The organism is Bacillus sp. JH7 (assembly GCF_001563515.1).
Classification (GTDB): Bacteria; Bacillota; Bacilli; order Bacillales; family Bacillaceae_G; genus Bacillus_A; species Bacillus_A cereus.
The window spans coordinates 57,672-115,342 of record NZ_LPUS01000031.1; the positions used below are offsets into that span (position 1 = coordinate 57,672).

Consider the following 57,671-nt stretch of genomic DNA (forward strand, 5'->3'; position numbering starts at 1 on the left):
ACCTGGGGTTATAGGTATGCTGGTTGTTGATGAGGCAGGTCAAGCTCAGCCGCAAATGGCATTGGGTGCTTTATATAGAAGCCGTAGTGCTGTGATTGTTGGAGATCCTAAACAGGTTGAGCCAGTTGTCACAGATGATTTGATGCTTCTGAAAAAAGCGTATAGTGATGAGGCATTAAAGCAATACAAGAAAAAGTCTCTTTCTGTTCAGGGATTTGCAGATCGTTTAAATACCTTTGGAACCTACTTAGACAACGGGACTGATTATCCAGAATGGGTTGGATGTCCTTTGTTGGTACATAGACGTTGCATTTCACCGATGTATGATGTTTCAAATGAGATATCTTACAACGGTATTATGAAACAGCAGACAAGGTTGCCAAAACCAGAAAAGGCAAAAAAATTCATCTATGACAAATCGCAGTGGATTAATGTTAAAGGTTCGGAGAAAGGTAATAAGAATCATTTTGTTGAAGCTCAGGGACAAAAGGTCTGTGAACTATTAGAGATAGCATTTTCTAAGAATCCTGATCCGAGTATTTATATTATTAGTCCATTTACAACTGTTGTTTCTGGGATAAAGGACTATATTAAAAAATATTGCCATAAGAATAACGGTACTACAAAGATTAACAGTGACTATATTCTTGAAAATGATCAGAAGAAGATTGGAACAGTTCATACTTTCCAAGGTAAAGAGGCTGAAGAGGTTATTTTCCTTCTTGGTTGCGATACAAGCGAAGACGCTAAAGGTGCAATACGATGGGTAAATAAAAACATTGTAAATGTTGCAGCTACACGTGCTAAATTTCGTCTATATGTGATTGGTGATGAAGATGCTTGGAAATCTTCTACATGTGTCAGCATGGCAAAGGAAATAATGGATACATTAGCTATAAAGGAAATCAAGGCAATTCTTGAAGATGATTTGTCAGAGCAAGAATTGCAGAAGGCTTTAGTTGAGGCTTCGAGAGGATTACCGCCAGTAACTTCATTTTCAGTAATGGAAATAGGGGCTGAGAATGATGTCGTTGATTATAGTGTTGATACTTCGGGGCTGATTAAAGGTTTAAATGAGGAGTTTCTTAAGACAGAGTTATCTACAGAGCAACTTGAAAGGTTTGGATTTAATGATATGAAAGATCTGGATGGTTTCTCTGTAAAGGTTAAAGAAAATCTGCTTCTTGGCATGAAACTTTTCTTCTTGCTAGAGCCGGTATACAAATTGAATGATCAGTTGGATGCATCATGTTGTGCAATTCTTTTCTGCAAGGCAATGGAATTGCAAATGAAGGATTGCTTTACAATGAGTTTAAAAGAAATCTTCCCAAATTATAAGGTTAAAGGAGTCGGAAAAGGAAGAGATAGAATTGCTTTAAAAGATGCGAAAAATAAGGAACTAACATTGGGTGCTTTTGATACCATTCTGAAAAATAATGGTTCGGAGCTTGGCCGAAGAATGGAGATGATTGGCAAAGACACATATGATGAGGCTTGGTGGAGCTCATTTGAAGACAAATTGGGTGATTATACTAATAGAAGAAATAAGTGTTGCCGTAATGGTTCATTTAGCTGGAAGGAGCAGTCATTCTTATTATTTGATATGTTCAAGCAGGGTGATGCGAAGCAACAAAAACAAAATAAGCCAATTGGTGGAATCTTGTTTGAAAGTAAGGTAGGAGAGAGTCTCGCTGCCAATTGATAGGATGGCGTTATGATTAGGCGAGATATTTTTTAAAAATCCTTTTGCTTTTGAAAAAGAGCCAAAAGAGTCAAAAGAGCAAGGCAGTAAAGAATACCTTGCTCTTCAAGAACAAAATGGTGAAGCACTGCCGCATTCTATCACAGGGCTTCATCGCTTTTTCAAGTTTTATATCAAAGGATTCCATGGAGCTGGTGAATTAAGAAATCAATTGATGAAGTGCGTGCATTTTTTAGTTAATTTGGAAAATAGTGTTAATATGACAGGGGAAGTGAGATGATATAACACTCAAAAGGTTAAGATAAAACGAATCAAATCAACTTATGTGTACTTATTTTATTCAGTTTCAAGTTCCTTTGGAGCGGCAACTTTTGTTTTGGTAAAGTATGTTATCTGAAAGAAAAGGGTCTTAAGATTGTAATAAACCCACTAGCACCCCCCACATACATCCTGCACATGTGGAGGGTGTATGTGGTTCGGATTGGAGTTGGTATAATAGAAAAGCAGTTGATATAGAAAAAATCTATACCACCTGCTTTTTGGTTTATAAAGATACCATTTAGCAATGATTTTAGTTAAAATAAATATTGCTGATTTTCGCAAAATATAAGTGTCCAAATGTACTGCTGCTATTTGGCTTTATATTTTGAAATTGTATTCATAGTGAGAGGATTTGAATTTGAAATGATAGATAATTTTTGGCGTGAATTACCACGACCATTTTTCGTACTTGCACCAATGGAAGATGTGACAGACGTTGTTTTCCGTCACGTAGTAAGTGAAGCAGGTCGTCCGGACGTATTCTTCACAGAGTTTACAAACTCGGATAGCTATTGTCATCCAGAAGGTATGAAAAGTGTACGTGGCCGTTTAATTTTTACAGAAGACGAACAGCCGATGGTGGCACATATTTGGGGAGACAATCCCGAATACTTCCGTCAAATGAGTATTGGTATGGCAGAACTAGGATTTAAAGGCATCGATATTAACATGGGTTGCCCAGTACCGAACGTTGCATCAAGAGGAAAAGGTAGTGGCCTTATTCTACGTCCAGACGTTGCGGCAGAACTTATCCAAGCAGCAAAAGCGGGCGGACTACCTGTCAGCGTAAAAACACGACTTGGCTTTAAAGAGTTAAGCGAGTGGGAAGATTGGTTAACGCACATTTTCAAACAAGATATTGCAAACCTTTCTATTCATTTACGCACAAGAGAAGAAATGAGCCAAGTAGATGCGCACTGGGAACTAATTCCGGAAATCAAAAAATTACGTGACCGCATTGCACCCAATACGTTAATAACAATCAATGGAGACATCCTTGATCGTAAAATGGGACTGGAACTTGCTGAAAAATACGGCATTGATGGCGTAATGATCGGACGAGGCATCTTCAAAAATCCATTTGCGTTTGAAAAAGAGCCAAGAGAGCATAGCAGTAAAGAACATCTAGATCTTTTAAGACTACAACTTGATCTTCAAGATCAATATGCAGAAGTACTGCCACGCTCAATCACAGGACTTCACCGCTTCTTCAAAATTTATGTAAAAGGCTTCCCTGGAGCTGCTGAATTGAGAAATCAATTGATGAGCACGAAGTCGACGGATGAGGTGCGTGCTTTGTTGGATAAGTTTGAGGATAGTGTTGGTGAGGCTCAGGATAGTGAGACGGTTTAACTTTTAAGCACTTAAATCATTTCATATGTAGTGCATGACATGAGTGAGTTGAAAATAAGTGCAGAGCTGGAAAAGAACAGTGTATTTGAGAAATCAAAACACTGTTTTTTTCTTTTAGTTAATGTTAAGAGAGAAATCTTTTTATAGGCATATAAAAAACATGTAAGAGCTCTGTAGATACAATGATAGAGAAAAGTTCGGGTAAGACTATAAAACATATCTTTAAAATGTTAAAGTATTAATTTAGCGGACAATAACTAAAAGGTTAGATTAAACATGATAATTTAAAGCAGGTTATAGCATAAACTTTAACCGCTGAATAAATAATCAACATTTCAGGAGGAAACCCAATGGCAATGAGCAACAACGATATATTAAAAAGAGTACGATACGCTTTAGATATAAAAGATATAGATATGGTAGAAATCTTTAAACTTGGCGGGATGGAAGTAACGAAAGAAGACGTAGTTGATATGCTTACAAAAATAAAGAGAGCTCCTCAGCACGAAGCTGAAAATGATGAGGTAGCTGAAGATGAGTACGTAAAAACATGCGATATGATGATGTTAGAGGCATTTTTAAATGGATTTATTACTTTAAAAAGAGGAAAGCAAGATCCGAAACCAGGACAACCAGCACCTGTACAGAGCAAGGAGAGTGCCAATAACCTTCTTCTAAAGAAAATGAAAATCGCACTATCTTTAACGAGTGAGGATGTACTTGATATATTAGATAGCGTAGGCGTTACGGTAACAAAAGGAGAGTTAGGCGCTCTATTAAGAAAAAAAGGTCATAAAAATTACAAAGAGTGCGGCGATAGATACGCAAGGAATTTCATTAAGGGATTAGGTGTAAAGTATAGAGGATAATGAGGTCGTTAAAGCAGTAAATGATATAATAGGTAGAGTAGGACGTTCGTATCCTACTCTTTTTTATTTGTAAAAATACTATGCTAGGTGATGAAATGGTACATACATATTTAGGTGAGACAATTAATTTTCATATAACTTATAAGAAGAAAAAGTCCGTGCGTCTTTTTGTGGATTCGTATGGAAATGTGGAAGTGCAGGCTCCGAAAGGGACACCTGTTGAATACTTAGTCCAGTTGCTAGAAGAGAAGTGGGGTTGGATTCAGACAACACGTAAAGAAATGCAGGAGCGAGCGCATGGACCACAGGAAAAGGATTATGATCAAGGAGAAGGCTTTTTGTATTTAGGGAATACGTATCCGATACAGATTTCCCAAGATGTAAGCATTGAGCAAGACAATGCGATTTTTGAAGGGGATAAGTTACATATTTATGTAAAAGAGCTAAAGGATGAGAAAATACAGCAAGCTTTAAAACGATTTTATTATAAGCAGTGTAAAACTTTAGTAGAGAAGAGCATTAAAGTGCATCAAAGTAACTTTAAGACAAAACCACGTTCTATTCGTATTACAGATAGTAGTCGTACTTGGGGTACTTGCGATTCGAATTTACAACTAACATTCAATTGGAAGCTAGCAATGGCACCACAGCGAGTAATTGACTATGTAGTTGTTCATGAAATGTGTCATATGGTTCATTTAAATCATGATCGATCGTTTTGGCGTCTTGTCGGGAAAATCATGCCCGATTATAAGGAAATGGAGAACTGGTTAGCTTTATCTAGTTGGAAGATGACGGTTTAATGTTGCGCTTTGTATAGGTTGCAATTATTGTCAATCTTTGTCGGTAAGTCGATATATTTCGAAAATCGCTGATATATTTGAAGTTGCGCCGATATATTTCGAAAATCGCTGATATATTTGGAGTTGCGCCGATATATTTCGAAAACCGCTGATATATTTGGAGTTGCAATCGATATGTTCAATGAAGAGAAAGTAAAAGGAGAGGTCACAGCAGACATCTCCTTTTTTCGAGTATATAGATTATCGTCCAAACTTCACAACAAAATCCCCATCCACTTTCGCCATCTCATACCCACGATACCCCTCCAAAAGCAAAGCCTGCTGTCCACTAGCATCACTCATTAGAATACTTTGAACATCCGTCAAATCGCTTTCTTTATCTCCGCGCAATTTCTTCACAAAAACATACCGCAGACTACCACCATACTTTTCCTTCAGCGCAGCAATCTCCATTCCTTGCGCAAATTTATCCTTCAAGCTCGGAATGTTAAAAGGAGCAACGGTGCAGCATACGTAATCATATTTGCTGTCTTCTTTTTGCAATTCTTCCATAATGACTTTCGCTAATATTTTTTGCATCCCATTTCCTCGGCAGTTCGGATGAACGTTTGAGATTTCTTGATAGATGACGCGGTGCAGTTCACTTTCTGATAGACCAATATCAAGCCCTAAATGTTCATCGTCGATAGGAGGGACGAGTAGAGCGCGAAATGCGATGAGTTTGTTTTCGATAAAAGCACCGATCATCATGCCGTTTCCTTCTAGAATGTATTGAAATTCTTCTTGTGAGAGTGGTTGTAAACGACTTTTATCTTCTAGTGCTTCAATTACGATGTTTTGTAGTGATAAAATTTGTTCGATGTGCTCTAGTGATAGTAATGTAACGTGAAATGATTCGTTATTTTGTTTTAATGTTCCTTTGTATAGAACTGTCATATGATAGTCCTCCTTTAGCGTACAACGTCTTGAAAGACGGTTAGTTCTTGTAGTGTATCTTCGTTTATTTCAATGCCGAGTCCGGGCTTTTCGTTTAGGCGAATGAATGGTACATCGTAATGTAAGTTTCCAATGTCTTTCGTGAATTTTAATGGTCCTGTTAGCTCTACGCTCGTAATGATTTTCTTTGAGAAAGCGACATGGAATCCTGCGGAAGAGGCAACAGATGATTCGACCATTGATCCCACTTGGCATTCAATGCCGGCCATTTCAGCTTGATGAGCGAGCTTTACAGCTGGATGTATGCCACCGCATTTCATTAGTTTTATATTTACTTTATCAGCAGCTTCTAATTTAATAATTTGGCGCATTTCACGAGAACTTTTTAGTCCTTCATCAATCATAAGCGGGAGGTCCGTCTTAGAACGGATATGAGCCATGGCATCAATATCGTCCGCGATAACAGGTTGTTCAATCCAGTCAATGTTTAAATGTCCTAATGAACGCAGTGCTGTTAATGTGTTTGCGCTATTTTTCCAGCCTTGGTTTACATCAACGCGAATAGCGATGTCATTTCCTACACGTTCTCGTACAGCTTCAATACGTTTCACATCTTCTTTTACATTCGTACCAACTTTCATTTTGAAAGATTGGTAACCTTTTTGAATCATAGAAGCAGCTTCTTCAGCCATATCTTCAGGATCGGCAATACTTAAAACGTGAGTGATAGGGAATTCTTCATGGTAGCGCCCGCCAATTAATTGATATACAGGTTGATTTAGTTTTTTGCCCATTATATCAAAACAAGCAATATCAATTGCGGCTTTCGCTGTTGGAACACCGTAAATTGTATTGTCCATCATGTCGTGTATTTTTTCGATATTCATTGGATTTTTCCCGATTAGAGCAGGGGTTAGCGTATGTTTTAAAGTATGGAAAGTACTTTCCCATGATTCACCTGTGACGTGATCATCAGCAACGCCTTCACCGTAACCGATAATACCTTCATCTGTTTCCATTTTGACGATAATAGAGGGCATATCAGAATAAGAGCCATAACTAATAACAAACGGATTGCGAAGCGGTAAACGAATTGCGTAAAGATGAATAGCTGTAATTTTCATTGAATAGAAACCCCTTCCTGTTTACAATAGTTTTGTACATTTGATATAGTTGACGTTAAATAGTCGTTAATTAATGATAAGGAGTTAGAGAAAATGATGATAAAAATTGCAGTTGTCGGTTCAAAGGAGTTTATGGAGAACCTTTTTCCTATTGCTCAAAAATTAGAAGGAATAGAAATTGATCCATATATTTACCTTCATCCGGCGGAATCTTCTGAATTATTAAAGTGTCTAAAGCCTTGTGATGTCATCTTTTTCTCAGGTGCTTTACCTTATTATATGGCAAAAGAAATAAGAGAACAATTACGAATTCCAAGTACATACTTACAGCAAGACGAGACAACTGTCGCATCTTCAATTCTTTCTATCATGTATCATCAAAGTATTCAACCACATAACATTTCCATCGATTTAGTAGACCGCTCGTTTATTACAAATGTGTTCCATGATATTGGTATAAAAGAAAGCCCGCAAGTGTTGGATTATGAAAATATGCTGTGGAGTAAAGATGAAATAAATAGAGTTATCGATTTTCATGTAGCTAAATATCAATCTGGAGAGGCTCATTTAGCTTTAACTAGTATTCACGCTGTTTACGATGAGCTTCAAAAAATAGGTGTTCCTTCAGAGCGTATGATTGATCCAACACAGTCCATTATACATGGGCTAAAAGATGCAAAAATAAAAGCTGAGTTAGCAAAAAGCTATTCAGCTACTGTTGGTGCTTGTATTATTTCTTCCTTAGAATTACGAGCGAGTTTGCTTGAAAAACTAGATGTCATTTCAAAAGAACTACGTGGTTCATTTAAACAAGTGGATGAAATGACATGCATTTTGTATACAACTCGTGGTGATATCGAATCAATTATTAAAACAAATGCGATAGATAACTTGTTTGCGAGCGTAGAAGGAACGATAGCTATTGGATTTGGTTATGGGAAAACCGTGAAAGAGGCGGAGCAAAATGCAAAAATTGCTCAAAGTTTTGCAAAGAATAATCCAATAGATCGTTGTTTTTATATACTAACAAGTGATAAAGATTTGTTTGGTCCGTTCCCGAAAAAACAGAGAGTACAAAGTTTGAAAAATGATAATCCGGAACTAATGAAAATAGCGAAGGAAACGAAGCTTAGTCCGGCCAACTTGTCAAAAATCATTCAATTTAGTCAATCGCATCCGTCATTGAAGTTTACAGCAGCTGATCTTTCTGAGTACTTACAAGTGACTCGAAGATCGACAGAAAGGTTGTTAAAGAAATTAGTTGATTACGGGTATGCTCATATTTGCGGCGAGGAAATGCCCTATCAACAAGGGCGACCTCGCGCACTATATGAACTGAATTTACCGCTATTTTTAAGCTTCTAGTTGAGCTTTTTGTTTCTTTAGTAGTTCTGCTTTTTCAATGTCTGATAGTTTTACAATTGTGAAGCCTGTTATACCATAAATGATTGAGATAATAGGTACGATGAAATTCAAAATAGCATAAGGGGCATATTCAAATGCACCTACGCCAAGTGTAGCGAGAATAAATACACCGCACGTATTCCAAGGAACGAAGACAGAAGTTAATGTTCCGCCATCTTCTAATGCTCTGGATAAGTTTTTTGAATGTAGTCCTTTTTCTGTGTATGCATTTGCGTACATTCTTGAAGGGACAACAATTGAAATATATTGTTCAGAGCAAGTAAGGTTTGTTGCAAAACAAGATGCGATAGTAGAAGCGATAAGCCCTTTTGCTGATTTCGCTAACTTTAAAATTTGATTTACAATTGAGCGAAGAATACCTGTATGTTCTAATACTCCTCCGAAAGTCATAGCGACAATTGTCATAGAGACTGTATTCATCATCGAATCTAAGCCACCGCGGTTAAATAGTTCGTCTACTAGCTTGTTTCCAGTGTCTATAACAAATCCAGCTTGGAGTGCACCGACAGATGCTGAGACAGAACCACCTTGAATAAAGACTTGTGATAAAAATCCTAAAATAATACCGACGAGAATCGCTGGTATAGCAGGAACTTTTTTTGCGACCAATACCATAACGACTACGGGTATAATGAGTAGGAAAGGTGAGATAACAAAGTTTTGTTGCAATACTTGTAACGTTTGATCGATGCTCTTCGCATCAATATTGTTAGCGCCGAAGCTTCTTCCTAAGACCGCGTAGACGATAAGAGTAATAATTAAACCTGGAACTGTAGTAAATAACATATGACGAATGTGTGCGAATAAATCTGTATTTGTTAATCCTGCGGCTAAGTTAGTTGTGTCTGAAAGCGGTGACATTTTATCGCCAAAATAAGAGCCTGAAATAATGGCACCAGCAACCATTGGAGCTGGGATTCCCATACTTAGGCCAATTCCCATTCCAGCAACACCAATTGTCCCCATTGTAGACCAAGAGCTACCAATTGCTAATGCAACGATAGAACAAATGACGGTAATGGAAACTAAAAATAGTGATGGAGTTAAAAGTTTTAAACCGTAATAAATCATCGTTGCGACGATTCCACCGCCAATCCAAGCACCAATTGTTAAGCCAACAAGAATAATAATGACGATAGCGGGTAATGCAAGACGAATCCCTTTATACATTGCTTCTTCAAGATCATTCCATTTGTAACCGTAACGCCAAGCGACAATAGAAGCAACGGTTGTACCAATAATAAGTGGAACGTGAGGGGTTTGTTTTAATACAACAATTGTAACCATCATAACTGCAACGGTAATGATAATAGGGATAATCGCTATTCCAAAAGGTATTTCTTTTTTCATAAAGTTCCTCCTTGTTACGTATGTTTGTTTGTATTTTTAGAATTGTCGTAAAATAGACGTTTATTAGGTTATGATAACTAAAAGTTTATGTAAGCGTCAACATAAAAAACAGAAAATAAGGAATGTTCTAGTTGTTTGTTTAGTTTGTAATATAAGTGCAGAGTAAGCTTTTTAAGTATTTAAAAATAAATAATTGACTTTTTTCTTAAAATTCAATATGTTCATAAAAACATCTGTTTTTCATAAGTATAATTAACCCGAATCGTTTGTAATGTGGGAAGGAGACTGGAACGTTGAAAACATTAGAACTACAAGAGCGCTTAACGGAGATTTTTCAGCATTTACACGAAAACCCTGAAGTAAGTTGGAAAGAATATGAAACGACAGCGTATATTACTGACTTTTTAAAAGAAGAAGGAATTTCATATAGAACATTTGATGATTGTCCAGGTGTAATTGCTGAGATTGGAGGCGGGAATCCAGTTATTGCGATTCGTGCTGATATGGATGCACTTTGGCAAGAAGTAAATGGAGAATTTAAAGCGAACCATTCATGTGGCCATGATGCTCATATGACCATTGTAATGGGACTTATTTTACAATTGAAAAATATGAGATGGAAAAGTGGTACGGTTAGATTTATTTTTCAGCCAGCAGAAGAGAAGGGGAATGGTGCTTTGAAGATGGTGGAGAAAGGTGCGGTAGATGATGCTGATTTCTTATTTGGCGTCCATCTAAGACCAATTGAAGAACTATCTTTGAAACAAGCAGCCCCATCTATTCGTCATGGAGCAGCAGGATTTTTAGAGGGTATGATTCATGGGGAGGATGCACACGGGGCAAGACCACATCAAGGTGTGAATGCAATTGATGTCATTTCCATGATTAATATCGGTTTGAAAAATATTTGGCTGCCACCGCAAAGTTCTTATTCAGTAAAAATGACGAGATGCCAAGCTGGTGGTGATAATTTAAATATTATTCCGGGAAATGGTCATTTCAGTTTAGATGTAAGAGCAGAGAGTAATATACTATTAGAAGAATTAAAGAAAAAGATTGAGCATGTAATAGAATCAGCTGCATCGATGGGATCAAAAACTTCATACGAATGGATGGATCTTGCACCAGGAGCAGAGGTTTCCGAAGAAGCAGAGCGCTTTATGCGTAAAGGTATTCTCGAAGTGTATGGGGAAGAGAGATGCACAGGGCCTCTCTATACGACAGGAAGCGATGATTTCCATTACTATACAGTGAAAAGACCACATTTAAAAGCTGTCATGCTTGGACTAGGAGCGGACCTACAACCTGGATTACACCATCCGTATATGAGGTTTGATCATAGTTGTATTATGGATGGGGTAGAAATATTGAAACAAACTGTATTGAAAGTGTTAGAAGACAGGGGCTAGAGAGCTCCTGTTTTTTTGTCGTGAATTGTCGGCAAATCGATATATTTGAAAAACCGTTGATATATTTTGAGTTATGATAGATATATTGAGAAAATCGTTGATATATTTGAAGTTACGATAGATATATTAAGAAAATCGTTAATATAATTTCACGTACCTATTAATTTGATGAAAAATGAGCCTCCAGTACATGGTGTATAATAATAAGTACCATTTTTTAATAGGAGAAAACGAATGAACGAACAATATTACGATGCAGTTTTACATATAAAAACAGTCGGTGAGCAAAAAGGTTTTAACAAGTCTATGCATTATCATCGCTATGAACCGACACCGTATAGCGGGTTAGATGAGTTATTGAATCAATATGAAATACGAAGTAGCGACCGAATTGTAGACTTTGGGTGCGGAAAAGGGCGGTTAAACTTTTATATGCACCATAAGTGTAGTGCTTCAGCGGTTGGAATTGAAATGAATGAAGAGTTTTATAAAGAAGCGATGGATAATCTTAATCGTTATGCCCGAAAGGTAAGAAACAGTAAAGACAAAATTCGATTTGAATGCTGTTTAGCACAGGAATATGAGATTGATCCATGTGATAACCGGTTTTATTTCTTTAATCCATTTTCTGTACAAGTGTTTATGAATGTAGTAAATAACATTTTGTTTTCAGTAGAAGAAACGGGGAGAGAAGTGGATATTATTTTATATTATCCTTCTGAGGACTATATTTTCTTCTTAGAAAATCAGACTGCGTTTGAGCTGAAGAAAGAAGTAAGGTTGCCTGGGGCTTATGAGAAGAATGGGAATGAGAGGTTTTTAGTGTATAGATTGGAGTGTTAATGTATGGGTGCTTGGGGAGTAGCAATATTATCAGACGATATTGCTGAAGATATTAAGTTACTGTATAAGGATTTGTTAGCAAATGAATATTCAAATGAGGAAGCAAGTAGGATTGTAATTGAGGAATACAAGAATGAATTAGATGATGAAGAGACTATTGTTTTTTGGTTGGTATTTTCTTCTATACAATGGAAGTTAGGGAGACTCCAAGAGAATGTTAAGCAAAAAGCATTGCAAATAATAGAGAGTGGTGCAGATTTAGCCCGCTGGGAAGAAGAACCTAAATTACAGAAGAAACGTGAAGCAGTTTTAAATAAACTAAGAGAACAGTTGCATTCTCCGCAGCCAGAAGCTAAAAAAGTGCCGAAGAGATTTATAGCTAATACTTCTTTAAAAGCAGGTGATGCTGTTAGTTATGAATTAGTATCAGGGAGTTATATTATTCTTAAAGTCATTGAGATTATTGAGGAATGGCACGGAGATCGGTATCCTCTATTTGAAATATGTGACTGGGAAGGCAAAGAAGTTCTTTCAAAGGAACAAATTGACCAATTCGGTTTAAAGAAAAGGATTTATGAAGATGGAAAGCAAGAAATGATGAAACTTGCTATTTATCCTTCAGGTAAAAGAGATAATCCAACTAAGAGAATGCAAGTAGTAGCAGAAAATGTAAAAGTAGTATTGAATGTAGGAACACCTTATACAGTAATGAGTTGGAAGGAACTTGATAACTATTTACATGAAATATAATAAAAAAGACGCGCTACCAATAGGTAGCGCGTCTTTTTTTATTAGTTACGGATTAAGTAATCAAATGCACCTAAAGCTGCGTTTGCACCTGAACCCATAGAGATGATGATTTGTTTGTACGGATTATTTGTACAGTCACCTGCAGCAAACACTCCTGGTACGTTTGTAGCGCCGTGCTTGTCTGTTACGATTTCACCGCGAACGCGTTCAACTGTTTCGCCTAACCAGTCTGTGTTTGGCACAAGACCGATTTGTACGAATACACCTTGTAATTCAACGTGATGAACTTCTTCAGTTTCACGATCGATGTAAGAAATACCGTTTACTTTATCAGTACCAGTGATTTCTTTCGTTTGAACGTTTTTCAGAACAGTTACGTTTGGTAAGCTGTTAAGACGCTCTTGTAATACAGCATCAGCTTTTAATTCTGGCATGAATTCAAGAACAGTTACGTGCTTAACAATACCTGCTAAGTCGATAGCTGCTTCAATACCAGAGTTACCTCCGCCGATAACTGCTACGTCTTTTCCAGTGAATAATGGACCGTCACAGTGTGGGCAATATGCTACACCTTTATTTTTGAACTCAGCTTCACCTGGTACGCCAACATTACGCCAGCGAGCACCTGTAGAAACGATTACGCTCTTACTTTTCAGAATAGCGCCGTTTTCAAGTTCCACTTCAATAAGTTCTTTTTTCTCTAAACGTTTCGCACGTTGTAGATTCATTACATCGATGTCGTATTCTTTTACGTGCTCTTCAAGGCTTGCTACTAGCTTAGGACCTTCAGTCTTTTTTACGCTGATGAAGTTCTCAATGCCCATAGTATCCATTACTTGACCACCGAAGCGCTCAGCAACGATACCAGTGCGGATGCCTTTACGTGCTGCGTAAATTGCTGCACTTGCACCAGCAGGGCCCCCACCAACAACAAGAACATCGTATGGATCTTTATCAGAAAGCTCTGATGCATCTGGACCGTTACCCATTTTAGCTAAAATTTCTTCAAGTGTCATACGACCGCTTCCGAAAGATTCGCCGTTTAGGTAAACAGTTGGTACTGCCATGATGTCTTTGCTTTCTACTTCCTCTTTGAATGCAGCGCCATCAATCATAGTATGTGTAATACCAGAGTTAAGAACGCTCATTACGTTAAGAGCTTGTACAACATCAGGACAGTTATGACAACTTAGGCTGATATAAGATTCAAAATGATATTCGCCTTGAATGTTTTTAATTTGATCGATTAATTTTTGTTCAACTTTTGGAGCGCGTCCACTTACTTGTAGTAAAGCTAACACTAATGATGTAAATTCGTGTCCTAATGGAATACCAGCGAATACGACACCAGTGTCTTCACCAGGGCGGTTTACGCTAAAGCTTGGTGTTCTCTCTAATTCAACTTTTTCTACTGTAATCTTAGATGACATAGTAGCTAATTCGTCTACTAGAGCTAACATATCTTTAGATACGTTATCGTCTCCTGCGCTTACCTTAAGTAAAATATCGTTCTCCATTAATTGAAGGTATTGGGATAGTTGTGTTTTTATATCTGCATCTAGTATCATTTTGATCGAACTCCTTAGATTTTGCCTACAAGGTCAAGGCTTGGTTTAAGTGTTGCAGAACCCTCTTGCCATTTAGCTGGGCAAACTTCACCTGGGTTGTTACGTACGTATTGAGCAGCTTTAATTTTGTTAACAAGAATGCTTGCGTCACGGCCGATACCGTCAGCATTGATTTCCATAGATTGGATAACGCCGTCTGGATCGATGATGAATGTACCACGAGCAGCAAGACCTTCTTCTTCCATTAAAACGTTGAAGTTTGTAGTGATTGTGCGAGTTGGGTCACCAATCATGATGTACTCGATTTTGCCGATAGTTTCTGAGCTATCATGCCATGCTTTGTGAGTGAAGTGAGTGTCTGTAGATACAGAGTATACTTCAACGCCTAAGTCTTTTAGAGTTGCGTATTGGTTTTGTAAGTCTTCAAGTTCAGTTGGGCAAACGAATGTGAAGTCAGCTGGGTAGAAACAAACTACACTCCATTTTCCTTTTAAACTTTCGTCAGTAACTTGGATAAATTCTCCATTATGGTAAGCATTAGCTTTAAACGGTTTTACTTCTGTGCCGATTAATAACATATTAAAATTCCTCCTAAATGTTGGTTTTGAGCATCAAAAAATAGTGTGCTCATAAAATATATTTTTTAATTAACTATAATAATTCTAATTCGATATTAATTATCATATAGAAGTGGTTATTTTGTCAAGAGAATAAACCAACTTTATACCGATTTAATTAATATTTATTCTCAATTAAGGCTAACAGGGAATGGAAAGGTAACTTTAAGTTTATAAATTTTCAATGATTGTTTGAAAGAGTAGTGTGTATGTTAGAGATATGGTGTAAGTGTAAATTCTTAGGAAGGAAATATTTCTTAGAAGTTATATATTTGAAAAGGAACTGCTTATTTCTATTTTACAAAGAATTGTGCGATAAATAAAATAAAATGAATCGAAATCTTTTTGAACAATTTTTGTCATCTCAAATATATAATTAGGAAGTATATTACGCTGATAGTTAGAAATATTGACTCAAAGTGCTAACGAGATATAATAAAACCTAGATATACCTTTCAAAAAGAAGAATACATATTTATAGGATGAAAAAATTCAACCTATTATTTTTTATAGCTTTTAGAAAACGCTTACAATTGGTGTGGAGGGGAAACCATGTCTAAGTTCACAAAGTATTTTTTAATGGAAGCTAAAGATGTGATTGCATATGTGAAAGAGAAATTATCTAAGTTTGAACATGCAAAGGGGCTAAAGTGTAAAGAAATAGGTGATGGCAATTTAAATTATGTGTTCCGCGTTTGGGATGAAAAAGAGAACATCTCTGTCATCGTAAAGCAAGCTGGGGATACAGCTCGCATTTCAGATGAGTTTAAGTTGTCGACGAATCGTATTCGCATAGAATCAGATGTTTTGCAGTTAGAGGATGAGTTAGCACCTGGACTTGTTCCTAAGGTGTATTTATTTGATAGTGTGATGAACTGTTGCGTAATGGAAGATTTATCGGATCACACAATATTACGTACAGCACTTATAAATCATCAAATATTTCCGCAGCTTGCTGACGACTTAACTACTTTTATGGTAAATACACTTTTATTAACATCTGATGTTGTAATGAATCATAAAGAGAAGAAGGAACTTGTGAAGAATTATATAAATCCTGAATTATGTGAGATTACAGAGGACCTCGTATATTCAGAACCATTTACAAATCATAATAAGCGTAATGAGTTATTTCCTTTAAATGAGGGATGGATTAGGGAGCATATTTATAGTGATAAAGAGCTTCGTATGGAAGTAGCGAAACGTAAATTTTCTTTTATGACGAATGCACAGGCATTGCTTCATGGTGATTTACATACTGGTTCTGTTTTTGTAAGAGATGATTCTACAAAGGTTATTGATCCTGAGTTTGCTTTTTATGGACCTATGGGATATGACGTTGGGAATGTAATGGCGAATTTAATGTTTGCTTGGGTGAATGCAGATGCAACGATGCCACCTGGAGCTGAGAAAGATACGTATATGGATTGGTTACAAACTACGATGGTAGAGGTAATTGATTTATTTAAGAAGAAGTTTTTAGATGGTTGGGATATTCATGTGACCGAGATTATGGCGAAGGAAGAAGGCTTTAACGAAGTATATTTACAATCTGTATTAGAGGATACAGCTGCAGTGACAGGTCTTGAATTAATCCGCCGTATTGTTGGATTAGCGAAAGTAAAAGATATTACTTGTATTGAGAATGAGGAAGCACGTGCTAGAGCGGAGCGAATTTGTCTTAAAGTAGCGAAGAGTTTTATTTTACGAGCGAATCAATATAGAACAGGTACAAGTTTTGTAGAAACGTTAAAAGAACAGTCAATGCACTACGCGGAGTAAGGGGAGAATATGATGGAAGAGCAATTAATACCAATTCAGTGGAAAGATGATACTTTAGTTTTGTTAGATCAAACGTTATTACCGAATGAAATTGTCTATGAATCATTTAAAACAGCTGAAAGTGTGTGGGATGCCATTCAAGTAATGAAAGTACGAGGTGCACCAGCGATTGGTGTTTCAGCAGCTTATGGAGTGTATTTAGGGGTAAAGGAATTTGCTGAAAGTACGGAAGAAGGATTTATGGATGAAGTAAGAAAGGTATGTACATACTTGGAGACATCAAGACCGACTGCAGTAAATTTATTTTGGGCACTTGAAAGAATGGAAAGTGTAGCGGCAGATAATATTCATTTATCAATCTCACAGTTGAAAGATAGATTACTAGAAGAGGCAAAAGAAATTCATAGAGAAGATGAAGAAATTAACCGTCAAATTGGAGAACATGCATTAACATTATTCCATGATGGAATGGGAGTATTAACACATTGTAATGCTGGTGCGTTAGCGACGACTAAGTATGGTACTGCGACGGCTCCAATGTACTTAGCAAAAGAAAAAGGATGGGACTTAAAAATCTTTTCGGATGAAACACGTCCAAGATTACAAGGGTCAACGTTAACGGCATTAGAACTACAGCGAGCGGGAATTGATGTTACTGTCATTACGGATAATATGGCAGCTATGGTCATGTCACAAGGGAAGATTGACGCTGTAATTGTTGGATGCGACCGTGTGGCAGCGAACGGTGATATAGCAAATAAAATTGGAACATTAGGCGTATCTATTTTAGCGAAATACTACAACATTCCGTTTTATGTAGCAGCGCCAACGCCGACAATCGACTTGAAAACACCGACAGGAAAAGAAATTCCCATCGAGGAAAGAGATGCTTTTGAAGTGATTAATCGCTTCGGACAATATTCTGCTCCGAAAGAAAGTAAAGTATATAATCCAGCATTTGATGTTACTCCACATGAAAATGTAACAGCGATTATTACAGAAAAAGGGATTGTAAAGGCACCGTTTACGGAGAATTTAAAAAAGCTATTTCAATAAATAGATAAATATAAAAGTCAGTCATCGTAAGCTTCATACTTAGGGGGATGTATATGTTATTACAAAAAGAAAGAGAAGAAATTGTAGCGTATGGAAAGAAAATGATTTCTAGTGGTTTAACAAAGGGAACGGGCGGTAATATTAGTATCTTTAATCGTGAACAAGGTCTTGTTGCGATTAGCCCAAGTGGTTTAGAGTATTATGAAACAAAGCCTGAAGATGTGGTTATATTAAACTTAGATGGTGAAGTAGTAGAAGGAGAGAGAAAACCATCAAGTGAATTAGATATGCACCTTATTTACTATAGGAAGCGTGAAGATATAAATGCGCTTGTGCATACACATTCTCCTTACGCGAAGACGATTGCGTCATTAGGATGGGAGCTTCCGGCTGTGTCATATTTAATTGCTTTTGCAGGTCCGAATGTGCGCTGTGCACCGTATGAAACATTTGGTACGAAGCAATTAGCAGAGGCTGCTTTTGAAGGCATGATTGATCGCCGTGCTGTTTTACTTGCGAATCACGGTTTAATTGCAGGTGCAAATAATATAAAAATGGCATTTACTGTTGCGGAAGAAATTGAGTTTTGTGCACAAATTTATTATCAAACGAAAAGCGTCGGAGAACCGAAGTTATTGCCAGAAGATGAGATGGAGAATTTGGCGAAGAAGTTTGAAGGATATGGGCAGCAGTAGAATGAAACAAAGACACCCTCAAGAAAAAATCTTGAGGGTGTCTTTTAAGCTTTTTTAAGCAACAAATACATAAAGTAAGGAGCCCCAATTAAAGCAACGACAATACCTGCTGGGATGCCATTAGGATCAACGATATTTCTTCCAATTGTATCTGCTAATAATAATAGCCATCCGCCGATTAAAAGGGCGATAGGCATGAAGATTTGATGTCTTGGACCTACTAAAGATTTCGCGATATGAGGAGCCATTAATCCGATAAAGCTAATTCCTCCTGTTACGGAAACAGCTGCAGCTGCAAGTGCAACGGCTGCAACTAATAAGTATCTGCGTTCTTTTTCAATTTCAATTCCAACGCCGATTGCGACTGGTTCGTTTAATGCTAAAATGTTTAATCGATTTGCTTTATAGAAAATAAATGGAATGAATACGATTAACCATGGGAGCATTGCTAAAACAAAGATCCAGTCATCTCCCCAAATATTTCCGGCAATCCATTTTGAAATAAAGTCTACTTTCATACGATCTGCGGATGAGATAAGGACAATCATCGTTCCAGATAGTGCAAATGCAAAACCGATACCGGTTAATGTTAATCGGATTGGCTGAAGTCCAGTTGATTTACTATATGAAAATACGTAAATTAGAACAGCTGTCAGAAATGCTCCGATAAATCCAACTACAGGTAGTAAGTAGAGAAATGAACCTACATCTATTGGAAAGTATAAAAAGAAAATAGCGACAGCAACACCGGCCCCAGAGTTAATACCAAGAATACCAGGTTCAGCTAAATCATTTCGGGTAATTCCTTGCAGAATAGCCCCTGATAAAGCAAGAGCCATACCAGCTAATAATGTAATGACAATTCTAGGTAGCCTTAAAGAGTATAAAACGAAATCCTCTTTAAAAGTCCCTTGCCCCATTAATGTTGGGAGTAGTCGATCATAAGATAAAGATGCTGAACCAAGTCCCATTCCAACTACAATGGTTATGATGATTACTATAAGTAAAGCGAGTATAATGAGACGCTGTTTTCTTAAAATAGATTGCATCATGAGAATGTTTTTCCTCCTTTACGTACAATGAATAGGAAGAATGGTAACCCTACAATCGCGACAATTGCTGCAACTGGTGTTTCGTATGGAGCGTTAATAGTACGTCCGATTGTATCTGCAAGTAGCATAAAGGAAGCTCCAGCAATTGCTGACATCGGTATAACAAATCGGTAATCTGGACCGACAATTGGGCGTACCATGTGAGGTACCATTAAGCCGATAAATGCCATATTTCCAACAAGCGCTACAGATGCACCTGCAAGTAAGATAATAATGATAAATAAAATAGTTTTAATAACAATAATTTTTTGACCTAGTCCAATAGCCACTTCCTCACTGAAACTAAGAACTGTCAATTTTTTTGCTAGTAAGATAGCGATAAAGATACTAATTGAAATGACTGGAATAATAATTTTTAATTGGTTCCAAGTTGTTCCAATTACGCCACCAGCAGTCCAAAGTGATACATCTTGTGAAATTTTAAAGTAAATGCCGATTCCTTCTGAAATTGCGAGTAGAAATGCTGAAACTGCAGCGCCCGCTAATACAATTCGAAGAGGAGAAAGGCCGCCTTTTTTCACCATACCAATTCCAAATACCATAATTGCGCCAATTGCAGCACCGATAAAGCAAGCTAATGTTAAGTAAAGATAGCTGATGGAAGGGTTGAAAGCAAGTGTCAGTGCAAGCGCAGCATTTGCTCCACCAGATAGTCCTAATAATCCAGGATCCGCAAGTGGATTTCGTGTTAATCCTTGCATAATTGCTCCAGAAACAGCAAGTCCAGCTCCTACAAAAATAGCAGCAACTTCACGTGGTAAACGTATTTCTCGAATAATAGATATTTTGTCTCCTTTAGCGGAGGAAGTGAGTGCTGACCATACATCTTTTATCGAAGTATCTGCAGCACCTAATACCATTGCAACCATAAAAATAAGAAAGAATGCAATTAAGCTTAAAATAAGTTTGTATGTAAAAGCTATAGAACGTGGATTGTCATGATCTTTTGTCATTCGTTTCACATCTTTTCTGTTCATAGAATAAAGGAAGAGGAATTCTTAAATTAAGAATTCCTCATGTTTGTATTATTTACCAAGAAAGCTCTTCTTGAAGAAGTCTAGTTGGAAATCTAATGTAAGTGGATCATTGAAATAGAATTCCATCATGTTTGCTTCATATACGCGATTATTTTTTACTGCTGGGATGTTTTTATATGATTCTGTCTCTTGGAATGAGTTATCAGTATCTTTATTTTTACTTACGATTAAGTAATCACCAGCAAATTCAGGTAATACCTCAGTAGATAATGCGTAGTAACCTTCTTTTAATGCTTTTTCTTTTACTTTTTCAGGCATTTTTAATTTCATTTCTTGGTACAGAATTTCTGTTCCGCGGCCCCAGTTCTCGCCGTATACATAAAGCTGTTTGTTGAAGTTTTCTACAACAGAAACTGTAGCATCTTCACCGATTTTTGCTTTAATTTCTTTACCAGCTTCTTGTGCACGTTTCTTGAAGTCATCAACCCAAGTTTTTGCTTCTTTTTCTTTGTTTAATAATTTACCGATTTCTAAATGCTGTGTTAAGTAATCAACTTTTCCGTAAGTGTATGTTACAGTAGGCGCGATTTTCTTTAACTTATCGACATTTTTAATATTTGATAAACCGATGATTAAATCTGGATTTAGTTCAGCGATTTTTTCAACATTTTCATCTGATACTTCAGCAACATCTTTAAGTTTGCTATCAAAACGTGGGTTTTGTTTAGACCATGAATCTACCCCAACAAGATTTACTCCTAATGACATTACGTTACCAGCGAATGATGATAATACAACAACGCGTTTTGGATTTGCAGGAACCTCTACTTTTTTACCATCTTCAGATTGGTATGTAATTGTTTCTGATTTGCTACCTTTTGCATCGTCCTTTTTGTCTGTAGAGCTATTGCTACAAGCACTCATAACAAGAACGAAAAGAACTGTTAGTGAAATAAATAACTTTTTCATCGTCTTTCTCCTTTAACATAGATGATATGTGTATACAATAATTTGTTTAACTGTAATCTTTTTGAAATAGTAGTGGTAATGCAAAATAATTTATTAAAAATCTTGAATATGAGATTTTATAATATAGTAATAACCATATTAATGAAAGAAGATGTAATCTCAAATTTGCTAATTATTAACAAAATGATAATGATTATCACTATTGATTCTTTAAATAATATAATTTTATATAGGTGTATTGTCAATAGTAATTTTGATTGTAAATTTTGCGGAAACAGGTTATATTTTATTGAGAATGATAATCAATGATTAATAGCTGAGGAGTGAGCACGAATGAATCGAGAAGAATTGTTTGATGTAACCGTGATAGGCGGAGGACCTGCAGGGCTTTATTCAGCTTTTTATAGTGGACTCAGAGAAATGAAAACGAAAATAATAGAATTTCAACCACATTTAGGTGGAAAAATACATGTGTATCCGGAAAAGATGATTTGGGATGTAGGAGGACTATTACCAGTTACAGGTGATAAGTTAATTGAACAACTTGTACAGCAAGGGTTAACATTTAAGCCAGAAGTTGTATTAGATACAAAAGTAGAATCGATTATTCGTAATCAAGATGGTACTTTTACATTAAAAACAAGTACTGGCGAAGAACACTTTTCAAAAACAGTTATCGTCGCAACAGGAAGTGGTATATTGAAACCGCAAAAGTTATCTATTGAAGGTGCTGAGCGATTTGAAGTATCGAATTTAAATTATACAGTTAAATCTTTAAAGCGTTTCAAAGGTAAAACAGTTATTATTTCCGGTGGAGGCAATTCTGCTGTTGATTGGGCAAATGAATTGGAACCAATTGCGAAAAAAGTGTATGTAACGTATAGAAAAGAAGAATTATCTGGTCATGAAGCACAAGTAAAACAACTTATGAACAGCTCGGCGGAGTGTTTCTTTAATACATCGATTACAAAATTAATTGCTGGTGATAATCATGAAGCAATCGAATATGTAGAATTAACAAATCATGAAACAGGTGAGGTTTCTCATTTACCTATTGATGAAGTTATTATTAATCATGGATATGAACGCGACATTACATTATTAGAAAATAGTGAGTTAGACGTTGCAATTATAGATAATTATTATATTGCAGGTAATGCAAATAGTGAGTCTTCAGTAGATGGATTATATGCTGCTGGAGATATTTTAAAGCACGAAGGGAAACTACACTTAATTGCAGGTGCATTCCAAGATGCGGGAAATGCTGTGAATAAAGCAAAACAATTTATCCAACCAGATGCAAGTGAGTATGGAATGGTTTCTTCTCATAATGAAGTATTTAAGAAGAGAAATCGCGAACTGATTAAGCAGATGATGAAATAATAAGGAACAAGTATACCCCCACGTATTTCTCTATTCAAATGGATGAGAGATGTACGTGGGGGTTCTCCTGTTTACTATATTTTCTATCATTATAATGACACCGGTTTCATCAGTTCATATGATATGAACATTTTATTGGTAAAGCATCCTAGAAAACAATTTAGCTATGTTTTGCTTACGCAGAACATGGCTAAATTACGCTGTCCCTTTAGCGCGTTCATTAGGAAATGGCATATTTAGTATAGAAGCAATATACTGTTTTCCATGCATTCGAGCTAATGATTCTAATATTTGGCGAACACGTTTTGTAAGATGACCTTGTTTTTTGATGGCTTCACAATATGCGTCATAGAAGGCATATTTAGCCCAAAGGAAATCATCTTGTTGGAATAAGAAATGATTTTTGTACCATTCACCAATTGTATGATAACAATTGTTTTCATGTATTGCTGTGCTTTGAGAAAGAAAACGATCAGATAAAGATACATTCAAATGAGAAATTGTGTTTTCTGTTTCAACTTGTAGTGTTTTTTCTAACATTGTAATGATGTGACGAGTAGCCATATGTTAACTCTCCTTTGTGTAAATGGGTAATACCATTCTATATTTAAAAAATTCTTACTATATAATACTATACAATATATGGAATGCATCTACCTGCTTTTTGAACTGCATTTACAAAATCTTTTTTATTTGTTTACAAAAATAAAGTAAGATACAGTATAGATGAAAAAATAATAAAGGAATGAACGCATTGTATATAACAGTAGAAGAGACTGCGGAGTATTTGAATTTACCAAAATCGTATATTGAAGAGTTAATTCAACAAAAGAAAATTCGTGCGCTATTCGATGGAGAGCAATATTTAGTAAATAAAGAACAATTTAATACACATTTAGAACAAATGGAGAAATATAAGCAATTAGTGGAAGAAATATTGAACGAACCAATTCCAGAAGATATGGATGTTAAAGACGAAGATTAAACTATGGAAAATCCCTTATGAAGATATGCAGAAATGTATATTCATAAGGGATTTTTTGTTTGAAGATATCAAAAACATAAGGAGTTCTTAGCCTTTCTTCAAATTTTGATAGGTAGTAGTCTACCATGTTAAAAGCATATTTTTTTCTAGCTAGGACAAACATAGAGAACGTAACCTGTACAGATACATATACTATCAGTGCAAAAGCTTATAAATTAATGGAAGGGGTTTTCTCGTGAGTTTATTTCATTGTGATTTTCTGAAAGACTTAATTGGATCTTTTGTGAGAGTAAACAGGGGTGGTCCAGAATCTCAAAAAGGGACAATAGTCGCTGTATGTTCGGATTACTTTGTATTAAAGAATGAAAAAGGAGAGCTCTATTACTATCAGATTCGTCATCTGAAAAGTATTACAAAAAATGCGAAAGATTGTAAAGCAGATGATTGCAGATGGTTGGAATGTGAATGTGAAGATGACTTTGAAAAGTTACTTCAAAGCTTCAAATATTGCTGGGTGAAAATTAATCGTGGTGGCCCAGAGAAAGTTGAAGGTATTTTACAAGATGTTTCTTGTGAATTTGTGACACTAATTGTAAAAGAAGAAGTTATATTAGTTGCAGTATCTCATATTAAGAGTGTAACAGTACCTTGTAGAGAGAGCGAAGAAAGCGAAAGTGAAAGCGAAAGCGAAAGTGAAAATAATAATTCAGGTCGAGCTCGCGCACAAAGACAGTCAAGAAGAGGAAGATAATAAGAAAGGAGGATATAAATTTGGAAAGTATATTATGCTGTGAACAAATTAAAGGCTTAGTCGGTGAGACTGTAAAAGTAAATCTTCGTGGACCAGAGAGTCGAGTGGGGGTACTTGTATCGTTAGGAAGAGATTACCTTACATTACAACTTCCTCTTGGTGAATTAGTATATTACCAATTGAAACATGTGAAAAGTCTAGTTAAGAAAGTGAAAGAAAGTAAATGTGGCGATGGCTATGTTTCATGTTTCTGCTCTGATGATGATACTTTTGTCGATGTATTACGTGACTTGAAGTATAAGTGGGTAAAGATTAATCGTGGCGGCCCAGAGTGTGTAGAAGGCTTATTAAGTGAAGTGCATGAAGAATGTATTACGCTAGTAAACGGTGATGAAGTTATTTATATCATTAATTATCATATCAAGAGTGTGAGTCAAGTAGTGAAATGTAAAAAGAATGAAGATGAATAATGTTTAATAAATAAGAGGGGCATTATGAGGGAAAGAGAAGAACAATTTCTTATTTCGATAGTATGAAAAGGAATTACTTACTATTAAGACAGAACATTGCCCTGATTATTTTTTTGAAACGGAAGATTGGAAAGCTGAAATTCATAGGAAGGAGGATATAGATGAATGAGTTAAACAAAAGTATTGGGGAAAATATATATGTTAAATTAATCGGTGAAAAAAGGTTTAAAGGTATATTAATAGACGTAGGAAATGACATTATTGTTCTTTACAATGGACAAGACTATGTATATATATCTTTATATCATGTACAATACTATAAATTTTTAAGACCACATGACGAAGACATACTAAAACCAGATGTTGATTCTGTAATTAAGAGGGAATCCCCTTCAATTTCTTTGAGAAAAGTATTAAGTACTTCTAAAGGGATTTTTACAGAAGTCTATGTAGCAGGAAATGCTCCAATACATGGTTATGTTACAAGTGTGATGAACGACTATATTGTTTTTTATAGTCCGGTTTATAAAACGGTATATATATCTTTAAAGCATTTAAAATGGTTAATTCCGTATAAAGAAAACCAAGTACCGTATGCCCTCAATAAAAATGAACTCCCCGTAAATCCGTTAAATATTACATTAGCTAGAACATTTGAAGAACAGCTTATTAAAATGACTGGGAAAATTATGGTGTTTGATTTAGGTGAGGAGTCCAATAAAATTGGAAAAATGGCGAAAATTGATGAAGGTCATATTGAAATATCAAAAGCACGTGATGCAAAAATGTATGTGAATATTCAACATGTAAAATCCGTCCATTGTCCGTAGATTAGTTGGAAGGGCTGACTTTTTCTTTTATATGCAGAAGAAAAGGTCGAGCCTATTTGTTTTAGTTTAATTTGAAGATGAGGGGAAAAATGAATTGAATATAAACATAGTATAGTGTGATTTTTTAAAAGGTAACTTTGCACTAACTTATAAAAATTGTGTACGAGCTATCTTTTTATGTATTCAATTTATTTTTTGAGGAGGAGTTGCTCAACTAATTTATTAAAGGGGTTTTGTTCGTGGAGCAGTTTCCGAATTCGTTATCAATTACATTGCTTGGTAGTGCTGGTGGAGCAGCAAAAGCAGTTTTAGCAATTTTAAATCAAGCGATAGCAAATGAAAAAGATCCAATTTATGAAGTATTAAAGAATGCCAAATTTCATTTAGTGGATATAAAACAAAAAGATAGGACTTATTATGATGAGTTGTTTTCGAATTTGAAAGGTCAATTATATTTATATGAGATAAACCTTCAAAATGTAGTGGAATTTAAACAACATTTAAAAGAAAAAAGTACGAGTGTTGTGATTGATGTTTCAGGGGCAGATACAGTTAGAGTATTAAGCTGCTGTAATGAATTAGAAATTTGTTATATTAATTCAGCTTTGGAAAATGAAGCAGTAGATCAGGACGACAGCTTAATCGGCTTTCAGCTTACGGAAAGATATACAAGGTTTGAGAAGGAGAAAGAGAAATTTACAAATACAAAAGCGATTATAGGTTCAGGTATGAATCCAGGTGTTGTTCAATGGATGGTTGTTGAGCTTATGAAGGAACGACCAAATGAAAGGCCAAGAGCATGTTATATTGTAGAACATGACACGTCGTTTTTGCATGATACAGCACTTATAAAGCCACATACACTTTATGCTTCATGGGCAGTAGAGCGATTTTTAGATGAAGCAATCTGGAGTTATCCGATGTATATGAGTCATCATCGGCCTCTTTACTTTTATGAAGATGTATATGCTTCAGAGTATAAAGTGAAGTTAGGAGAAAAAGAATTCTATGGTTGTTTAATGCCACATGAGGAAGTATTAATTTTAGGGAAAAACTTCAATATGGAAGTTGGTTTTCTTTACCGAATTAATGAGTATACAACAAATATAATTAGACAGAACTTAGATCAAGTAGAAGATTTATGGAACTGGAATCGTAAAGTGTTTAATCCAGCGGAAGAAGAGGTTGCTGGAGAGGACTTGGTCGGTGTGTTACTCGTTTATGAAAATAGTGAGACATATATGTATAATGTAATGAATAGTAGCCAAGTTTTTCGTAAATATAAAACGAATGCAACGTATTTTCAGGTAGGGTGCGGAATTTATGCGGGCTTGTCTAGTTTACTTTTAGATCAATTTGAACAAGGTGCTTATTACGTCGAGGAGTTGTTATTAAATACAGAAAGTAAGTACGGTGAGTATTTAAATTTATATATGAAGGATTTTGTAATAGGGCATAATAATTTTACTGATGGATTGTTACATGATAGGGTAAGGTGGATATAAGTTGTTACTAAAAGGAAGGAGAGATCTCCTTCCTTTTAGTATTATAAGGTTAAATATTGCCCTGAAAGCAATTTCATACTTATACTTTAAGGAGATAACAATGAAAGTTTTTTGTATCGATCAAGGGGAGTTTTTATATGAACAAATACAAGAGCTTGATTTATGAAGAAAGAAGAGCCTTAAAGGTATTTATATTATTATTTTATATTATATTCTTTTTATATGACGCTATATATTATTTTGTATATCCTGCTATGAATATTAGTGGAACAGCGGTAGGGTGGCCAGAAGGTAGTCTTGGGATAGGTGTGCCTATATTTGTAATAGCATTATTTCCTATTTCTATATATCTTCAAAAAAGAGGGTATGTATATTCTGTAAAATATTTATTTTTATTTGGATACATGTTTATCAATCTTGTTAATAATTTAATGATTTATTTGCGAACGGATAGACCTTTTGAACATGGTAGTATGGTAGAAATGCTGTTAATTTTATTTGCCCCAGTTTTCGTGAATAGAAAATACTTTTATTTAGTTTCCTTTAGTGTAATTGGAAAGTACGTATTTTTCACATTGCTATTACAAGATTTAAAAGTGATAATTCCACTTGTTTTATGTGTATTTTATTTCATTATTTCACATTCTTTATTAAAACGATTTCAATCTTATGTAAGAACAGTGGTTGAAATGATGAACAATATGAAAGAGACGGAAAATTTAGCTGTGATTGGGACTATGTCTACAACAATTGCCCATGAAATTCGAAATCCACTAACAGCGTTAAAAGGGTTTACGCAAATGCAAAAAGAAAGAAATCCAACTGATACGATGAGCTACGACATTATGCTACAAGAAATTGAAAGGGTTAATGGATTTGTTAGTGAATTGATGTTGTTAGGGAAACCAAAGCCAACAAATTATGAAAGGTGTAATATACGAGACACCCTTCTATATGTTGTGCATCTAATGGAAAGTTATGCAACGCAATATAGAGTTAAATGTAATTTACAAGTAGATGGAAATCTACCGGCTATAAACGGTGATGATAAGCAATTAAAACAAGTGTTATTAAATATCATTAAAAATGGAATAGAATCAATGCCAGAGGGTGGAGAAATTCATATCCGTGCATATCAAAAAACGCAAGGACATTTGTGTATTTCTGTTGAAGACCAAGGATGTGGTATAGAGAATGAGAAGTTAGAAAAAATCGGCAAGGCGTTTTACACAACAAAGGAGAATGGTACAGGACTTGGATTAATGATTACATATAAAATTATTAAGGAACATCAAGGGAGTATCACGATCCAAAGTAGTCTAGGAGTAGGAACGAAAGTAGAAATTTTTCTGCCGACCGTTTAATGTATTTGAGAAAAGATTTTTCAGAAAAGTGTTCTTGTTGTGTAAATATAAACATTTTATAAAATGTTTCAAGAAGGGTTTTTTTTATAAAATACTTCGTTTATAATGGAGGAAAATATCGACATGAGATTGATTGCTCATGTAACGGTTCAGTAGTGTTATGAAAAGATAAGAAGGGGTGCACGCGCATCCTTTTTTCTATGCAGATATTATGAAAGAGGTGGTATGATGGAATTAACATTAAATTCGACTGTATGTTTACACACGATTCAATTTCGAAAAGAGCAAAAGAATTATACTGTAAAAGACACAATTACAGGAGAAAAGTATGAAATGCCGCCACTTTGGATTGATGCATTGGCAATGATGCGTGACGGTTTTTTATTGGGGGAAATTGAGGAGAAATTAAAAGAAGAGTATCCATCCGAAGAAGTGAATATGTTAGCATTCACGAAGCAACTGTTAGAACTAGAACTTGTTGAAATGGTAGATGGGGAAGAAATAGCTTGTACAAAGAAGAAAGAGAAGGATTATTTAGCTTGGTTACGTCCTCATGTTGAGCAATTCTTTCTTAATTTAAATAAAAAAAATAGAAGCAAAGGTCAATGATGATCTTTGCTTTTTTGTATAGTTTGTTTAAAAAATTACAGCAAATGCTCTTGCAAAAGCACCGTCGCTATCTTTAATTTTTAAAGGTGCTGCTGAGAAGAAGAAACGTTTCGTGTGAATGGCATCTAAGTTTGTTAAGTTTTCGATTAAATAAATATTATTCCCAAGTAGTATGTGATGAATTGGTGATGTTTCTGTCGTTACCTCATCAGGAGAAATAAAATCTAAACCGACAGATTTTACTTTTAATTGTACTAGTTCCTCGGCTAATTCTTCAGAAAGATAAAAAGCTTCTTTCTCATACGCCTCCGTGTTCCATTTAGTAGATAGATTGGAATGGAAAATAACAATATCTCCTTCTTTTATATCAGCATCGTGCAGTACTTCTTTAGGTAGTTTTCGTTCTTGTACATGAGTTACATCAATAAGAACAGCTTCACCTACAAATTGATCCAGCGGTAATTGATCGATGGTCGTTGCGCCTGAAATAAAATGCGCAGGAGCATCACAATGCGTGCCAACATGAACGACAGAATGAAAATCTGTAACTTGATAGCCTGATTCTTCAACACTTGTAACAGCTTCTAGTTGTATTTTAGGTGTTCCAGGAAATTGAGACATATTATTTTCAAATGTTTGTGATAAATCAATTACTTTCATTTTACATACCTCCAATATATGTTTTTCAAATAATAAAAAGCTCATCCTTCAGTATCAAGAAAGATGAGCTTTACATGCTAGTTGAGTTTTATCTTCCAAAATGCAATGCATTTTGCAGGAATTAGCACCTATTCAGTTCGTATAAACTGAGGTTGCTGGGCTTCAAAGGGCCAGTCCCTCTGCTTCTCTTGATAAAGAAGTATTCAGTTTAAAAATCTTAATTTTCTGATAGTTAAATTGTAATTCATTTCCTTTTTGTGTGCAATACAAAATAGGTATTCACCCAAATAAAGCCGCTCGCATATTGTAGCTTATGTAAATAGAATGCTGCGAAGGAGTGAGTGCAGTGACAGGAAATGTATTGAATTATTATGCTGGTGGTAATACAGCTAGGGGATTTCACAATTTATACGAAGAGAATTTAAAAGGATTAGACAGATTATTTATCTTAAAGGGTGGTCCAGGAACGGGAAAATCTTCTTTAATAAAGGCAATAGGTCGTGAATGGGTTGGAAAAGGATATGATATTGAATTTTTACATTGTTCTTCTGACAATAAATCGGTTGATGGTGTAATTATCCCACAATTAAAAGTAGGAATTGTTGATGGGACATCACCGCATGTTATTGAGCCAAAAATGCCAGGAGTTGTTGAAGAGTATATAAATTTAGGAATTGCTTGGGACTCAGATAAACTAAGAAAGCAGAAGTTAGAAATTGAAAGATTTGTTTCAGAAGCAAGCAAAGCTTTTCAGTCTGCTTACGCACGTTTTAAAGAGGCATTGGTTATACATGATGAGTGGGAGAAGATATATATTGATAATATAGATTTTAATAAAGCAAATGAACTAACCGATCAGCTAATCCAGAAATTATTTGCAGATAAAAGCGGGAGACAATCGCTTGTCAAACATCGTTTTTTAGGAGCTGCAACACCGAAAGGAGCAGTTGACTTTGTTCCTAATTTAACAGAAGGGTTACCACATCGTTATTTTATAAAAGGCCGCCCAGGATCTGGAAAATCAACGATGCTCAAAAAGTTAGCTGAGGCAGCTGAAGAAAAAGGATTTGAAGTTGAAGTATATCATTGCGGATTTGACCCGCATAGTCTTGATATGGTTATCGTAAGAGAATTAGGCTTTGCAATTTTTGATAGCACCGCACCGCATGAATATTTTCCAAGTCGCGAAGGTGATGAAATTATTGATATGTATGCCCTTATTGTTACGCCAGGGACGGATGAGAAATATGCGAAGGAAATTCGTGATGTTTCCATTCAGTATAAAGCAAAAATGAATGAGGCAATGTCTTTCTTAGCGAAAGCAAAATCGGTTCGTGATAAATTAGAACGAATTTATATTGCTGCTATGGATTTTTCAATAGTAGATGCATATAAAGAGGAGATTCAAAAAGAGTTTGAACGAATTGCTGCTACTGTAATCGAAAAGCAACAATAGAAGTTTTATTAGGCTGTCAGTAATTTCTGACAGTTTTTTTAGTATGTAGTAAAATTAATAGTGTATTGTCGAATTTCCAAGGAAATAATCAAAAAATGGAGATGTTATGAAATGAGAGAGAAAATCGAGTTGGAGTTAGAAAGAATTGAAAAAGAGAATGATGTAAAAATTTTATTTGCGGTGGAATCAGGGAGTCGTGCTTGGGGATTTCCATCGAAAGATAGCGATTATGATGTTAGGTTTGTTTATATACATCCGGTAGAATGGTATTTATCAATTCATGACAAACGTGATGTAATTGAATATCCAATTAGTGATGATTTAGATATAAGTGGTTGGGATATTAAAAAGGCGTTGCAACTATTCGCGAAGTCGAACCCAGCTTTACTTGAGTGGATTCGATCACCAATTTTTTATTCGAAAAACTCTAATTTTCCAGAACTACTTCAACAGATGAGTGAGAAGAATTTTGATCCAAAAGCAACGATATATCATTATTTACATATGGCGTCGAAAAATTATCGTGAATTTTTGCAAGGTGAGAATGTAAAGCTGAAAAAGTACTTTTATGTATTACGTCCTATTTTAGCTTGTAAGTGGCTAGAAGAGAAAGCAACTTTACCACCTGTAGAATTTGATCGATTGATTACAGAATTACCATTAGAACGTAGTGTGTTGGATGAGATTGAAAAGTTGTTAATAAAGAAAAAAGCAGGTACTGAATTAGATGTTGGATTGAAAATTAAGGTGCTAAATCAATTTTTAGAAGAACAAATTCATTACTATGGGCAATATGTAAAAGGAATTGAAAAGGGATCAGGGATCGATATTGAAATTTTAAATACACTATTTCGAGACATGCTGTTTGGAGCATATGAAAAAGAGCACAAGTAAGTTTGTGCTCTTTTTATTTTGTAGGAATGAAGAAAACAGATATAGCTGCGATAAGACCTGCAAAGGAGAATAAGTAAAAATTCCATGCTAAGTCATATTGCATTGTCATAATAATACCGATGAGAATAGGGCCAGCAATTGCACCAACTCGGCCAAGTCCCAGTCCCCAGCCTAAGGAGGTAGCTCGGATATGTGATGGGAAGTATTGTGTTACATATGCATTTAATATTTGAGTAATACCGACCGATCCAATACCAGCAAGGCCAATTAAAAGATAAATGATTGTAACAGATGGCTTAATTGTTAATAGTCCGATACATATGGCTGCCATAAGATAAGAGATGCTAATAACAATTTTTGCGCCTATACGATCAGCAATTGCTCCAGCGAATAACGCACCAACAGCTGCGGTAATATTTAGCATAAGTAGAAAAGACAGACTAGATCCAAGAGGATATCCCGCCTGGCGCATCATCTGTGGTAACCAAGTATTTAAACCGTATATTAAAAACATTCCCATTATATAAGTGATCCAAAAAAGTAGTGTTGCTTTTATGTATTCTTTTGAGAATAAAGTAAAAAATCCATTTTTCTTTCGTATAGTAGATGGAGCTTGATGAGTTTTATTTTTTACATGAAATTCAATTTGAAAACGATTAAGAATTTGGTTCACTTCTTCTTGGCGATTACGTGATAATAAAAATTGAATGGACTCAGGTAAATAGCGAATAATGAAAGGAATGAGGAGTAGTGGAATCATTCCGATACCAAACATAATTCTCCATCCGAAATCTTCTAACATAAACATAGACAAAATAGCACCTAATACGATACCTAAAGGATAGCCAGTAAACATAAGAGCATAAATAAAAGATTGCCTTTTTTTTGGTGAATATTCAACAGTAAGTGCTGAAGCCGTTGGGATAACACCGCCTAATCCGATTCCTCCTATAAATCGAGATAATCCAAATAACTCAGGAGAAGAAGCGATAGCCGCTAAACCCATTGTGATAGAAAAAAGTGCTAAACAGCATATAAGCGTCCATTTACGCCCAATTAGATCTGTAATCGTTCCAACTAGAATAGCCCCAATAAACATCCCAAATAAAGCATAGCTTGCAATTGTACCAGCGTGCGCTGGTGATAGCGCCCAGCTTTTGTCTTCTAGGAGCTTTGGTAGAACGGCACCGTAAATACCTAAATCATATCCATCAGCTAAAATGGCTAGCCAACAAATAAAAACAACAAGTTTTGTAATAGAGCTTGAAAAGATAGTTTCTGTAGATTCTAGATGAGGTGGAGCTGAAGGTTGCATAATATTCACCCCTTTTAATTTGTAGATGAATATATTATTTTATTTAATGTTAATATTTCCCTCCCTGTGTCGAAATTTATCTGAAAAGATTTTATAACAAATAAAGAAGTTCAACCGTAATTCTGTTGAACTTCTTTATTTGTTTACTCATTATCAACTCGTTTTAACGGTTGATCTGCTGGGCCTTCAAGAACGTCTCCCTCAATTGAAAAACGAGAACCATGGCAAGGGCAATCCCAAGTACAATCACCATTATTCCATTCAACTTCACAGCCGAGATGTGTACAAGTTGTATCGACGATATGTAATTTTCCTTCTTTGTCCTTATAAGCACCTGCTCGTTTACCGTTAACATGTACGACAGATCCTTCACCAACTTCGAGATCTTCTGGCTTACGTAATGCGGTTTCAATCTTACCTTCAATTAAATGTTTCGCAACATCAATGTTTTGGGAGAGGAACGTTTTTATATCTGGATTTGCATGGAAGCGTGATGGTGCATACAGTTCTTTATAGGGACTGTGGACTTTTAAGATGGAGTCCTTCAGTAGGTGAGCGGCAGCAGTTCCAGTTGTCATGCCCCATTTGCGATATCCAGTTGCAACAAAGATATTTGGATTTCTTTCGTTAATATGTCCGATATAAGGAAGCTTATCTAGAGTGATTAAATCTTGTGCTGACCATCTATAAGGAACTTCGTCTATTCCAAAAGTTGCTTCAGCAAAAGAATAAAGTGCTTCGTAATGAAGCATCGTATTTATTCCTTGTCCTGTTTTATGACTCTCTCCGCCAATCAAAATTAATTTTTCTCCATTGTTTGTTATATAGCGTAAGGAGCGCTTTGGATCATCAATACTTAAATACATGCCACCTGGATAATCCGTTTTTGCTTTTATTGCAAGAGCGTAGGAGCGTTCTGCGTACATTCGCGTAAAGAAAAAGCTATTTGCATCATAAAAAGGAAAATGTGAACAAGAGACGACATATTCACAAGTGATATGATGGCCCTCTTTTGTAATTATTTGTGGATGATCTCCCTTTTCCACATCCATAGCTGTTGTTTGTTCGTAGAGCTTTCCGCCCATCTCCACAAACTTTTCTAAAAGTGTTTTTAAATAAAGAAGGGGATGGAATTGTGCTTGATTTTTCATTATAAGCGCAGATTGTACTGGAATAGGAATCGATAGAGATTGAACATAGTCACAAGGTATATTTAATTTTTGATAAGCTTCATATTCTTTCGATAAATTTCTTAATCCGTTATCGGTAGTTGTATATAAATATGAATCTTCATTTGAGAAATTACAGTCGATTTTATATGTTTGAACAGTTTCATTTATGAATTGTAGAGCCTGATTATTTGATTCATAGTAAAGCCCGGCCTTTTCTACACCGAAATGGTTTATTAATTCATCATAAATAAGATCATGTTGTGCTGTTACTTTCGCTGTTGTATGCCCAGTCGTTCCGTTTAAAATACGACCAGAATCAATTAAAACAACATCGATGCCTTCTTTTGCAAGTAAATAGGCAGTAGTAATACCTGTAATACCAGCACCGATAATAGCAACTTTTGTCTTTATATTTTCGGATAAACGAGGGAAAGTAGGAAGCTGAGTAGATTCAATCCAATAAGATAGCGGCAGTTGTGGAAATGTATCACTTGTCATTGCGGAAACCTCCTGATTTTAGAACAATTTTCCTTTTAATATTTCCATATTATATGAAATTTATGTGTGTTGTTTTAGAAGTAGTCTATTTTTATTAAAAGAGGTTATAAATTATTTTAATATAATTAATTAGGTGGGGCATTATGAAGTAGTGGGATTTATATAAAACTAAATTCAAGTGATTCTGTTTGTTGATTACATAGGGAGTTATTGAATGAGATAGAGTCTATGGCTTTTAAGAAAATGTCTATATATAGTGGGTAAATCCTTATGGAATCTATACATTTTCTTTAGTGAAATAAAGTATGATTATAAAAATATAACCACCTTTTATTACTAGGTCATAAAAGGTGTTGACAATATAGAAATTCTATTGTTATGATTCATCATGTGGAAAGGTTGATAGAGAGTAAAAAGAGAAATGTTTTTCATTGATAATAAAAGCGAAAAATAAGTGACGATAGAGTGAGTATATTTTCCTTATAATAGATGCTTTTTGGATCATCTAGTAAAATCAATCTGGAAGCAAGAATTGATATATGTAAGTTGCGCAAGGCGCGGCATAAGAAAGGAGCAAAAGGATGAAGGAGCTTCATACGTTTGGGTGGTATGCAGCACGTGTATCACCACATTTGCCGAAAAAAGCATTTAAACCAGTGCCTACTCGTTTATTTGGTGGACTGGCTTATTTGCTTGTGGCATTGGCGGGGTTAATATCGATTGGTGTATTTGAATTGAATGTGTGGGCGAATCTAGGAATTGCGATTGTTCTTGGATTATGTTTTGCTTCACTTGGATTTTTAGGGCATGAAATTTTACATGGAACTGTTGTAAGAAAGGCATGGCTTCGTGACTTCTTAGGCGCGATTGCATTTATGCCATTATCAACAGGGCCAAAGCTTTGGAGAAAGTGGCATAATGCAACGCATCATGTTCATACACAGCATGAAGAGAATGATCCGGATGCATGGCCGACACTTGAGAAACTTAAGAAGAGTAAGTTTTTGAGTTGGGTATATCGTATGCCTTTACATGTACGTTCATTCTTTAGTTTTCTGTCACTAACAATTCAATTTACATTGCATTCGACTCGAATGTTCTTTCATTTTATAAAAGAGTTCAAGTCATCCAATCAAAAATCTGTATGGCTTCAACTTCTTTTGCCTTGGACAGTTTGGATTAGTTTATTGTTTATTATGGGACCTGGAAAATGGTTATTTGCATATGTCATTCCGTTGTTAATTGCTAACTTTATTGTAATGGCATATATCGCAACAAATCACCGCTTAAATCCAATTGTTCCAGTAAATGATCCGTTAGCAAACTGTTTGTCAGTAACAGTGCCGCGCTGGGTAGACGTTTTACATTTCAATTTCTCATATCATACAGAACATCATCTGTTTCCTGCTATGAGTTCTAAATACTATCCGTTAGTAAAAGAGAAGATTAAAGAAATGTGGCCGGAACGCTATCATGAGATGCCGATGACAAAAGCTTTGGCAGCGCTATGGAATACACCACGTGTGTATTATCAAGGAAGTGAATTAGTGGATCCGCATAGAGAGCATTTCTATGGTTCTTTAGGAAATGGACTAGATCCTCATAATATTTCATATCGTGAGGAACATATAGAGGAAGAAAAGAGTATTAAAAAAGTAAATCAGTAAAAATTAATATATTTTTGCAATGAAAAAGCAAGCCATCTCAGGCTTGCTTTTTCTTATAAAGAAACTTCCTTTTTGTTCTTTTTATGGAATTGGACGGAGTTAGTTTCTTTTCGTTGTAGTCGTTTTTCTAAGAGATTAACAAAATAAGTAAATAGAAGAACAAGTACGAGATAGTATACACCAACGATTATGTAAGTATCTAATTGTTGGAAGTTACCTGCTGCAATTGATAAACCTGATCCCCATAACTCGGACAGTCCTACGTAAGCGACAAGTGAAGAGTCTTTTAATCCGATAATAAATTGGTTTCCTAGAGGAGGAAGAGACAGACGAAATGCTTGTGGTAATATAATCCGGCGCATAGCTAAAGGGTAAGGCATACCTAAGGAGCGAGCGGCTTCCAATTGTCCCCGGTCGACGGATTGAATGGATCCTCGGAAAATTTCCGTAATATATGCACCGTTATGAATTGCTAAAGCGATTGCTCCTGCCCAAAAAGGGGAGAAAACAATGACAGATGTAATGCCAAAATAGAGAATTGCGATTTGAACGATTAAAGGTGTACCACGAATAATAGCAATATAGATATGAGCAATGCTATTTAAAACTTTGTTATTCGAGATCCGAAAGAAAGCAAATAATAATCCAATTAATGAACCGAGTACTAGGGAGGTTAATGTTAATTGTAATGTGACAATAGTAGCTTTTAAGAGTGTGGGATAGGTAGAGATAAAAATTTCAAACATGCGTTTCACCTCATATTGTATAGATTTTAGTAGAGAATGAAATGCCCCACATAAAATGAACATTTAATCAGTGGGGCACTGTTTATGAATCTTTTGAATGGCTAACTTACTTCGTTTTTTCCTCTTCACCGAGAATATTACGCCCGAACCATTTTTTACTGATCTTTTCATACGTACCATCTTTAATGATTTCATCTAACGCTTTATTTACTTTCTCAACCATTTCTTTATCATCTTTGCGAATAGCAATTCCCATTTCATCAAGATTTAATGGTTTTCCGGCTTCTTTTATATTTGATTTTCCTTCTTTTATCATACGTAGACCAACCATTTGATCCGTAATTACTGCGTCAACACGCCCAGGCTCTAAATCCATAAGAGCAGTAATATCGCTGTCATATTCAGTGATTTGATCTGTATATTTTGCAACAAGATTTTTAAAGGTACTAGCTTTTACAACACCAATTTTCTTACCTTTTAAATCTTCTGGAGAAGAGATAGCGTTATTCTTTTTAGCTACAAAAATTTGGGCGCCAGAGCGATAGTACGGATTTGAGAAACTAACAGCTTTTAAGCGCTCCTCTGTAATTGCCATACTACCCAGTATTACATCATATTTCTTCGCTTGAAGACCTTGAATCAGCGTTTCCCATGGGTTTGTAACTGGCGTAGCCTTCATGTTCATCTTTTTAGCAAGAGCTTCACCGATTTCTACATCAAAACCGACAAGTTTGCCGTCATTTTCTTTATAGTTAAAAGGTTTGTATAATCCACTCATCGCATAGCGAAATTCTTTTTCACCATTTGTTGAAGTAGTAGAGCTTTCTTTGCTACAAGCTCCTAGTATGAAAGATGTACATAGTGTAATGCTAGCAACAATGGTTAATAGTTTTCTTTTCATAAAACCCCTCCTATATATTGATCATACGGATGGTTTTTTAGTATGTTATTGAAATATTTTATTTGGATGATTAGTTGTGCACCGTATGAATGTATTGTTTTTCGTTCGAAACAAAAGTTACATTATAAAACGTTGCGTAAAAATTGTTTTGCCCGTTCATGTGATGGAGCTGAAAAGAATTGTGCTGGCGGAGCATCTTCTACAATCTTTCCATCATCCATAAAGATGACGCGATCAGCTACATCTCTTGCAAAATTCATTTCATGAGTAACAATAACCATTGTCATCCCTTCTTCAGCAAGTTCTTTCATAACTTGCAATACTTCTCCAACAAGTTCAGGGTCTAAAGCTGAGGTAGGCTCATCAAATAGCATAATCTTAGGGCTCATTGCAAGAGCTCGTGCAATGGCAATGCGCTGTTTTTGACCACCTGAAAGAAGATGAGGAGTTACATCCGCTTTATCTTGAAGGCCGACTTTTTGGAGAAGTTGAGTTCCAATATCCTTTGCATTTGCTTTCTCTAATTTTTTTACGTGAATAGGTGCTTCTATGATGTTTTCTAGTGAGGTCATATGAGGAAAGAGGTTAAAGTGTTGAAAAACCATACCGACATTTTCACGGACTTTATTTAAATTTGAATGCTTTGGATCAATTCGCTCACCTTGTAAGTGAATTTCGCCTTCATCGTACATTTCTAAAAAGTTAAGACAGCGAAGTAATGTACTTTTACCAGAACCACTGGCACCAATTAAAACAACAACTTCTTTTTCTTTTACTTCTAAATCAATTCCTTTTAACACATCAAGTGAACCGAATGATTTTACTAGATTTCGAACTTGAATCATACAAAACCCCCAGTTAAAAATATATTTTACAAATGTTGCCCCTTATTTCTGTTATTAGTCATAAATTGTCAGAATCCTTTATTTTTTTCGTGCAATTTGATATTCAAAGAAATAATATTTTTAAAATCTCTATATCCTTCTATAATGAAAATATGGATAATAATATATAGGTAGTATTTATATTGCTTATAAAAAGGGGGAAAAGGAAGATGGAAAAAGAAAGGAAAACATTTTCTTTTGGATTACGTACACAACTTATGCTATTCACTACAGTTTTAGCTTTCATTACATATTCAACAAGTATCTTTTTTATTTACGTGATATACGATTATTTTCAAAGTTATGTAAGTCAAACTGTATATAATATTATCGTTATGTTATTAGGGGTAGTATGGTCTGGAATTTTAGCATATGGAGCAGCCGTATTTTTAATTAAACCGCTTCGCAAGTTAGAAGAGGCGGCAAGAAAAGCAGCTGAGGGTGATATTCGTGAAGATGTTCCATTACCGAAGACAGATGATGAAATTAAATCTTTAAGTGTTGCATTTAATATGATGTTAGGAAACTTAAGGGGCATGGTAAAAAATATTGATACAACATTTTCGTATACAAATAATCAAGTACAGCAGATTAGAAAACAAACAGGCGAAGCAACGAGACAAGCGCAAGGTGTATCTGAGACACTTGCAGAGATTTCTTCAGGTGCTGAGCAATCAGCGGCATCAATTCAAGCAATTGTTTCTGCTGTTGATACAACGACTTCTATTGCAAGTGAAGTAGAAGAAAAAGCGAAGCAGTCTGATACATTGTCTTCAGAAATGGTTGAAGCTTTAGGGCATAGTACTCGTGTCTTTACGTCTTTAATTCAAGGTATTCAAACATTGGCAAAAGAAAATGAAGATTCAATGCAAAATGTACAGAAGTTAGAAGAACGAATGAAACAAGTAGAACATATTGTGTCTGTTGTGAGTGCGATTGCTAGCCAAACGAATTTATTAGCACTAAATGCTTCTATTGAGGCAGCTCGCGCAGGAGAGCATGGAAGAGGCTTTGCGGTTGTTGCGGAAGAAGTACGTAAACTTGCTGATGAAAGTGATCATTCTGCAAGAAACATATCGCAGTTATTACGGAATATGCAAGATGAAGTACAACAAGTTGCAATGAAAATGACAGAACAAGTGAAAATAGCTAAAGAAGAGGCGAAACGTGGGGAAGCTACGGAATTAATTTTAAAAGAAATGTCATCAAGTGTTATGGAAGTAGCCGATGCAACTCAGCAAATTAGTAGTTATATGAATGAACAAGTGAGCCACATTCATCAAACAGGAGCACAAACAAAAGCTGTAGCAGCAATTGCTGAAGAAACGTCAGCTGGTTCGCAAGAAGTGGCGCGTGTGACGCTACAACAGTCTAAAAATATGATAGTAATCGATCAATTATTAAAGGATTTAGAGAAACAAGCAACTGATTTGAAACAAACAATTGAACGATTTTCAATGTAAAAGGAAGAACAGAATGCTGTTCTTCTCTTTTTTATTTAGCTTGATTTAATATTTACAGTTAAACTATGAACGTTTCCGCAACATTCTTTTCTGTCCCTTTCGGATGAAAATTATAGCGAGCTATAATATTAAAAGGGGTGTCTTTTATGAAAAAAGAAAAAAGACAACGGTTAATTAAACAATTTGTAAAGGAGTATGAAATAGATAAGCAAGAAAGATTAGTAGAATTGTTAGCAAAAAAAGATGTATTAGTAACACAAGCTACGGTTTCTCGCGATATTCGTGAGTTAAACTTAACGAAGGTACCTTCTCAAGAAGGATTAATGATATATAAAGTTTTCTCAGAAGAGCATGTACAAACTGATATAAAGTTAAAGAAAAAATTACGAGAAGTTGTTGTGAAAATTGATTGTGTAGATCAATTAATGGTTATTAAAACATTACCTGGTAATGCACATGTTATTGGTGTTTTATTTGATGAGTTAGATTGGAAAGAAAAAATAGGATGTATATGTGGAAATGATACATGCCTTATAATTTCACAGTCGAAATCAGATAGGGAGATTATAGAAGAAAGATTAAATTTAATTATTTAGATGCAAAAATCCTGTTTTTAATAAAATTAAAAACAGGATTTTTGTTTAAATACGGAAGTTAAATATTCAACATATATGCGTAATATATGTATTTTTTATTGAGAAAGCGAGATAGTTTGTTATAAAAATACATATTCGTATGATTTTAAAAAAATAACTTGTTTAATATTTCACAATGATAATGTGGATACTTTCACAAAGATGAAAGTGCAGAGCATTTATTATGTACTTGTAAGACATCAAACATATTTAAAAGGAGGTACAACAAATGAAACATCCGATACATGTTACTTCAGAAATTGGGGAATTACAAACGGTTTTATTAAAACGACCGGGTAAAGAAGTGGAAAACTTGACGCCAGATTATTTGCAGCAATTATTATTTGACGATATTCCATACTTACCAATTATTCAAAAAGAGCATGATTATTTTGCACAAACGTTACGCAATCGGGGTGTTGAAGTTCTTTATTTAGAAAAACTAGCCGCTGAGGCGTTAGTAGATAAAAAACTTCGAGAAGAATTTGTTGATCGTATTTTAAAAGAAGGACAGGCCGACGTAAATGTTGCACATCAAACTTTAAAAGAATATTTACTTTCCTTTTCAAATGAAGAATTAATTCAAAAAATTATGGGCGGTGTACGGAAAAACGAAATTGAAACAAGTAAGAAGACACATTTATATGAATTAATGGAAGATCACTATCCGTTTTACTTAGATCCAATGCCTAATTTATATTTTACTCGTGATCCAGCAGCTAGCGTGGGCGATGGCTTAACGATAAATAAGATGAGAGAACCAGCGCGTAGACGTGAATCATTATTCATGGAGTACATCATTAAATATCATCCAAGATTTGCAAAACATAATGTACCAATCTGGTTAGATCGTGATTATAAATTTCCAATTGAAGGTGGCGACGAGCTAATTTTAAATGAAGAAACAATTGCGATTGGAGTATCTGCTCGTACTTCAGCTAAAGCAATTGAACGTTTAGCTAAAAATCTCTTTAGCCGACAAAATAAAATTAAGAAAGTGTTAGCAATAGAAATTCCAAAATGTCGAGCATTTATGCATTTAGATACAGTATTTACAATGGTTGATTATGACAAGTTTACAATTCACCCAGCCATTCAAGGGCCAAAAGGGAATATGAATATTTATATTTTAGAAAAAGGATCAGATGAGGAAACTCTTAAAATTACACATCGTACTTCTTTAATGGAAGCATTAAAAGAGGTATTAGGCTTAAGTGAATTAGTTCTTATTCCATGTGGAGGAGGAGATGTAATTGCTTCTGCTCGTGAACAATGGAATGATGGCTCGAACACATTAGCAATCGCGCCAGGTGTAGTTGTTACATATGATCGCAACTATGTATCTAATACGTTATTACGGGAACACGGTATAGAAGTGATTGAGGTGCTAAGTTCGGAATTATCTCGTGGTCGTGGGGGTCCACGTTGCATGAGTATGCCAATTGTTCGTAAAGATATTTAGTATAAATAACGGAGAAAGTAGGGATGAATTATGTTAATGACTAGACCAAATTTAAAAGGAAGAAGCTTTCTAGCAGAAAAAGATTTTACACAAGAAGAATTATTATATTTTCTAGATTTGGCAGCAGAATTAAAAGAGAAAAAGAAAAATGGTATTCCGCATCATTATTTAGAAGGTAAAAATGTAGCGCTTTTATTTGAAAAAACTTCTACTCGTACGCGTTGTGCATTTACAGTAGCATGTACAGATTTAGGAGCAAATCCTGAATATTTAGGGAAAGGTGATATTCAACTTGGGAAAAAAGAATCTGTAGAGGATACAGCAAAAGTGTTAGGGCGTATGTTTGACGGAATTGAGTTTCGTGGATTTAATCATGAAACCGTAGAATCTTTAGCACAAAATTCTGGTGTACCGGTTTGGAATGGATTAACAGATATGTGGCATCCAACACAAACACTAGCAGATTTATTAACAATTAGAGAACATATAGGGAAATTGAAAAATGTGAAGCTCGTTTACGTTGGCGATGGACGAAATAATGTTGCTAATAGCTTACTAGTTGGTGGAGCAATCGTTGGAATGGATGTATGTATTTGTACACCGGAATCTTTATGGCCTGCACAAGAAGTAATTGATTTAGCAAAAAAATATAATGAACAGGTAATGATAACAAGTAATGTGGAAGAAGCTGTTGCGAATGCAGATGTAATTTATACAGATGTATGGGTGTCTATGGGGGAAGAAGAAAAATTTGCTGAACGTGTCGAGTTATTGAAACCTTATCAAGTAAATATGAAAATGATTAAAGCAACATGGAATGAAAACGTGATTTTCTTACATTGTTTACCTGCATTTCATGATGTTGAAACGATGTATGGCGAAGAAGTTTATGAGAAATATGGATTGAAAGAAATGGAGGTAACTGACGAAGTATTCCGCAGTAAACATTCAAAAGTATTTGATCAAGCTGAAAATAGAATGCATACAATTAAAGCGGTTATGGCAGCTACTTTAGGAAACATGGAGTAAAGAAGAAAGGGAGTCTTCCTTTCTTCTTTCTCCTCCTTTAGACACGATCATTCACTATTGCTTTTGTATTGTTATTGCAATTTAAGAGAGGTGAGTGGAATGGGTGAAGATAAGAAATTAGGGTTGTTTACACTAACGGCTCTTGTAGTTGGGTCTATGATTGGCGGTGGAGCCTTTAATTTAGCGAGTGATATGGCAAAAGGTGCTGGTGCTGGAGCCATTATTATTGGCTGGGTTATAACAGGAATTGGGATGATTGCACTTGGATTATCTTTTCAAAATCTAACTGTAAAACGGCCAGATTTAGATGGTGGTATTTTTAGCTATGCAAAAGCAGGGTTTGGTAATTTTATGGGGTTTAATAGTGCGTGGGGATACTGGCTATCTGCTTGGCTTGGGAATGTAGCTTACGGTACATTATTGTTTTCTTCATTAGGATATTTCTTCCCAATCTTTGAAGGCGGGCAAAATGTAGCGTCCATTATTGGTGCAAGCGTATTATTATGGTGTGTTCACATGTTAATTTTACGTGGAGTTCAATCAGCAGCACTTGTGAATTTAGTAACTACAATTGCAAAATTAGTACCTGTATTTGTATTTATTGTCATAGGAATCTTTGCGTTTCATATTGATACGTTCTTAGATGGATTTTGGGGGCAAACTGGTTCCTTTTCATGGGGAGCAGTTGGCAGTCAAGTTAAAAGTACAATGCTTGTAACTTTATGGGTATTTATTGGGGTAGAAGGAGCTGTTGTTTTATCCAGTCGAGCAAAAAATAGAAGTGATGTAGGGAAAGCAACCGTTATTGGCTTAATTGGTACACTCATCATTTACATTTTAATCACATTATTGTCTCTTGGACTTATGCAGCAAGCAGATATTGCAGGTTTGAAAAATCCGGCTATGGCTTATTTATTTGAAAGTGTTGTTGGAAAATGGGGTGCTATTTTTATTAATTTAGGTTTGGTCATCTCTGTATTAGGTGCTTGGTTAGGTTGGACTTTGCTCGCTTCTGAAATTCCATATTTAGCGGCTAAAGATGGAGTATTTCCAAAATGGTTTGCAAAAGAAAATAAAAATAAGGCTCCAGTAAATTCATTATGGATAACAAATGGTTTAATACAAATGTTCTTGTTAACATTCGTCGTTTCTGATCAGGCGTATAACTTTGCATTCTCTTTAGCATCTTCAGCTATTTTAATCCCATATGCTTTTTCAGCGTTTTATCAACTGAAGCATAGCTTAAAGTCTGAAGAAGCAGATCGAAATAAAAATATAATAATTGGCTTGATAGCCAGTATTTATGGCGTGTGGCTAGTTTATGCAGCTGGTTTAGAATATTTATTATTAACAATGACTTTATATGCGCCAGGTATTTTTATTTTTTACAATGTTCAAAAGCAAAAGAGTTCGAAGCAAATATTTACTCGAGTGGAATTAGCATCATCCGTAGCAATTGGTGCTTTAGCATTCTTTGCGATTTATGGATTAATTACAGGCAGTATTACTTTATAAAGCGCTGTGAAAGCGAAATCAACTGGAGGGCTGGAATATGGCACGAAGAAAAATTGTAGTTGCACTAGGGGGAAATGCGATACAGTCTGGAGAAGCTACTGCGGGAGCGCAGCAAGAAGCGTTGGAAAAAACGGCAGAACAACTTGTGAAAATAATGGAAAATGATGTGGATATAGTAATTGCGCATGGAAATGGCCCACAAGTGGGGAATATTTTATTACAGCAAAAAGCTGCAGAAACGGAAAAGACACCTGCAATGCCATTAGATACTTGTGGGGCAATGAGCCAAGGAATGATTGGATATTGGATGGAAAATGCGATTGAAAAGGCATTGAAAAAACGGAATATAAAAAAAGACGTAGCAACGGTTATAACACGCGTTGTTGTGGATAAAAAAGATGAGGCATTTAAAAATCCAACTAAACCAATCGGTCCTTTTTATACAGAAGAAGAGGCCAGAAGATTAATGGATGAAACAAAAGCAGTGTTTAAAGAAGATGCTGGTAGAGGATGGAGACGTGTTGTTCCATCACCGAAGCCTGTAAGTATTCATGAACATAAAGTGATTAATTCTTTGGTCGAAGATGGAAATATAGTGATAGCTGTTGGCGGAGGTGGAATTCCAGTAATTGATTCCGAAGAAGGGTTAAAAGGAACTGAAGCGGTTATCGATAAAGATTTCGCTGCACAGAAATTAGCAGAATTAGTAGATGCCGATACGCTCGTTATTTTAACTGCAGTTGATCATGTGTATGTAAATTATAATCAACCGAATCAAAAAAAATTAGAGCATGTCACAGTGAATCAATTAGAAGAATATATTGAAGAACAACAATTCGCTGCGGGAAGCATGCTTCCAAAAATTGAAGCTGCTATTAATTTTGTTAATACAAATCCAAAAAGAAAAACAATTATTACGTCTTTAGAAAAAGTATATGAAGCACTAGAAGAAAAAGCTGGTACTATTATTTCAAAACAGAATGTATGCATATATGTTTAAATTCTTATGTAAGCTACTTAGTAGTAAAAAAGAATGGAGTTAGTAACTTCATTCTTTTTATTTATTAATATTTTTTGTACTCATTGTTCATAAAGTTTTCATGATGAAATCTGAATATGTAAGTTAATTATGATAAAATTCAAATTGAATACGCTTTCTTGATTTTTCGCTCCAACATACAGCAAGAGAGAGGGAATTTTATGAATAGACGGAACGTAGTTAAGGACTTAAAGCAGTTCGAATTATTTGCTCATTTAACAGAAAAAAAATTGAAAGGCTTAACAGAGTTTGTTTATTGGCGAACTTATAAAAAAGGTCAATTTTTATTTTTAGAAGGAGATTCAAGGGAAAGAATCTACTTCATGTTAGATGGTTTTGTAAAGTTAGAGCGGGTTAATCAAAATGGGAACTTATTATACGATGACTATGTAAAGCGATATTCTATTTTTCCTTATGGTGGCATGTTTACAGACAGAGGATATAACTATACAGCAGAAGCAATGACGGATGTGGAGGTATATTATATTCCAACGGTAATCTTTGAAGATATGGTAAAATCCAGCAGAACGCAATTGATGTACGTTGTTCAGCAATTATCATCTATATTAAAATTGAACGAAAATCGAGTGCAAAATATTACAATTCCTAATGCACAAGATCGTGTTATCCAAACGTTAAATTATTTAATGCAGGATTTAGGAGAACAGAGTGGAGAAAAGATTGTAATTTCATGTCCACTTACAACAATTGAAATATCCAAAATATCTGGAACATCTCGAGAGACAGTTAGCAGCGTATTAAAACAATTAAAAAATGATAGCATTGTTACAATTTTAGATAAAAAAATTACAATACATGATCCAACATATTTTGAAGAAATTTCAATGTGAAAATTGTATATTGATTTTTTAATTCATAGTGTATATTAATAAGGTTCTTTATATATTTATAAGGAACTTTTTTACGTTATCCTCTATAAAAAGATTGTATAGTATGGTAATAATAGCTAAAATCGATAATAAAATACAAAGTGAAGGGGAGAAAGAATGATTCGTATTGAGTATGATCGATTAGTAGCTATTTGTTACAGTATAGGGGTTTTGTTATTATTAAAAATTCCAAATGATAATGAATTAATTGGGGAAAAATTATTCAATGTCTATAAGGTTCCGATACATACGTATGTCTATAAGGATTATAAAGTCTCAAATATATTGATTGTTTCTTTCATACTACATGTAATTGCATTTATATTATTTTTAAAATGGCTAGGAAAAAAGGAGTCTAGTACATTTAGAAAAACGAATAAGATAAAAGTAGTAGGCATTAGTATTTTAATTTTAATGATGCCGTTTATTTTAAATAACATCCTCCAGACATTGAATAAAACATGGTACTATGCAGGAAAAACAGGCGTAGAAGCAATAGAATATAAAAAAGATGATAGCCAGTGTAGAATGGAGAAAAATGGAGAGAATATCCAACCGAAGTGCATTGTTACTTTAAAAAATTATCGTAATCATTCACAAGCATTAAAAGTTGTTTTATACGATAATGCAAACGAGAATTCAAAAAGCTATCCAGTACCGAAACCAGTCTATTTACAAAAACATGAGACAAAGCAATTCGAATTTCAAGTTCCTGTTTCTTATAATAGAGGTATTGAAAAAGATAAAGTACCAAATATTAAATTACATTCATTGCATGAAAATGATACGAAATACAATTAATCTGTAAGTAAAAGTTTATGAGTAGGAGCAAGAATTTGAAACGATATAGAAAATCAACTTGAATCATCCAACATACTGCGAGGTAACGGTATATTGGGTGATTTTTTTATGTTATCCCCTTTTTTCACGTATGAAAAGGAGGGATACTTTGTTGGAAATGAAAAACATCACAAGGATCATACATGATTTTTACTTTACGTAATCTGTGAAAGTTAGAGCCATAATAACTAGTTTGCCAATTTTTAATGTCGATATCGGGCCAGTTCACATAGTCACCTAATGTATAAGGATCTAAGTTTTCTCGTAAACCTTTAACCCAGCGTATATTTCGATTTTCTTCATCATCGCATTTCCAAGAGGTAATGTATTCTTGAGCAATAATTGCTTTACGATGAAAATAAGCCGTTTCATTCGGCGAAATATTTTCAACAGCACCTATGGGCGATTGATGCCAAATACTAGCATCTTTATTTGGTGCATGAGAAAGAAAGTATTGCATGATTTGAATGCCTTTAAGGGGAATAGGTTTATAGACATAGGAACCAGAGCGCTTGAAATTTTCAGGGATGTTACCGCCATTAAAAAGTTCAACAGCCTTTATATAAGGAACTTCTTCTATAAAGAGAGAGGGGCTACCAGTTTCAAGAAGAGGTGAAGAATGAGATTTACCTTTGTGAGAAATAAATAAAGCATAAGAATAAAGAATCTACATAGAGTTCAATGAAAACAGTTGCAAACTGTTCATATTTTGTTATGATAGTGTTACGAAAACGTTTGCATAAAATTCCGATGGGATGCAAAAGGAGAGAATGACTATGAATAAGACATGGTGGAAAGAAGCGGTTGCTTATCAAATTTATCCACGAAGCTTTATGGATTCAAATGGTGATGGTATTGGAGATTTACAAGGTATTATTGCAAAACTGGATTATTTAAAAGATTTAGGTATAGATGTAATTTGGATTTGTCCAATGTATAAATCGCCTAATGATGATAATGGTTATGATATTAGTGATTATCAAGATATTATGGATGAGTTTGGTACAATGGCAGACTTTGATGCTTTACTAGATGAAGTTCATAAGCGTGATATGAAGCTAATTATTGATTTAGTTATTAATCATACGAGTGATGAACATCCATGGTTTATTGAATCACGTTCATCTAAAGATAATCCGAAGCGTGATTGGTATATTTGGCATGATGGTAAAGATGGTGCGGAGCCAAACAACTGGGAAAGTATTTTTAATGGTTCGGCATGGGAATATGATGAAGAAACAGAACAATATTATTTACATCTATTCTCACGTAAACAACCAGATTTGAACTGGGAGAATAAAGAAGTTCGCGAAGTACTATATGATACGGTTAATTGGTGGCTTGATAAAGGTATTGATGGTTTCCGCGTTGATGCGATCAGTCATATTAAAAAAGAAGAAGGCCTCAAGGATATGCCAAATCCAAAAGAGTTAAAATATGTGCCATCTTTTGATAAACATATGAATGTGAAAGGTATTCAACCTTTATTAGAAGAGCTAAAAGAAAATACATTCTCTAAGTACGATATTATGACTGTTGGTGAAGCAAATGGTGTTAAGATTGAAGATGCTGAGCTATGGGTTGGAGAAGAGCAAGGTAAGTTCAATATGGTATTCCAATTTGAACATTTAAGTTTATGGGATGCAGAGAAGAAGAAAGACCTTGATGTTGTAGGATTGAAAAAAGTATTAACGAAATGGCAAAAAGGATTAGAAAATAAAGGATGGAACGCTTTATATATTGAGAATCACGATAAACCACGTATCGTTTCAACATGGGGAGATGATAAACAATATTGGCGTGAAAGTGCAACAGCTCTAGGGGCGATGTATTTCTTTATGCACGGTACACCGTTTATTTATCAAGGCCAAGAAATTGGTATGACAAATGTTCAGTTACCAAATATTGAAGATTACGATGATGTAGCAATTAAAAATTTATATCGCGAGAAAATTGCAGAGGGCGTACCACATCAAGATATGATGGAGATTATATGGGCTTCTTGCCGCGATAATTCACGTACACCTATGCAGTGGAATGATGAGATGAATGCTGGTTTCACAACAAGTACACCTTGGTTTAGCATGAATCCAAATTACAAAGAAATTAATGTTGAAAAGCAAAAAAATGAAGAAAAGTCTATTTTCAATTTCTATAAGAAAATGATTGCCCTGAAAAAAGAGCACGATGTACTGAACTATGGTACGTACGATTTACTTTTAGAAGACGATCCACAAATTTATGCATATACACGTACGTTACAGGATGAAAAAGTCATTGTAATTAGTAATATCTCAGAAGAGGAAGCTGTGTATAATGAGGGTTCATTTGCACTAGAACGCAAACGTTTGCTTTTAAATAACTATGAAGTTGCGGAACATGAAGAAGTAACAACAATTGCTTTAAAACCTTATGAAACAAGGGTTTATCGCATTTCATAATAAAAAAGGATGCTCTTTGAGCATCTTTTTTTATGAAAAAAAATAAATTTCTATTGCAAAGTGAAAACGCTTTTATTAAAATAGATTTATGAAAACGGTTGCGTAAAAAGAAAAATGATATGAGGAATCGTTTTCATAAAAGGGACAGAAATTATAATTTAAATCATTATGTTGTTATAAATAAAGGGGAGGAAGAACAGATGAAAATTACGTCTTTTGATTTTTGGCAAAAGTTCGGGAAAGCTTTATTAGTTGTTGTAGCCGTAATGCCAGCAGCTGGTTTAATGATTTCCATCGGTAAGTTAATTGGTATGTCTGCTGGGGATGTTAACGCAGTTCATACAATCGCTCGCGTAATGGAAGACATCGGTTGGGCAATCATTACAAATCTACACATCTTATTCGCAGTAGCAATTGGGGGATCTTGGGCGAAAGATCGCGCGGGTGGTGCATTTGCAGCGCTATTAGCATTCGTCTTAACAAACCGAATTACAGGAGCTATATTTGGCGTAAACGCTGAAATGTTAGCGGATTCAAAAGCGAAAGTTTCTTCAGTAATAGCGGGAGATTTAATTGTAAAAGATTACTTTACTTCTGTACTTGGTGCACCTGCATTAAACATGGGAGTGTTCGTAGGGATCATCACAGGTTTCTTAGGAGCTACTTTATATAACAAATATTATAACTATAATAAACTGCCACAGGCATTAGCATTCTTTAATGGAAAACGATTTGTACCATTCGTTGTAATTCTTTGGTCTACAGTTACTGCGATTGTATTATCACTTCTATGGCCATTCATCCAAAGTGGGTTAAATGAATTTGGTCGCTGGATTGCAGCTTCAAAAGATAGCGCACCAGTTGTTGCACCGTTTGTATATGGAACGTTAGAGCGTTTATTATTACCATTTGGTTTACACCATATGTTAACGATTCCGATGAACTATACAGAGCTAGGCGGAACATATACGATGTTAACTGGTTCAAAAGTTGGACAAGTTGTAGCAGGACAAGATCCATTATGGCTTGCATGGATTACAGATTTAAATAATTTACTAGCAAATGGAGATACGAAGGCATATAACGATTTATTAAATAACGTTGTACCAGCTCGTTTCAAAGCTGGACAAGTTATCGGCTCAACAGCAGCGTTAATGGGGATTGCATTTGCGATGTTCCGTAACGTGGATAAAGAAAAGCGTGCAAAATATAAACCAATGTTTTTATCAGCAGCATTAGCAGTATTCTTAACAGGTGTAACAGAACCAATTGAATTCATGTTCATGTTTATTGCTCCAGTATTATATGTTGTATATGCTATTACAACAGGACTTGCATTCGCGCTAGCTGATTTAATTAACTTACGTGTTCATGCATTTGGATTTATTGAGTTAATTACTCGTACACCAATGATGGTTAACGCAGGTTTAACAAGAGACTTAATCAACTTTGTTATTGTTTCATTAGTGTTCTTCGGTCTTAACTTTACACTATTTAATTTCTTAATTAAAAAATTCAATTTACCAACACCAGGGCGTGCAGGTAACTATATTGATAATGAAGATGAGGCATCAGAAGGAACAGGAAATGTACAAGACGGTTCACTAGCAACAAAAGTTATCGATTTATTAGGTGGAAAAGAAAATATTGCTGACGTAGATGCTTGTATGACACGCTTACGTGTAACAGTAAAAGATTTAGATGTTGTTGCATCAGAAGCACAGTGGAAACAAAATGGTGCTTTAGGACTTATTGTAAAAGATAAAGGTGTACAAGCGGTATATGGTCCGAAAGCTGACGTATTAAAGTCAGACATTCAAGATATGTTAGGTGCGTAATAATATGAAATTGCTAACTTTAAACTGTCATTCTTGGCAAGAAGAGAATCAAATAGAAAAGATACAATACCTTGCTAAAGTAATTCAAGAAGAAGAGTACGATGTCATCGCATTGCAAGAAGTAAGTCAGTCCATACAAGCTGAAAATGTATGCGGTAACAAGAAAGAAGATAATTTTGGACTTTTACTATTAGAAGAGTTAAAAGCGCTACATGTAAAAGATTACAATATTACTTGGGATTTCTCTCATATTGGTTATGACGTGTATGAAGAAGGATTAGCGATTATAACGAAGCATAATATTATAAAAGAAGATACGTTCTTCATTTCAGAGAACGAGGATACAACGTATTGGAAAACGCGTAAAATTGTAAGTGCAACAATTGCTTATAATGGTAAGGATATAACGTTTTACTCTTGCCATCTCGGTTGGTGGAATGATGAAGAAGAGTCATTCGAAGGTCAAGTCGATCGTTTGATGGAGCGTGTAGATAGCAATAAGCTCGCCTTCTTAATGGGGGATTTTAATAACAATGCTCGGTTGGAAGGCGAAGGTTATGAGTATATGATGCAAAAAGGGTTGTATGACACATATGAATTAGCAATAGAGAAGGATGAAGGAACGACTGTCCAAGGTGAGATTGCTGGTTGGGATGAAAATAAACATAATTTGCGAATCGATCTAATATTGTGTAACCAAAGTAAAAAAGTTCATTCTTCAAAAGTTATTTTTAATGGTACAAACAGAAATGTAATTTCAGATCATTTCGGTGTAGAGGTTCAATTGGATATATAATAGAAGAAATCCTCACAGAGAATAAAAGCTGTGAGGATTTTTTTTAGGAATACAAGTATTTCCAAGAGAAAATACTTGTATTTTTTATGACATTTCATATATATTTGTTATTATTGAATGTAAAACCGATTTGGTCATTTTGTATTCATACTTTGACTCACTTCGTTATATAATGAAGTAAGTGAAAGTTAATGGGAAAAAATAGTACGTTTTTGGTTAATACACGATGTAGAAAGTGATATAATTGCAAAATGCATGTATCATTTTCTAAAGAAGGAAAAATATATAATTAGGTGATAACTTCTATGAAACAAATTTGGCGTATTTATAAGACAGATTTACGGAATGTAGCCAAACATTGGGCTGCAATTGTTATTGTTTTAGGATTAATGATTTTACCATCGTTATATGCATGGTTTAACATTAAAGCTTCTTGGGATCCATATGGAAATACAAAAGAGGTTCCCATTGCAGTTTCTAACCAAGATGCAGGTTCTAATTTAAGAGGGAAAGATATTAATATCGGGAAAGAGATTGTAGACTCCCTTAAGAAAAACAAAAATCTTGGCTGGAAATTTGTAGATGAAAAACAAGCAATTTACGGAGTTGAGCGTGGGGATTATTATGCAAGTATTACGATTCCAAAAGACTTCTCTGAAAAAATCGCAACTGTTCTGGATGAAAATCCGAAAAAACCAGAACTGGATTACTATGTGAATGAAAAAGTAAACGCGATCGCACCGAAGATTACAGCAAAAGGTGCATCAGGTATTACAGAAGAAATTAGTAAAAACTTTGTAAAAACAGCAAACGGTGAGATTTTTAAAATTTTCAATGACCTTGGAATCGATTTAGAAACAAACTTACCAAGTATCGAAAAAGTAAAAGATCTTGTCTTTAAGCTAGAAGCGCAGTTCCCAGAAATGAATACACTTATGGATAAGGCGTTAGATGATGCAACTCGAGCAGAAGATGTTGTGAAAGTAGCGCAGAAAGATTTACCTGTTGTAGAGAGTGTAATAAATGATGGGCAGGAAGCATTGGCGAATTTAGATAAGTTCTTTGCAAGACAAGATCAAACATTAAAAAACGCTCCAGGAACGATAAGAAATGATTTAGTAGCAGCAAAAGGCGTTATGGATAGTGCAGCTGTATTTACTAACTTTTTAATGAATCCAGGTGTGGATTTAAATATTCCTGATTTCTCTGGAATGAATGGATTACCTGAATTCCCTGCAAGACCGGACCTTTCTAAGTTGAATAATGACGGATATAAAAGTATAGCGCAAAATATTAATCAAACAGTAAATAATGTTTTAAGCTCATCACGTGCAGGAACAGCTTATGGGAAAAGTGTTTTAAATGGATTGCAAAATGGTCAGTTTGATTCAGAACAAGCAAAGAAAGATTTAAATGCAGTATCAAATCAATTGCAAGCTCGTACAGAAGGTATTTCGTATCTTATTAATGTATTTACTGAACTTCAAAACTCAGCGACGACTGATTTTGGAAAAAGCTTTTTCCAAGGGCGAGTGGATCGCCTAACTAAGCTGAAAAGTGGTATGGAAAATGCAAACAACGGTATTAAAGATATTGTAAATGTTATCGGTACAGGACAAGAAGTAAAGAAAGATGTAACAGATGTAGCAAATCAAAAATTAGATGCAGCAAATGCATTAATTGATCAAGCTGAAAAAGATTATAATGAAACGTTTGTAGCAGATTATAAAAAAGCAGTTAGCACAGTAGATCAAGCGAAAGCTAATGCGAATGAAATATACGATAATGCAAAAGCTGATTATGATAAAGCGAAAAATGGTCTAGAAAGTACTAAATCTAGTGTCCAAAAAGCACTAGAGGATGTACAAAACAAAGGTATTAATGGTTTAGAAGGTTCGAAGGAAGCCTTGAAAAGCTTAAATGGTCAATTCCAATCTGGAATCGGTTTAATTGATGATATGATTCCAGTTCTAGAAAGTACAAATAAGGTTTTAGCGGATGTAAATAGTGATAAAAACCTTAATAATGGAATCGCAAAATTAAACAAAGCGAAAAGCAGCTTACAAAAAGGTGTAGAGGCAACGAATAAGGGAATTACACTTCTTAACAATGGCCAGAAACCTACAAAAGATGTAATTGAAAGTATTAACAACGCTGCGAAGGGCGGATCAGCTCAATTAACAGATGTATTATCGACGTATGATTCAGAAATTGTACCTAATTTCAATACAGCAATTGCTCGTACAAAAGAGATGTCGAAAAATACAACTCAAATTTTAAATGATGCAGACAAAAAGCTTCCAGATGTTAAAAAATTACTAGAAGATTCATCAAAAGGCTTAGTAGACGGTAGAAAGAAATTAGTAGACATTAAAGCTGAAATGCCGGAGACTGAGAAAAAGATTAAAGAATTAGCAGATAAAATTCGTGATTTTGAATCTGAAGAGGATTTAAAAGACATTATACGCTTATTGAAAAATGATGTTGAAAAGCAAAGTGATTACTTTGCGAATCCAGTAAATTTAAAAGAAAATAAATTATTTGCGATGCCGAACTACGGTTCAGCGATGTCACCATTCTATACAGTGCTTGCATTATGGGTAGGCGCATTATTAATGGTTTCATTATTAACGGTAGAAGTACACGAAGAGGGCGCGAATTATAAGAGCCATGAAATTTACTTCGGACGTTTATTAACATTCTTAACGATAGGTCTTTCACAAGCGTTTATCGTATCGATGGGAGATATATTCTTACTCGGTACGTACGTAGTCGATAAGTTCTGGTTTGTGTTATTTAGTTTATTTATTGGTGGAGTCTTCGTTTGTATCGTATACTCACTCGTTTCTATTTTCGGAAACGTTGGGAAATCGATGGCGATTATTTTACTTGTACTACAAGTAGCAGGATCGGGCGGAACATTCCCAATCCAAATGACACCAGCGTTCTTCCAAGCGATTTATCCGTTCTTACCATTCACATACGCAATTAGCGCAATTCGTGAAACAGTTGGTGGAATGCTTTGGGATATCGTAACGCGAGATTTACTTGTGTTAAGTGCTTTCGTAGTAGTTATGATTGTTGCTGCGTTATTACTGAAAACACCAATTAACAAATCAAGTGAAAAATTTGTTGAGAATGCAAAAGGAAGTAAAATCATTCACTAAAATAAAAGGTTCCTACCGATAGAGGTAGGAACCTTTTTGTTTAATCAAATTTTAATTTTTTTAATGCTTCCGCGAATGGGTTATTTAATGGTTCTTCTTCTTTTTTCTGTTGTTTCATATATTTTTGAACGTCGCGTTTATCGGCTTTGTTTCCAGATTCTTTTTTACGTCGCTCTTGGAATGTTGATAATTTCTCGCGATAGCCACATTTACATGCGAAAATTTGGCCTGCACCCTCACCACGTAATTCTAGTTTCTTTTTACATTGCGGACAGCGAGCATTTGTTGTACGAGATACATTTTTACGATGACCACATTCACGGTCTTGGCATACGAGCATTTTCCCCTTTTTTCCATTTACTTCTAGCATTGGTTTACCGCAATCTGGACAAGACTTCGTTGAAATGTTGTCATGTTTATATTTCTTATCACTCGATTTAATTTCAGCAACAATTTCTTTCGTATAGTTCTTTATTTCCGAAATGAATACTTCTTTCTTTAATTTTCCTTTTGCAATTGCTTCAAGTTTTTGTTCCCACTCACCAGTTAGTGTAGGTGATTTTAATTCTTCTGGTACTAAATCAAGTAATTGCCGACCTTTTGATGTAATGTGAATATCTTTACCACGTTTTTCAATTAAGAAAGAATTGAAAAGTTTGTCGATAATATCTGCACGTGTCGCTACAGTACCTAATCCACCAGTTGATTTTAACGTATCAGCAAGTTGTTTATTTTGCGTATCCATATATTTTGTAGGATTCTCCATTGCTGAAAGTAAAGTTGCTTCATTAAAGCGTGCAGGTGC

The 57,671-nt window shown here is 35.1% G+C and carries 50 protein-coding genes, 2 pseudogenes and 1 riboswitch (2 of these 53 cut by a window edge); of the genes and pseudogenes, 35 read left to right on the plus strand and 17 right to left on the minus strand.

What is annotated here, in order from left to right; genetic code table 11:
• The 5 genes and pseudogenes from AU379_RS25225 to AU379_RS25240 form a co-directional block, all read left to right on the plus strand.
• Nucleotides 1-1,702: the final stretch of an AAA domain-containing protein gene (locus AU379_RS25225; RefSeq protein WP_061140007.1), read on the plus strand. 2,837 nt of this gene lie to the left of the window's left edge; 1,702 of the gene's 4,539 nt are visible here — the last part of the coding sequence; the start codon falls outside the window, past its left edge; it ends in the stop codon at nt 1,700-1,702.
• A gap of 3 nt (nt 1,703-1,705) precedes the next feature.
• Nucleotides 1,706-1,982 (plus strand): annotated as a pseudogene (locus AU379_RS31090) (tRNA-dihydrouridine synthase); the annotation flags it as partial.
• A 404-nt stretch (nt 1,983-2,386) separates the two neighbouring features.
• Entirely contained in the window at nt 2,387-3,376 is a 990-nt protein-coding gene (locus AU379_RS25230; RefSeq protein ID WP_000566706.1) for a tRNA-dihydrouridine synthase, read from the plus strand.
• Nucleotides 3,377-3,726: 350 nt separating this feature from the next.
• On the plus strand, nt 3,727-4,245 hold the full coding sequence (locus AU379_RS25235; protein WP_001251702.1) for a DUF1456 family protein: 519 nt from the start codon (nt 3,727-3,729) through the stop codon (nt 4,243-4,245).
• Nucleotides 4,246-4,340: 95 nt separating this feature from the next.
• Nucleotides 4,341-5,048: a SprT family zinc-dependent metalloprotease gene (locus AU379_RS25240; RefSeq protein ID WP_061140008.1), complete on the plus strand. Its 708-nt coding sequence runs from the start codon at nt 4,341-4,343 to the stop codon at nt 5,046-5,048.
• A 240-nt stretch (nt 5,049-5,288) separates the two neighbouring features.
• Here AU379_RS25240 and AU379_RS25245 read toward each other — a convergent pair whose 3' ends face one another.
• Nucleotides 5,289-5,984, minus strand: a complete 696-nt coding sequence (locus tag AU379_RS25245; protein ID WP_000217576.1) for a hypothetical protein — start codon at nt 5,982-5,984, stop codon at nt 5,289-5,291.
• Between the two features lie 14 nt (nt 5,985-5,998).
• Nucleotides 5,999-7,108 (minus strand): dipeptide epimerase, encoded by a 1,110-nt coding sequence (locus tag AU379_RS25250; RefSeq protein ID WP_050964627.1) that lies wholly within the window; start codon nt 7,106-7,108, stop codon nt 5,999-6,001.
• Nucleotides 7,109-7,201: 93 nt separating this feature from the next.
• On the opposite strand from AU379_RS25250, the gene AU379_RS25255 reads away from it, so the two are divergent.
• On the plus strand, nt 7,202-8,473 hold the full coding sequence (locus tag AU379_RS25255; RefSeq protein WP_000972807.1) for a hypothetical protein: 1,272 nt from the start codon (nt 7,202-7,204) through the stop codon (nt 8,471-8,473).
• Here the strand turns inward: AU379_RS25255 and nhaC are convergent.
• Complete coding sequence (gene nhaC / locus AU379_RS25260; RefSeq protein WP_000711525.1) at nt 8,462-9,883, minus strand: Na+/H+ antiporter NhaC; 1,422 nt, start codon at nt 9,881-9,883, stop codon at nt 8,462-8,464. The genes AU379_RS25255 and nhaC overlap by 12 nt on opposite strands.
• Nucleotides 9,884-10,176: 293 nt before the next feature.
• On the opposite strand from nhaC, the gene AU379_RS25265 reads away from it, so the two are divergent.
• The 3 genes from AU379_RS25265 to AU379_RS25275 all read left to right on the plus strand — a co-directional run bounded on the left by AU379_RS25265 (nt 10,177) and on the right by AU379_RS25275 (nt 12,885).
• On the plus strand, nt 10,177-11,292 hold the full coding sequence (locus AU379_RS25265) for a M20 peptidase aminoacylase family protein (RefSeq protein ID WP_000853516.1): 1,116 nt from the start codon (nt 10,177-10,179) through the stop codon (nt 11,290-11,292).
• Nucleotides 11,293-11,526: 234 nt separating this feature from the next.
• The gene (locus AU379_RS25270) at nt 11,527-12,135 is read left to right on the plus strand and encodes a methyltransferase (protein WP_057528186.1); all 609 of its coding nucleotides are present in this window, start codon (nt 11,527-11,529) and stop codon (nt 12,133-12,135) included.
• 3 nt (nt 12,136-12,138) lie between these two features.
• A complete protein-coding gene (locus AU379_RS25275; protein ID WP_057526789.1) occupies nt 12,139-12,885 on the plus strand; it encodes a hypothetical protein in 747 nt (248 codons plus the stop codon).
• A 41-nt stretch (nt 12,886-12,926) separates the two neighbouring features.
• Here AU379_RS25275 and ahpF read toward each other — a convergent pair whose 3' ends face one another.
• Together ahpF and ahpC are read right to left on the minus strand one after the other, a co-directional pair.
• Nucleotides 12,927-14,453, minus strand: coding sequence for an alkyl hydroperoxide reductase subunit F (gene ahpF / locus AU379_RS25280; RefSeq protein WP_050964617.1), 1,527 nt, complete (start codon nt 14,451-14,453; stop codon nt 12,927-12,929).
• Between the two features lie 14 nt (nt 14,454-14,467).
• On the minus strand, nt 14,468-15,031 hold the full coding sequence (gene ahpC / locus AU379_RS25285) for an alkyl hydroperoxide reductase subunit C (protein WP_000924420.1): 564 nt from the start codon (nt 15,029-15,031) through the stop codon (nt 14,468-14,470).
• Nucleotides 15,032-15,622: 591 nt separating this feature from the next.
• Between ahpC and mtnK the strand changes: the two genes are divergently transcribed.
• Genes mtnK through AU379_RS25300 form a run of 3 tightly spaced genes read left to right on the plus strand, consistent with a single transcriptional unit; the run spans nt 15,623 to nt 18,603 of the window.
• Nucleotides 15,623-16,852, plus strand: coding sequence for an S-methyl-5-thioribose kinase (gene mtnK, locus AU379_RS25290; RefSeq protein WP_044584083.1), 1,230 nt, complete (start codon nt 15,623-15,625; stop codon nt 16,850-16,852).
• Between the two features lie 9 nt (nt 16,853-16,861).
• On the plus strand, nt 16,862-17,908 hold the full coding sequence (gene mtnA / locus AU379_RS25295; protein ID WP_069605445.1) for an S-methyl-5-thioribose-1-phosphate isomerase: 1,047 nt from the start codon (nt 16,862-16,864) through the stop codon (nt 17,906-17,908).
• A 53-nt stretch (nt 17,909-17,961) separates the two neighbouring features.
• Nucleotides 17,962-18,603: an L-fuculose-phosphate aldolase gene (locus AU379_RS25300; protein WP_000926558.1), complete on the plus strand. Its 642-nt coding sequence runs from the start codon at nt 17,962-17,964 to the stop codon at nt 18,601-18,603.
• 44 nt (nt 18,604-18,647) lie between these two features.
• Here AU379_RS25300 and AU379_RS25305 read toward each other — a convergent pair whose 3' ends face one another.
• Genes AU379_RS25305 through AU379_RS25315 form a run of 3 tightly spaced genes read right to left on the minus strand, consistent with a single transcriptional unit; the run spans nt 18,648 to nt 21,661 of the window.
• The gene (locus tag AU379_RS25305; RefSeq protein WP_048567392.1) at nt 18,648-19,655 is read right to left on the minus strand and encodes an iron ABC transporter permease; all 1,008 of its coding nucleotides are present in this window, start codon (nt 19,653-19,655) and stop codon (nt 18,648-18,650) included.
• A complete protein-coding gene (locus tag AU379_RS25310; RefSeq protein ID WP_001998969.1) occupies nt 19,652-20,692 on the minus strand; it encodes an iron ABC transporter permease in 1,041 nt (346 codons plus the stop codon). Before AU379_RS25310 ends, AU379_RS25305 begins: the two co-directional genes overlap by 4 nt.
• 48 nt (nt 20,693-20,740) lie before the next feature.
• Nucleotides 20,741-21,661 (minus strand): iron-hydroxamate ABC transporter substrate-binding protein, encoded by a 921-nt coding sequence (locus tag AU379_RS25315; RefSeq protein WP_000732591.1) that lies wholly within the window; start codon nt 21,659-21,661, stop codon nt 20,741-20,743.
• 333 nt (nt 21,662-21,994) lie between these two features.
• On the opposite strand from AU379_RS25315, the gene AU379_RS25320 reads away from it, so the two are divergent.
• Nucleotides 21,995-23,044 (plus strand): NAD(P)/FAD-dependent oxidoreductase, encoded by a 1,050-nt coding sequence (locus AU379_RS25320; protein WP_001078268.1) that lies wholly within the window; start codon nt 21,995-21,997, stop codon nt 23,042-23,044.
• Between the two features lie 195 nt (nt 23,045-23,239).
• On the opposite strand, the gene AU379_RS25325 is transcribed toward AU379_RS25320, so the two are convergent.
• Nucleotides 23,240-23,608 carry a hypothetical protein gene (locus AU379_RS25325; RefSeq protein ID WP_000235475.1) on the minus strand — a complete coding sequence of 123 codons (369 nt, stop codon included), beginning with the start codon at nt 23,606-23,608 and terminating at the stop codon, nt 23,240-23,242.
• Between the two features lie 181 nt (nt 23,609-23,789).
• Here AU379_RS25325 and AU379_RS25330 point away from each other — a divergent pair, with 181 nt between their 5' ends.
• From AU379_RS25330 to AU379_RS25360, 7 genes are all read left to right on the plus strand, one after another.
• Nucleotides 23,790-24,029 (plus strand): helix-turn-helix domain-containing protein, encoded by a 240-nt coding sequence (locus AU379_RS25330; RefSeq protein ID WP_001998970.1) that lies wholly within the window; start codon nt 23,790-23,792, stop codon nt 24,027-24,029.
• Nucleotides 24,030-24,264: 235 nt separating this feature from the next.
• Nucleotides 24,265-24,780, plus strand: coding sequence for a hypothetical protein (locus tag AU379_RS25335; RefSeq protein ID WP_061140010.1), 516 nt, complete (start codon nt 24,265-24,267; stop codon nt 24,778-24,780).
• A 20-nt stretch (nt 24,781-24,800) separates the two neighbouring features.
• A complete protein-coding gene (locus tag AU379_RS25340) occupies nt 24,801-25,250 on the plus strand; it encodes a hypothetical protein (protein ID WP_000443836.1) in 450 nt (149 codons plus the stop codon).
• 161 nt (nt 25,251-25,411) lie between these two features.
• Nucleotides 25,412-26,080 carry a hypothetical protein gene (locus AU379_RS25345; RefSeq protein WP_001004268.1) on the plus strand — a complete coding sequence of 223 codons (669 nt, stop codon included), beginning with the start codon at nt 25,412-25,414 and terminating at the stop codon, nt 26,078-26,080.
• A gap of 239 nt (nt 26,081-26,319) precedes the next feature.
• Nucleotides 26,320-27,585, plus strand: a complete 1,266-nt coding sequence (locus AU379_RS25350) for an S-adenosylmethionine decarboxylase related protein (protein WP_061140011.1) — start codon at nt 26,320-26,322, stop codon at nt 27,583-27,585.
• Nucleotides 27,586-27,722: 137 nt separating this feature from the next.
• The gene (locus AU379_RS25355) at nt 27,723-28,949 is read left to right on the plus strand and encodes an ATP-binding protein (RefSeq protein WP_001046106.1); all 1,227 of its coding nucleotides are present in this window, start codon (nt 27,723-27,725) and stop codon (nt 28,947-28,949) included.
• A 228-nt stretch (nt 28,950-29,177) separates the two neighbouring features.
• Nucleotides 29,178-29,558, plus strand: coding sequence for a hypothetical protein (locus AU379_RS25360; protein ID WP_000424119.1), 381 nt, complete (start codon nt 29,178-29,180; stop codon nt 29,556-29,558).
• A gap of 27 nt (nt 29,559-29,585) precedes the next feature.
• Here AU379_RS25360 and AU379_RS25365 read toward each other — a convergent pair whose 3' ends face one another.
• Nucleotides 29,586-30,218 carry a cyclase family protein gene (locus AU379_RS25365; protein ID WP_000862983.1) on the minus strand — a complete coding sequence of 211 codons (633 nt, stop codon included), beginning with the start codon at nt 30,216-30,218 and terminating at the stop codon, nt 29,586-29,588.
• An 85-nt stretch (nt 30,219-30,303) separates the two neighbouring features.
• A riboswitch (SAM riboswitch) is annotated at nt 30,304-30,416 on the minus strand.
• Between the two features lie 148 nt (nt 30,417-30,564).
• Here AU379_RS25365 and AU379_RS25370 point away from each other — a divergent pair.
• Together AU379_RS25370 and AU379_RS25375 are read left to right on the plus strand one after the other, a co-directional pair.
• Nucleotides 30,565-31,674 (plus strand): PRK06851 family protein, encoded by a 1,110-nt coding sequence (locus AU379_RS25370; protein WP_061140012.1) that lies wholly within the window; start codon nt 30,565-30,567, stop codon nt 31,672-31,674.
• Between the two features lie 111 nt (nt 31,675-31,785).
• Nucleotides 31,786-32,568, plus strand: a complete 783-nt coding sequence (locus AU379_RS25375) for a nucleotidyltransferase domain-containing protein (protein ID WP_001208233.1) — start codon at nt 31,786-31,788, stop codon at nt 32,566-32,568.
• A 13-nt stretch (nt 32,569-32,581) separates the two neighbouring features.
• On the opposite strand, the gene AU379_RS25380 is transcribed toward AU379_RS25375, so the two are convergent.
• Together AU379_RS25380 and AU379_RS25385 are read right to left on the minus strand one after the other, a co-directional pair.
• Nucleotides 32,582-33,883, minus strand: coding sequence for an aromatic acid/H+ symport family MFS transporter (locus AU379_RS25380; RefSeq protein WP_001183092.1), 1,302 nt, complete (start codon nt 33,881-33,883; stop codon nt 32,582-32,584).
• Between the two features lie 143 nt (nt 33,884-34,026).
• A complete protein-coding gene (locus AU379_RS25385) occupies nt 34,027-35,553 on the minus strand; it encodes an FAD-dependent oxidoreductase (protein WP_000199992.1) in 1,527 nt (508 codons plus the stop codon).
• 581 nt (nt 35,554-36,134) lie between these two features.
• Between AU379_RS25385 and AU379_RS25390 the strand changes: the two genes are divergently transcribed.
• Nucleotides 36,135-37,220 (plus strand): acyl-CoA desaturase, encoded by a 1,086-nt coding sequence (locus AU379_RS25390; RefSeq protein ID WP_000661226.1) that lies wholly within the window; start codon nt 36,135-36,137, stop codon nt 37,218-37,220.
• A 53-nt stretch (nt 37,221-37,273) separates the two neighbouring features.
• On the opposite strand, the gene AU379_RS25395 is transcribed toward AU379_RS25390, so the two are convergent.
• The 3 genes from AU379_RS25395 to AU379_RS25405 form a co-directional block, all read right to left on the minus strand.
• Complete coding sequence (locus tag AU379_RS25395; RefSeq protein WP_002004337.1) at nt 37,274-38,029, minus strand: amino acid ABC transporter permease; 756 nt, start codon at nt 38,027-38,029, stop codon at nt 37,274-37,276.
• Nucleotides 38,030-38,072: 43 nt separating this feature from the next.
• A complete protein-coding gene (locus AU379_RS25400; protein ID WP_000823768.1) occupies nt 38,073-38,867 on the minus strand; it encodes an ABC transporter substrate-binding protein in 795 nt (264 codons plus the stop codon).
• 122 nt (nt 38,868-38,989) lie between these two features.
• Entirely contained in the window at nt 38,990-39,712 is a 723-nt protein-coding gene (locus AU379_RS25405) for an amino acid ABC transporter ATP-binding protein (protein ID WP_000616925.1), read from the minus strand.
• 209 nt (nt 39,713-39,921) lie between these two features.
• Here AU379_RS25405 and AU379_RS25410 point away from each other — a divergent pair, with 209 nt between their 5' ends.
• From AU379_RS25410 to AU379_RS25445, 8 genes are all read left to right on the plus strand, one after another.
• Nucleotides 39,922-41,214, plus strand: coding sequence for a methyl-accepting chemotaxis protein (locus AU379_RS25410; protein ID WP_000410233.1), 1,293 nt, complete (start codon nt 39,922-39,924; stop codon nt 41,212-41,214).
• 146 nt (nt 41,215-41,360) lie between these two features.
• Entirely contained in the window at nt 41,361-41,810 is a 450-nt protein-coding gene (gene argR / locus AU379_RS25415) for an arginine repressor (RefSeq protein ID WP_000711827.1), read from the plus strand.
• A 268-nt stretch (nt 41,811-42,078) separates the two neighbouring features.
• Nucleotides 42,079-43,311, plus strand: coding sequence for an arginine deiminase (arcA, locus tag AU379_RS25420; RefSeq protein ID WP_000682331.1), 1,233 nt, complete (start codon nt 42,079-42,081; stop codon nt 43,309-43,311).
• A gap of 30 nt (nt 43,312-43,341) precedes the next feature.
• Complete coding sequence (gene argF, locus AU379_RS25425; protein WP_061140013.1) at nt 43,342-44,340, plus strand: ornithine carbamoyltransferase; 999 nt, start codon at nt 43,342-43,344, stop codon at nt 44,338-44,340.
• 99 nt (nt 44,341-44,439) lie between these two features.
• Nucleotides 44,440-45,855, plus strand: a complete 1,416-nt coding sequence (gene arcD / locus AU379_RS25430) for an arginine-ornithine antiporter (RefSeq protein ID WP_000503399.1) — start codon at nt 44,440-44,442, stop codon at nt 45,853-45,855.
• A gap of 37 nt (nt 45,856-45,892) precedes the next feature.
• On the plus strand, nt 45,893-46,855 hold the full coding sequence (arcC, locus tag AU379_RS25435; RefSeq protein ID WP_000113947.1) for a carbamate kinase: 963 nt from the start codon (nt 45,893-45,895) through the stop codon (nt 46,853-46,855).
• 200 nt (nt 46,856-47,055) lie between these two features.
• On the plus strand, nt 47,056-47,745 hold the full coding sequence (locus tag AU379_RS25440) for a Crp/Fnr family transcriptional regulator (protein ID WP_001081905.1): 690 nt from the start codon (nt 47,056-47,058) through the stop codon (nt 47,743-47,745).
• Nucleotides 47,746-47,901: 156 nt separating this feature from the next.
• Nucleotides 47,902-48,585 (plus strand): hypothetical protein, encoded by a 684-nt coding sequence (locus AU379_RS25445; protein ID WP_061140014.1) that lies wholly within the window; start codon nt 47,902-47,904, stop codon nt 48,583-48,585.
• A gap of 124 nt (nt 48,586-48,709) precedes the next feature.
• On the opposite strand, the pseudogene AU379_RS25450 reads toward AU379_RS25445, so the two are convergent.
• A pseudogene (locus tag AU379_RS25450) lies at nt 48,710-49,246 on the minus strand (BBE domain-containing protein); the annotation flags it as partial.
• Nucleotides 49,247-49,400: 154 nt separating this feature from the next.
• Here AU379_RS25450 and AU379_RS25455 point away from each other — a divergent pair.
• From AU379_RS25455 to AU379_RS25470, 4 genes are all read left to right on the plus strand, one after another.
• On the plus strand, nt 49,401-51,065 hold the full coding sequence (locus AU379_RS25455) for an alpha-glucosidase (RefSeq protein WP_030022710.1): 1,665 nt from the start codon (nt 49,401-49,403) through the stop codon (nt 51,063-51,065).
• A 200-nt stretch (nt 51,066-51,265) separates the two neighbouring features.
• Nucleotides 51,266-52,903: a PTS transporter subunit IIBC gene (locus tag AU379_RS25460; RefSeq protein ID WP_030022712.1), complete on the plus strand. Its 1,638-nt coding sequence runs from the start codon at nt 51,266-51,268 to the stop codon at nt 52,901-52,903.
• Nucleotides 52,904-52,907: 4 nt separating this feature from the next.
• The gene (locus AU379_RS25465; RefSeq protein ID WP_000771985.1) at nt 52,908-53,699 is read left to right on the plus strand and encodes an endonuclease/exonuclease/phosphatase family protein; all 792 of its coding nucleotides are present in this window, start codon (nt 52,908-52,910) and stop codon (nt 53,697-53,699) included.
• Nucleotides 53,700-54,004: 305 nt separating this feature from the next.
• The gene (locus tag AU379_RS25470; RefSeq protein WP_061140015.1) at nt 54,005-56,866 is read left to right on the plus strand and encodes a YhgE/Pip domain-containing protein; all 2,862 of its coding nucleotides are present in this window, start codon (nt 54,005-54,007) and stop codon (nt 56,864-56,866) included.
• A gap of 40 nt (nt 56,867-56,906) precedes the next feature.
• On the opposite strand, the gene topB is transcribed toward AU379_RS25470, so the two are convergent.
• Nucleotides 56,907-57,671 carry the end of a DNA topoisomerase III gene (gene topB / locus AU379_RS25475; RefSeq protein WP_061140016.1) on the minus strand. It continues 1,425 nt past the right edge of the window, so 765 of the gene's 2,190 nt are visible here — the last part of the coding sequence; its start codon lies off the right edge, out of view; the stop codon is at nt 56,907-56,909.

What these genes read in the sequence shown, in the direction of transcription:
- AU379_RS25385 (WP_000199992.1), bottom strand. Translation starts at nt 35,553, where the DNA reads ATGACAAGTGATACATTTCCACAACTGCCGCTATCTTATTGGATTGAA.
- AU379_RS25460 (WP_030022712.1), top strand. Translation starts at nt 51,266, where the DNA reads ATGAAAATTACGTCTTTTGATTTTTGGCAAAAGTTCGGGAAAGCTTTA.
- AU379_RS25395 (WP_002004337.1), bottom strand. Translation starts at nt 38,029, where the DNA reads ATGTTCATTTTATGTGGGGCATTTCATTCTCTACTAAAATCTATACAA.
- AU379_RS25440 (WP_001081905.1), top strand. Translation starts at nt 47,056, where the DNA reads ATGAATAGACGGAACGTAGTTAAGGACTTAAAGCAGTTCGAATTATTT.
- AU379_RS25390 (WP_000661226.1), top strand. Translation starts at nt 36,135, where the DNA reads ATGAAGGAGCTTCATACGTTTGGGTGGTATGCAGCACGTGTATCACCA.
- argR (WP_000711827.1), top strand. Translation starts at nt 41,361, where the DNA reads ATGAAAAAAGAAAAAAGACAACGGTTAATTAAACAATTTGTAAAGGAG.
- AU379_RS25275 (WP_057526789.1), top strand. Translation starts at nt 12,139, where the DNA reads ATGGGTGCTTGGGGAGTAGCAATATTATCAGACGATATTGCTGAAGAT.
- AU379_RS25405 (WP_000616925.1), bottom strand. Translation starts at nt 39,712, where the DNA reads ATGATTCAAGTTCGAAATCTAGTAAAATCATTCGGTTCACTTGATGTG.
- AU379_RS25240 (WP_061140008.1), top strand. Translation starts at nt 4,341, where the DNA reads ATGGTACATACATATTTAGGTGAGACAATTAATTTTCATATAACTTAT.
- AU379_RS25315 (WP_000732591.1), bottom strand. Translation starts at nt 21,661, where the DNA reads ATGAAAAAGTTATTTATTTCACTAACAGTTCTTTTCGTTCTTGTTATG.
- AU379_RS25375 (WP_001208233.1), top strand. Translation starts at nt 31,786, where the DNA reads ATGAGAGAGAAAATCGAGTTGGAGTTAGAAAGAATTGAAAAAGAGAAT.
- AU379_RS25400 (WP_000823768.1), bottom strand. Translation starts at nt 38,867, where the DNA reads ATGAAAAGAAAACTATTAACCATTGTTGCTAGCATTACACTATGTACA.
- ahpC (WP_000924420.1), bottom strand. Translation starts at nt 15,031, where the DNA reads ATGTTATTAATCGGCACAGAAGTAAAACCGTTTAAAGCTAATGCTTAC.
- AU379_RS25360 (WP_000424119.1), top strand. Translation starts at nt 29,178, where the DNA reads ATGGAATTAACATTAAATTCGACTGTATGTTTACACACGATTCAATTT.
- AU379_RS25455 (WP_030022710.1), top strand. Translation starts at nt 49,401, where the DNA reads ATGAATAAGACATGGTGGAAAGAAGCGGTTGCTTATCAAATTTATCCA.
- AU379_RS25245 (WP_000217576.1), bottom strand. Translation starts at nt 5,984, where the DNA reads ATGACAGTTCTATACAAAGGAACATTAAAACAAAATAACGAATCATTT.
- AU379_RS25300 (WP_000926558.1), top strand. Translation starts at nt 17,962, where the DNA reads ATGTTATTACAAAAAGAAAGAGAAGAAATTGTAGCGTATGGAAAGAAA.
- arcD (WP_000503399.1), top strand. Translation starts at nt 44,440, where the DNA reads ATGGGTGAAGATAAGAAATTAGGGTTGTTTACACTAACGGCTCTTGTA.
- AU379_RS25355 (WP_001046106.1), top strand. Translation starts at nt 27,723, where the DNA reads ATGAACAAATACAAGAGCTTGATTTATGAAGAAAGAAGAGCCTTAAAG.
- argF (WP_061140013.1), top strand. Translation starts at nt 43,342, where the DNA reads ATGTTAATGACTAGACCAAATTTAAAAGGAAGAAGCTTTCTAGCAGAA.
- AU379_RS25310 (WP_001998969.1), bottom strand. Translation starts at nt 20,692, where the DNA reads ATGAACAGAAAAGATGTGAAACGAATGACAAAAGATCATGACAATCCA.
- AU379_RS25345 (WP_001004268.1), top strand. Translation starts at nt 25,412, where the DNA reads ATGAATGAGTTAAACAAAAGTATTGGGGAAAATATATATGTTAAATTA.
- AU379_RS25410 (WP_000410233.1), top strand. Translation starts at nt 39,922, where the DNA reads ATGGAAAAAGAAAGGAAAACATTTTCTTTTGGATTACGTACACAACTT.
- arcC (WP_000113947.1), top strand. Translation starts at nt 45,893, where the DNA reads ATGGCACGAAGAAAAATTGTAGTTGCACTAGGGGGAAATGCGATACAG.
- AU379_RS25330 (WP_001998970.1), top strand. Translation starts at nt 23,790, where the DNA reads ATGAACGCATTGTATATAACAGTAGAAGAGACTGCGGAGTATTTGAAT.
- mtnK (WP_044584083.1), top strand. Translation starts at nt 15,623, where the DNA reads ATGTCTAAGTTCACAAAGTATTTTTTAATGGAAGCTAAAGATGTGATT.
- AU379_RS25380 (WP_001183092.1), bottom strand. Translation starts at nt 33,883, where the DNA reads ATGCAACCTTCAGCTCCACCTCATCTAGAATCTACAGAAACTATCTTT.
- AU379_RS25235 (WP_001251702.1), top strand. Translation starts at nt 3,727, where the DNA reads ATGGCAATGAGCAACAACGATATATTAAAAAGAGTACGATACGCTTTA.
- AU379_RS25250 (WP_050964627.1), bottom strand. Translation starts at nt 7,108, where the DNA reads ATGAAAATTACAGCTATTCATCTTTACGCAATTCGTTTACCGCTTCGC.
- AU379_RS25470 (WP_061140015.1), top strand. Translation starts at nt 54,005, where the DNA reads ATGAAACAAATTTGGCGTATTTATAAGACAGATTTACGGAATGTAGCC.
- ahpF (WP_050964617.1), bottom strand. Translation starts at nt 14,453, where the DNA reads ATGATACTAGATGCAGATATAAAAACACAACTATCCCAATACCTTCAA.
- AU379_RS25230 (WP_000566706.1), top strand. Translation starts at nt 2,387, where the DNA reads ATGATAGATAATTTTTGGCGTGAATTACCACGACCATTTTTCGTACTT.
- AU379_RS25445 (WP_061140014.1), top strand. Translation starts at nt 47,902, where the DNA reads ATGATTCGTATTGAGTATGATCGATTAGTAGCTATTTGTTACAGTATA.
- AU379_RS25305 (WP_048567392.1), bottom strand. Translation starts at nt 19,655, where the DNA reads ATGATGCAATCTATTTTAAGAAAACAGCGTCTCATTATACTCGCTTTA.
- AU379_RS25325 (WP_000235475.1), bottom strand. Translation starts at nt 23,608, where the DNA reads ATGGCTACTCGTCACATCATTACAATGTTAGAAAAAACACTACAAGTT.
- AU379_RS25270 (WP_057528186.1), top strand. Translation starts at nt 11,527, where the DNA reads ATGAACGAACAATATTACGATGCAGTTTTACATATAAAAACAGTCGGT.
- arcA (WP_000682331.1), top strand. Translation starts at nt 42,079, where the DNA reads ATGAAACATCCGATACATGTTACTTCAGAAATTGGGGAATTACAAACG.
- nhaC (WP_000711525.1), bottom strand. Translation starts at nt 9,883, where the DNA reads ATGAAAAAAGAAATACCTTTTGGAATAGCGATTATCCCTATTATCATT.
- mtnA (WP_069605445.1), top strand. Translation starts at nt 16,862, where the DNA reads ATGATGGAAGAGCAATTAATACCAATTCAGTGGAAAGATGATACTTTA.
- AU379_RS25465 (WP_000771985.1), top strand. Translation starts at nt 52,908, where the DNA reads ATGAAATTGCTAACTTTAAACTGTCATTCTTGGCAAGAAGAGAATCAA.
- AU379_RS25320 (WP_001078268.1), top strand. Translation starts at nt 21,995, where the DNA reads ATGAATCGAGAAGAATTGTTTGATGTAACCGTGATAGGCGGAGGACCT.
- AU379_RS25365 (WP_000862983.1), bottom strand. Translation starts at nt 30,218, where the DNA reads ATGAAAGTAATTGATTTATCACAAACATTTGAAAATAATATGTCTCAA.
- AU379_RS25255 (WP_000972807.1), top strand. Translation starts at nt 7,202, where the DNA reads ATGATGATAAAAATTGCAGTTGTCGGTTCAAAGGAGTTTATGGAGAAC.